Here is a 54,672-nt window from a genome sequence, read left to right as displayed (position 1 = left end):
CAGCGCTGAGCGCCGACGTGATTCCTCACGTTGTGCTTGATGCGCCCCAGCATGGCGCGGAGCCCGCGCAGGCGCAGGGGGTGATGGCTCTGCTGATGCCGAGTCGATCCGCCAGATCGTCCGGCGTGGCAAGAATCTGCTCATAGGTCAGTCCGTTCAGTCCCTGATGGATGATCGAGGCGAAGCCGCGAGTTGTCGGCGCTTCTGCGGGGGCGGCCAGGATCAGCTCTGCCGTCCCGTTCTCGTCGTGGAACTCAACCGTGAGGAAGAGCGGCGTCTGACACTCTTCCACCTGCTCCATCTCATCCAGGTGCTCGCGGTACTTCTCCGGCACCTCGGGAAGCTCCTTGGAGAGTTCGAGAAGGAGCTCCAGGCGCTGTCTGTCCTCCACCGCCTGAAACTCGTCGACGATCTCTTGGAGGGCTGCGGCATTGTCTGCTCAGTCATAGGGCTCTTTCTGAAGATGAGATGCGGAGAGGCACGCGTATGGGGCACAGCCTACTGGCCATGCCCCATACGGGCGCTGATGCGTATGAGAGGCTCCCTACGCGGCGGGAGCCTCGCCCCTCTCCGTGCCGGTGACGATCGGCAGGCGCACTGCGTTGCCCCACTCCGTCCAGGAGCCGTCGTAGTTGCGAGCCTTGTCGTAGCCGAGCAGGTGCTGGAGCACGAACCAGGTGTGCGACGAGCGCTCACCGATCCGGCAGTAGGCGATGACCTCGTCTGCCTCGCCGACTCCCGCCTCATCCTTGTAGATGGCAAGGAGCTCGTCGCGCGACTTGAACGTGCCGTCCTCGTTGGCTGCACGAGCCCAAGGCACGGAGGCAGCCGTGGGGATGTGGCCGCCCCGGAGCGCGCCCTCCTTGTCCTCGAAGCCAGGAGCGGAGGTCACCTCTCCGCTGTACTCGGCGGGGAGCGGACGTCGACGAGCGGGGCGCTGCCGATCTGCTCCAGGACGTCCTCGCGGTAGGCGCGGAACTCCCCATCGTTGCGCTCTGCGGGCACTGGGTACTCGCTGCGTGCGGGGTGGGGACGTCGGTGGTGAGCTCGCGCCCTCGTCGACCCATTTCTGGCGGCCGCCGTCGATCAGCCGCAGGTCCTTGTGCCCGAAGAGGGTGAACACCCACAGGGCGTACGCTGCCCACCAGTTGGACTTGTCGCCGTAGAAGACGACGGTCGTGTCCGGAGTGATGCCTTTGGAGGCGGCGAACTCGGCGAACTGCTCAGGGTTGATGAAATCCCTGGTGACGGGGTCGTTCAGATCTGTGTGCCAGTCGATCTTCTGGGCGCCGGGGATGTGCCCGGTCTCGTACAGCAGCACATCCTCGTTGGACTCGAGGAGCACCACGCCGTCGTCGTCCTTGTGCTCTGCGGCCCACTCTGTGGATACGAGGGCATCGGGATTGGCGTACTGGGAGAAGTCATTGTCTGCCATCGGCTGTCTCGCCTTTCTGCATGTTGGTCGGGGAGAAAGTGTTCCGTGATCCACAGTAGTCGGACGCGGCTGCCTGCGTGAAGAGCATATGTCATGAGAAGTCATATGTTCATACCCTTTGTTCAAAGGAATCGGCGGATCAGCACCTCCAGCTTCAGTAGAGTGGCCTCCATGCCTTTCGCCGAACCGCTGGCCGCACGCAGGCCCCAGGTCAGCCCCCAGAACCTCGTGGCCGGACTGGAGCCCTCGTTTCGCTTCGCTGAGGTGTCCTTCGACACCTACATCCCCGACCCCGATCACCCCTCTCAGGCTGAGGCGGTGGACGCGCTGCGCGGCTTCGCGGAGTCGGTCACGCAGAAGCGCTCCTCGGGCGGGTTCCTCCAGAAGGTGTTCGGCGCCGGCACCAAGCCCTCAGGACCCCAGGGCATCTACCTCGATGGGGGCTTCGGCGTGGGGAAGACGCACCTCCTCGCCTCGCTGTATCACGCGGCAGGGGAGCAGGGGTCCCGCACGATCAGCGAGCCTTCGGAACCTTCGTGGAGTACACCAACCTTGTCGGGGCGCTGGGCTTCCGCCAGACGGTCGATGTATTCAAGGGTATCAGCTCGTATGCATCGACGAGTTCGAGCTCGATGACGCAGGAGACACCACGATCATGTCCCGCCTGCTGCGGGAGCTTGCCGACGCGGGGTGAAGCTCGCCGCGACGTCGAATACGCTCCCGGAGCGCTGGGCGAGGGCCGATTCGCCGCCAGCGACTTCAAACGTGAGATTCAGGTGGTCGCCGACCAGTTCCGGGTGATCAGGGTCGATGGCGAAGACTACCGCCATCGCGGTCTTCCGGAGGCTCCTGAGCCGCTCTCCAACGGACGCGTGGAGGCCTTCGCCGAGGAGCACTACGGAGAGGACATGATCGCAGCGGACGACTTCGACACCCTCTGCGAACACCTTTCCAGCGTCCATCCGAGCCGCTACCGCCAGCTGCTCAGCGACGTGGACGTATGGGCTGTTAAGGACGTCAGTACGATCGAGGGCCAGGCTCTCGGGCTGCGCTTCGTCGTGCTCGCCGACCGCCTCTACGACCAGGACGTCAAGATCGTCGCCTCGGGGTGCCGTTCGACAAGCTCTTCACCGAGGAGATGATGTCCGGGGGTACATGAAGAAGTATCATCGCGCCGTCTCCCGCCTGACCGCCCTCGCCCGGGCCGGTCATATGGGGAGGAGGCGCTGTAGTTCACGCTCAGTTCACATGGGAGTGCTTCGATGCTGAAGCATTCCCAGGCACCTCAGAAAGGCGTCGCCATGGCCAATATGGAACCCTGGGCCTAAGCATCGACTCCGGCGCCAGGAAGAATCTTCGCGAGTTCATCGACCAGCTGCGTGACGGGGATACACCGTCCAGGACGGCCATACCCCGGACCCCGACCTGATCGATCCTCAGGGCCGTGCCGTCGAGACCTGGCAGGAGAACTATCCGTACGACGCCCGTATGGATCGCACGATCTACGACATCGAGAAGTACCACCTGCAGGTGGAGCTGCTGAAGTTCCAGTATTGGGCCGAGGACTACGGGCTCAAGCACGTGCTGGTCTTCGAGGGCCGCGACGCAGCGGGCAAGGGCGGCACCATCAAGCGCTTCACTGAGCACCTCAACCCACGCACCGCCCGAGTGGTGGCTCTCAACCGGCCATCGGATCGGGAGCGCGGACAGTGGTACTTCCAGCGGTACGCGTACCACATGCCCACCGCCGGGGAGATGGTGCTCTTCGATCGCTCCTGGTACAACCGTGCAGGCGTGGAGCGGGTCATGGGGTTCTGCTCGGACCAGGAGTACGAGATCTTCATGCAGCAGGCGCCGGTCTTCGAGAAGATGCTCATCGATGCGGGCATCCATCTCACAAAGTTCTGGTTCTCAGTGACTCAGAGGGAGCAGAGGACGCGCTTCGCCATTCGGCAGATCGACCCCGTACGTCAGTGGAAGCTCTCTCCGATGGATCTCGAATCGTTGGATCGGTGGGAGGACTACACCGAGGCCAAGGAGGAGATGTTCCGGCGGACCGACACCGACCCTGCGCCATGGATCACGATCAAGTCGAACGACAAGAAGCGGGCCCGGCTCAACGCCATGCGGTACTTCCTCTCTCAGTTCGAGTACGAGGGCAAGGATCACGAAGTCGTCGGCGAGCCGGACTCGCAGATCGTCCAGCGCGGCCGCGACGCGGTGGGCGACTAGTAAAGATAGGATGCTTCGAAGAACGAATCATCGACCTAGGAGGCACATTGGGTGCTGACATCGGCGTGACCGGCCTTGCCGTCATGGGTGCCAATCTGGCACGCAACTTTGCTCGCAACGGATACACGGTCGCTCTGCACAACCGCTCCGCAGCTCGGACCGACACGCTCATCAACAGCTACGGAGGAGAAGGCGACTTCGTTCGGACTGAGACTCTCCAGGAGCTCGTGGAATCGCTCGAGCGGCCGCGCCGGGTGCTGATCATGGTGAAGGCCGGGGCTCCCGTCGACGCCGTGATCGACGACCTGATCCCGCTGCTGGACAAGGATGACATCGTCATCGACGCCGGAAACTCCTTCTACGAGGAGACCCGCCGTCGCGAGGCGGCGCTGCGCGAGAGGGGCCTGCACTTTGTGGGCATAGGCGTCTCAGGGGGTGAGGAGGGGGCTCTGCTGGGGCCTTCCATCATGCCCGGCGGATCCAAGGAGTCGTACGAGTCCCTGGGCCCGATGCTCGAGAGCATCGCTGCTGATTATCACGGTGAGGCGTGCTGCGCGTGGGTCGGAACAGACGGCGCGGGGCACTACGTCAAGATGGTCCACAACGGGATCGAGTACGCCGACATGCAGGTCATCGGCGAGTCATACGACCTGATGCGTGCTCTGGCGGGAATGGAGCCCGCCGAGCAGGCCGGCGTCTTCCGGGAGTGGAACACGACGGATCTCGCCTCCTACCTCATTGAGATCACCGCCGAGGTGCTGGAGCAGGAGGATGAGCTCACAGGGCGTCCACTCGTTGACGTGGTCGTCGACTCGGCAGGACAGAAGGGGACGGGACGCTGGACAGCGATCTCCGGCCTCGAAGTCGGCTCACCGGTCACGACGATCGCCGAGTCCGTCTTCGCCCGCTCCATCTCATCGCAGCGCGACGTTCGTGCGGTGACCTCGGAGGTCTTCGGCGCAGGGATCACCGGTGCCGTCTCGGCTGAGGATCTCTACGGCTCCGGCGACGCCCGCCAGGAGTTCGTCGAGGATATCCGCAAAGCGCTCTATGCCTCGAAGCTCGTCTCCTACGCCCAGGGCTTCGACATGCTCTCGGCTGCGGGCAAGGAGTACGGCTGGGACCTGGACATGCGGACCATCGCATCTCTGTGGCGGGCTTACTGCATCATTCGGGCGGACCTTCTGGACACCATCATGCGGGCCTACGATGCCCCGTCCGGGAACCAGCCGGTCAACCTGCTGCTGGCTCCTGAGTTCTCCGAAGCGATCGCAGAATGCCTGCCCGCGTGGCGCCGCGTCGTCGCAGCCGCAGCCACCTACGGCGTGCCTGCGCCCGTCTTCTCCTCTGCGCTGGCGTACTACGACAGCCTGCGCGCGGAGCGGCTGCTTACCGCCCTGACTCAGGGCCTGCGGGACTACTTCGGTGCGCACACCTATCAGCGCATCGACAAGCCTGGAACGTTCCACACCCGGTGGAGCCAGGATCGCTCAGAGACTGAGGCCTGAGCTCGCCCAACGTCAGGAGGCCCGGCCTTCGGCCGGGCCTCCTGACGTTCGCTGACCGCGCTGACGCCTCAGATGAAGAGGGCCGGGTCCAAGGCATAGTTGGCCGGGTCGACCAGCGGCTGGTGCTCCTCTTCGCTCCGCTTTCGATCCTTGGCGGGGACGCCGACGAGCACTGAATGCGCCGGGGCAGACTTCACCACCACGGCGTTGGCCCCGACGGCGGACTCCTCACCGATCTCGACCGGTCCGAGCACTTTGGCGCCGGCTGCCGACGGTGACGCCGTGGCCGAGGGTAGGGTGTCGCTTCGTCTGCTCCAGCGACGTGCCCCGAGGGTCACTCCCTGATACAGCATGCAGTCGTCGCCGATCTCGGCCGTCTCTCCGATGACGACGCCCATACCGTGGTCGATGAAGAAGCGACGTCCGATCGTGGCACCCGGATGGATCTCTATTCCAGTCAGACCTCGTGCCACCTGTGACACGACTCTGGCGGGGGTCTTGAGCCGTTCGACCTTCCACATCCTGTTCGCCACGCGGTGGGCCCACACAGCGTGGAGGCCGGAGTACGCGAGAACGATCTCGGCGTTGCTTCGCGCAGCGGATCATGGGAGCGTGCGTGGCTGATGTCTTCTCGAATCCGTGACAGGAGGCCCATGGTCAGCCCCTGATGTCTTCGTAGAGCATGGTGGAGATGTAGCGTTCGCCGAAGTCGCATGCGAAGCTCACGATGAGCTTGTCCTGCATCTCTGGGCGGGCTGCGACCTCGAGGGCCGCCGCCACATTCGCCCCGGTCGAGATGCCGCCCAGAATGCCCTCCTTCGTGCCGAGGTCGCGAGCTGCGGCGATCGACCGCTCGAGGTTGGCCTGCATCACCTCGTTGTAGATCTCGCGGTCCAGGATGTCGGGAACAAAGTTCGGGCCGATGCCCTGGATCTTGTGGGGGCCGGGGTTTCTCCGGAGAGGATGGGGAGTCTTCGGGCTCGACGGCGACGATGTGCAGGTCGGGGTTGTACTCGCGAAGTCTGCGTCCGGCGCCGGTGATGGTGCCGCCGGTGCCTATGCCCGTGACGAACACATCGACCTTGCCGTCGGAGTCGCGCCAGATCTCCTCGCCCGTCGTCTCATAGTGCGCCTTGGGATTCGCCTGGTTCGCGAACTGCCTGGCCCATATGGCGTTCTCGGTCTCCGCCACGATCTGCTTCGCGCGCTCGACGGCTCCTCGCATGCCTTCAGCGCCCGGCGTCAGAACTATCTCAGCCCCATAGGCGCGCAGCATGACCCGCCTCTCCGTCGACATGGTCTCGGGCATCGTCAGCACCACGCGGTATCCCCGTGCGGCGCCCATCATGGCCAGGGCGATGCCGGTGTTGCCCGACGTGCCTTCGACGATGGTGCCTCCCGCACGGAGGTCGCCCGACTCCTCGGCGGCGTCGATGATGGCCTTGCCGATGCGATCCTTGACGGAGGAGGCCGGCGAGTAGAACTCGGCCTTCAGGGCTACGTTGCCCGGAAGGTCAGCGTCGAGTCGGTTCAGTCGGACCAGGGAGTGTTTCCGATGGCTTCGGTGATGTTGTTCAGCATGCTTCATAGCCTTTCATGCAGGGGTTTCTTCGGCCAGCCATTGGGGCCAGCGTCGGCGGAGGTGGGCGATCTTGGGGTCGATCACGAACTGGCAGTAGCCGAGCGCCGGGCGGCGCGTGTAGAAGTCCTGGTGCTCGGGCTCGGCCTCATAGACCGTTCCCAACGGCTCCAAGGAGGTGACGATCGGCTGGGTGTAGCTGGACTGAGCTGACCGGGCCGCATGCTCGAACTCCTGACGCTCAGCCTCATCGGTGTAGAACATCACGGATCGGTACTGGGGCCGACGTCCCTCCTGACGGTTCAGCGAGGTGGGATCGTGGGTTGAGAAGAAGACCTCGTAGAGGACCTCGGGCGGAAGCGCCTCAGGGTCGAAGGTGATCTCCACCGCCTCGGCGTGTCCGGTCCAGCCCGCGCTGACAGCCTCATAGGCTGCCGGGCCGGTCCCGCCGGTGTAGACGCTGCGCACCCTGTGAACACCCCTCAGACGGCGGGCCAGGGAATCGAGGCACCAGAAGCACCCCGACCCCAGCACTACGGTCCGGGTGCGGTCTGCGTGGGACTTGCTCTCAGTCATAGTTCAGGCAACCTTTGGCGTAAGCTACAAATTCCGGGCTAAGTTGGGCGCATGCCTAAGACTCCCGCCCTCCAGGAGGTCATCGATGCCGCCGAGGAGCTGTGGCCCCATTCCCTCGCCGAATCCTGGGATGCCGTGGGGCTGGTGGCTAGCAGACGCGATGCCCCGGTGGCCAAGATCCATTTCGCCGTGGACCCGGTCTCCGCCGTCGTGGACGAGGCCTGCGACGCTGGGGCGGGGCTGCTGATCACCCACCACCCGCTGCTTCTGCGCGGAGTGACGAGCGTCGACGCCAGTGATCCCAAGGGTGCCGTGGTGCACAGGCTGATCGAGTCAGGATGCGCGCTTCTCACCGCCCACACCAACGGTGACTCTGCAGTGGGGGCGTGAACGACGTGCTCGCGGAGATACTCGGCCTGCGCGACCAGGAGCCGCTGAAGCCCGCCGAGGAGGGTCTCACGGAAGAGGGTCTGGGCAGGATCGGCAGCCTGGAGCCGGGGATGCCTCTGGGCGAGTTCGCCTCCAGGGTCTTCGGCGCCCTCCCGTCGGTGGCGGGAGGAGTGCGGGTTGCCGGTGACCAGGATGCCTTTGTCCAGCGCATAGCCCTCTGCGGAGGCGCGGGCGACTCGCTGATCACGGCGGCGCACGACGCCGCGCTGACGTCTACATCACAGGGATCTGCGCCACCATCCAGCATCTGAGGCCCGCGAGAGGCCCGCGGCGGCCGTCCCTACCTGATCGACGTCTCCCATTTCGCCTCGGAGTGGCTCTGGCTGCCTGCGGCAGCGCAGGCGCTGGATCGAGTACTCTCCGAACGTGGGTATGAGGTGGAGGTGGCGGTCTCCGGCATCAACACCGATCCTTGGGACTTCGTTCTCACCCCGGGTAGTATTTCGGGGCACAGAACAGCGGGCTGCTGACCGGCCCAGCTGTTTACGAGGTGAGGGATGCACGTGCGCGATCTGATAGTAGAAGCCGACGGGGAAGCCGCGGAAATCCGGGAATCGCCGGAGCCGGAGCCTTGGTGCGGGACCAGGACGGGCAGATCCTCGCCTCTGTTGCAGTTCCGCTGGGTAAGGCGTCCAACAATGTGGCGGAGTACACCGGTCTCATCGAGGGGCTCAAGCTCGTCCGTGACATCGACGCGTCCGCCCGCGTGGAGGCGCGCCTGGACTCCAAGCTGGTGGTGGAGCAGATGTCCGGGCGGTGGAAGATCAAGCACGAGGATATGAAGCGTCTCGCCGCCGAGGCTGCGACCATTCTGCCTCCCATGCAGGTCACCTACACGTGGATCCCCGGGCCAAGAACGCTGCCGCTGACACGCTCAGCAACGAGGCGATGGACGCATCGGCTGCGGGCGCCGAGTGGAATCCGTCGACGAGCTCCGTAAGGCCCTTCTGATCAGTCCTCGGCGGTGATGAGGTTCAGCTGATGAGGCGTTCTGCCCTCGGCAGGCCGCACCTCGACCTCCCACTGCTCAGAGGCCACGCTGACCACGTCAGCGATCGTCTGGGGCTGCGGCTCGGCCCGAAGCAGCATCCCGGTGAGCTGACCCCGTGCGTGCTTGGCGAAGTGAGTGACGACTTTCCGCTCCCCGTCGCGTTCGGTGAAGCTGTTGACCACCAAGGTCTGCTCCGGAGCGGACGTGAATGCCTGTGCGTACGAGGATGAGCGGCAGTCAATGACCAGCTGGTCGCCCACTCGAGCAGACAGGGGCTCCGCGAGCCGCTTCTTCCACCAGCTGCCCAGCTTTCCCAGCGGGTCCAGCTTCACGTCCATGGAGCAGCGGAACATCGGGATGCGGTCGGTGAACGATGTGGCCCCGAATGGGCCGGAGAAGATCAGGACCTGCTCCGTCGCCCGCTTCAGCTGCGGGGTGTCAGCGTTCTGGCTTCGAGGGCGTCGAACAGCACACCGGTGTAGACATCATGTGCAGGCCCAGCCGCAGCCCGCCAGATGTGCTGATTGGCCTCGACTTCGCCCAGGACCCTGCTGCCGACCTTGAGGACGCTCTGCGCGTCCTCGCGGCCGCTGGCCTCGATCAGAGCATCCACCACCTGTCTGCGCTCATCGGCGAGCTCCGGCATGGTGAGCGACCGCAGGTCCAGAGGTTCGTCGACGTTGTCGGCCGCGGTGTTTGCCCTCGCTGGGCGGCAGGAAGATCAGCACCGAAGAAGGCTAGCAAGGGCGGGAACAACACATGGCATCGCCTCGTTGGGAGGGTCACTGCGGATCGTCGGAAACGTCCGGCGTCCCTCCCCGAGACGAGAGAAGGACACCACCGCAATGGCAGATCTGAACGAACTCATGAAGGACAAGATCGGATTCGGAACTGCTCCCCTGGGGAACATGTTCCGCTCCATCCCGGACGACGAGGCGCAGGCTACGGTGCAGGCCGCCTGGGACGAGGGGATCAGGTACTTCGACACGGCACCCTTCTATGGTGCGGGGCTGGCGGAGGAGCGCCTGGGAGAGGCTCTCTCCGGAAAGAGCCGCGACGAGTTCCTCCTGGGCACGAAGGTTGGACGAGTCGTCCTGGATGAGACCGAGGAGAAGTCTGGGCTGTTCGAGGACGGGCACCAGAACAGGATCGTCACCGACTACAGCGCAGACGCCACCAAGCGGTCCATCGAGGACAGCCTCAGGCGTCTGAACACTGATCGTCTCGACTTTGTCTTCGTGCACGACACATCACCCGATTTCCACGGCGATGACTGGATCGGGCTCTTCGAGCAGGCGCGCACCGGCGCCTTCCGGGTCCTCGCGCAGATGCAGAAGGAAGGCGTCATCTCCGGATGGGGTCTGGGCGTCAACACCACCGAGCCCATTGAGCTTGCGCTCTCGCTCCAGGAGACCCCGCCGAGCATGAGTCTTTCTGCCACCCAGTACACGCTGCTCAAGCACGAGAGGGCCCTTGAGCGCATGCTCCCTCAGGCGGAGGAGGCAGGCGCGAAGCTGATCGTCGGCGGGCCCTTCAACTCCGGTGCGCTGCTGGGCGGAGACAACTACGACTACGGACCCATTCCGGACGAGGTCAAGGAGCGTGTGACGAAGCTGACCGCTGTCGCCGAGAACCACGGTGTCAGCCTGAAGGATGCCGCGATCCAGTTCTCCTCGGCGCACCCGGCAGTGGCGGCCGTGATCCCCGGGTCCAGCTTACTGTCGAGGATCGCTGAGGACATAGCGGCCTCGCGTGCACAGATACCAGGTGACTTCTGGGAGGAGCTGCTCGAGCAGAACCTCATCTCCTCCCACGCCCCGCTGCCGCGGAGCTGAGCCTGCCCGGCAGGACGTAGAATAGATCGGGGCAGGTCGGCCAGATCATCGCGGCACCCAGGGCGCTCTCCGAGCGTCCGAGGGTTGTCGAGGAAAGTCCGGGCTCCGCAGGGCAGGATGGTGGGTAACGCCCACTCGGGGAGACCCGCAGGCCAGTGCCACAGAGAACAGACCGCCAGCTGCGTGCTGGTCAGGGTGAAACGGTGGTGTAAGAGACCACCAGCGATCCAGGCGACTGGATCGGCTCGGCAAACCCCATCCGGAGCAAGGCCGAACAGGATGTGCTTGAGGGCTGCCCGCCCGAGCATCCGGGTTGGCCGCTTGAGGCCCGCGGCAACGTGGTGCCCAGATAGATGATGGTCCGAGACAGAACCCGGCTTATCGGTCGGCCTGCCCCTCCGTTTCTGCGCCGAAAACACACTGGTGCGACCGGCATCACACCTAGCCGCCGCGGCGTCGCCGTTCCCGTAGACTGCTTCGCGGCATAGACAACGGCGTCTAGAAACGGAGAACTGCATTGTCAGCATCCATCACCGAGCACCTTGATTCCTGGAATGAGCGAGAGGCTCAGGCAGAGGCGATGATTCCCCTCATCGGTCAGCTCTACCGGGAGAACAACGTCGTCACCGGAATCTACGGGCGGCAGCTGGTCAACCAGTCAGCCATCGACATCCTCAAGGCGCACCGCTTCGCTCGTCAGGTGGACGAGCAGGAGCTTCCCATCTCAGAGACGCTTCCGCTCGTCCAGGCCCTCTCCCGTCTCGACTTAGGCTCAGCCAGTGTCGACCTGGCGCGGCTGAACAACGCATTCAAAGGTCGGGCGCCACGGAGCTCGAGACGTTCCTGCGCGCGGAGCTGGCCGACGTCGTCGGGCGACGCGGGAGGGGACCCCGAGCCGACAGATGTGGTTCTCTACGGGTTCGGGCGCATCGGCCGACTCCTCGCCCGCATCATGATCAGCCACGCCTCGTCCGCGTCCGGGCTTCGCCTGCGTGCCGTCGTCGTCCGTCAGGGCAAAGGCGACGATCTCGCGAAGCGAGCCTCCCTGCTGCGACGCGATTCCGTGCACGGGCCCTTCGCTTACTCCATTCGTGTGGACGAGAAGAACAGCGCGATCATCGCAAACGGCACATACATCCAGGTCATCTACGCGAACCAGCCCGAGGACGTCGACTACACCGCATACGGGATCCGAAACGCCGTCGTCGTGGACAACACGGGGATGTGGCGTGATGAGGAGGGTCTGAGGAGGCATCTGAGCTCCCCGGGCGCGGAGCGGGTCCTCCTCACCGCACCCGGCAAGGGCGACATCAAGAACATCGTCTACGGCGTCAACCACACTGATGTCGCTGATTCCGACACGCTGATCTCGGCGGCGAGCTGCACCACCAACGCGATCACGCCGATCATCAAGCTGATGCACGACAAGTACGGCATCGACCATGGCCATGTCGAGACCGTCCACTCCTACACGAACGACCAGAACCTCATCGACAACTTCCACAAGGGCGAGAGGCGCGGCCGCTCTGCGGCGCTGAACATGGTCCTGACGGAGACCGGAGCCGCGAAGGCGGTCTCCAAGGCCCTGCCTGCTCTCGAGGGAAGCTCTCCGGCAACGCCATTCGAGTGCCCACAGCGGACGTGTCGATGGCAGTCCTGAACCTCGAGCTCAACCGTGAGGCTGACAAGGATTCGCTCAATGCCTTCCTGCGGAGGGAGTCCCTGGAAGGGCCGCTCCATTCGCAGGTGGACTACATCGACTCCGCAGAAGTCGTCTCGACCGACTTTGTCGGCTCCCGAGCTGCAGGCGTCATCGACGGCCTCGCCACCATCACCAACGGTCGTCAGGCGATCCTCTACGTCTGGTACGACAACGAGTTCGGCTACTCGGCTCAGGTCGTTCGCGTCCTGGAGCACATCACGTCGTCAGCTCCGGCGAAGTACCCTCGACCGTCTGAGCCGCACCGGCGCAGGGGCCGGTCGCCTGGTTCGTATGGCTTAGGGTGGAGCCCATGGCAGAGTTCATCTACACCATGGTCAAAGCCCGAAAAAGTGGGCGACAAGGTCATCCTCGATGACGTGACGATGTCCTTCCTCCCGGGGCGAAGATCGGCGTCGTCGGTCCGAACGGTGCGGGCAAGTCGACGATTCTGAAGATTATGGCTTACCTCGACGAGCCGTCCAACGGGGAGGCGCGGCTGTCTCCGGGCTACTCGGTCGGAATCCTCCAGCAGGAGCCTCCGCTCAACGAGGACAAGACCGTCCTGGGCAACGTTCAGGAGGGTGTCGGCGAGATCTACCAGAAGCTCGTGCGGTACAACGAGATCTCCGAGCAGATGGCTGATCCTGACGCTGACTTCGACGCCCTGATGGAGGAGATGGGTGCGCTGCAGGGTGACATCGATGCCGCCAACGCATGGGATCTCGACTCCCAGCTCGAGCAGGCGATGGATGCGCTCAGGTGCCCGCCCGGCGATGAGGCCGTCACGCACCTCTCAGGGGTGAGCGTCGCCGCGTAGCCCTGTGCAAGCTGCTGCTCGCGAAGCCGGATCTGCTCCTCCTCGATGAGCCCACCAACCACTTGGACGCCGAGTCGGTCCTCTGGCTCGAGCAGCACCTTGCCTCCTACCCCGGCGCTGTCCTGGCCGTCACTCACGACCGGTACTTCCTCGACCACGTGGCTGAGTGGATCTGCGAAGTGGATCGCGGCTTACTCTACCCCTACGAGGGCAACTACTCCACATACTTGGAGAAAAAGAAGGCTCGCATGGAGGTCCAGGGCAAGAAGGACGCCAAGCTTGCACGGCGCCTCTCTGACGAGCTGGAGTGGGTTCGCTCCAACACCAAGGGCCGCCAAGCGAAGTCCAAGGCTCGCCTGGCCCGCTATGAGGAGATGGCTGAGGAGGCCGAGCGCACCAAGAAGCTCGACTTCGAAGAGATCCAGATCCCGCCCGGACCTCGCCTGGGCACGCAGGTGATCGAGTCGGAGCAGCTGAGGAAGGGCTTCGGCGATCGCATTCTGATCGACGGGCTCTCCTTCTCGCTCCCCAGGAACGGCATCGTCGGCGTCATCGGTCCGAACGGTGTCGGCAAGTCGACGCTCTTCAAGACCATCGTGGGTATGGAGAATCACGACGCCGGCGACCTGACGGTCGGCGATTCTGTGAAGATCTCATACGTGGACCAGAACCGCGGCGGCATTGACTCCGACAAGAGCCTGTGGGAGGTGGTATCCGACGGCCTGGACTTCATCAAGGTCGGAAACGTGGAGATGCCCTCGCGCGCCTACGTCTCGGCATTCGGGTTCAAGGGTCCGGACCAGCAGAAGAAGGCCGGAGTGCTGTCCGGAGGGGAGCGCAACCGCCTTAACCTGGCACTGACCCTCAAGCAGGGCGGGAACCTCCTCCTGCTCGACGAGCCCACCAACGACCTCGACGTCGAGACACTCAGCTCCCTGGAGAATGCTCTGCTGGAATTCCCGGGATGCGCCGTGGTCATCTCACACGACCGGTGGTTCCTCGACCGTGTGGCCACACACGTCCTGGCCTGGGAGGGAACGGACGAGAATCCCGCCAACTGGTACTGGTTCGAAGGGAACTTCGAGGCGTACCAGGAGAACAAGGTTGAGCGGCTCGGCGCCGACGCCGCACGGCCCAGCCGTGTGACGCACCGGCGCCTGACCCGAGACTGACCCCTCCTCCCGGGCGGGGATGCACGGCCTCGGCTGCGACCGGCCCAATGGGTCGGTCCTCCGACGACATGTGCCTCCCCGCCGGGGCGTGCGGTGTCAGAACGGGGGTCTTCGCCCGCAGCTGCCTCCCAGTTCGACACAGTCTCAGGCTCGGCCGCATTCCCGTCGTTGCCTGCGCCGTCAGCCTTATGCCCCGTTCGGGTGAATGCGGCGGTCCCTCGCGAGAGATCGTGGCCGACGCTCTCCGCGAAGATCTCCAGGTCCTGCCCGCTCTTGCCGTCGTCACTCTGCCACGACCGCAGCTGCGGTCGGCCCACCACTATGACGGGGTCTCCTTTGCTGAGCGACGCGCAGGCATTGGAGGCCAAGCGCTGCCAGCATTTCACGGTGTACCAGGTGGTGTTGCGCTCCTCCCACTGTCCGCCGCTGTAAACGCTGTGCGTCGAGGCGATCCGGAAGCTCGCAAAGCTGCCCTCGCTCGAGGGGACTGCGGGCTTGCTCCCACGTTGCCCCGAACGACGATGGTGTCCGTCATGACGTGCTCTCCTTCTGACGCGGCTGGTGATCAGGCGACGATTCACAGGTGGACTGTGAGCGTCGTCTGTCGAATTTTGCCGCGTCGTTGGAGAGGCGCGGCCGGATCGTGACCGCCCGTGGACGCGCTTGGGAGTCGGCTTACAATTCGATGCGGCGTGCAAAACAGAGCTCGAGTAGACTGGTCAGGTCATTGCCCCGGTAGCTCAGGGGATAGAGCAGCGGCCTTCTAATCCGCTGGTCGGGGTTCGAATCCCTCCCGGGGCGCAGTGCTGGATCGTACGAGGGCCGTGGCCCCAGCGCATGATGGGCCCGGGATGCCCCGGAACCCTTGGACCCGAGCCTCGCCTCGAAGGAGAAGCCTCCCTTGCCTCTGCGCCATCAGCTTCACCTTGGGCTCGTCATGGCGGCAGCTGCAGCGCTCTCTCTCACCCATTCACTGCTGCGGTTCCGGAATTTCGAGGCGAAGGGCTACGACCTGGGCATCTTCGACCAGGCGGTGCGGCAGTATTCGCTCTTCAATGCGCCGATCGTTCCCATCAAGGGCGAGGACTTCCATCTCCTCGGCGATCACTTTCACCCCATCATCGCGCTCTTCGCACCGCTCTACTGGCTCTGGGACGACCCGCGGGTGCTCAACGTCGGGATGGTCCTTCTGCTGGTCTCGGCAGCGATTCCTGTCTATCTCGTGATCCGTGGGTGGTTCAGCCACGGACCCGCACTCATGGGAGCTGCAGGGCTGCTCCTGTTCTGGCCGTTCCAAGCACTGGTGAACTGGGACTTTCACGAGATTGCCTTCGGTGTCCCTCTCGTCGCCTGGATCATATGGGCGGTGGAGCGTCGCCGCTTCGCGTACGCCGTGAGCCTGGGCGCTCTGCTTCTGCTGGTGCGCGAGGACATGGGGGCGACTCTGCTCGCTCTGTCTGCGGTTCTTCTCATCAGAGGGGCATGGAAGTGTGCGCTGGCCACAGCGGCACTGGGCCTGCTGGGCCTGTGGTTCGCCGTGGGAGTCGTCATTCCCCACTTCGCGCCGCATGGGGAGTTCCAGTACTGGGAGTACACGGCCCTCGGAGCTGGCGCGACGGCCGCTCTCCTCACGATCGTCACACAGCCTTGGCAGGCCGTCGCCGCCCTCTTCGACCATCCTCTGAAGGTGGGCCTGTGGCTTCTCCACCTTCTGCCGACTCTGATGCTTCCTCTGCTGAGTCCCTACGTGCTGCTGGGACTGCCGGTCCTGCTGTCCAGGCTGTGGAACGACCGGCTCAACGTCTGGGCGCCGGTGTACCAGTACGACGCCATCCTTGCGCCGATCTTCCTGCTGGCAGCGATGGATGTGGCTCGACGGATCGTCCACCAGCGGCAGCTGCTGCCTCCAGTCCCGTGGGGAATACCTATAGGGGCCTCGAAGAACGTCATACCGGGCCTCCGTCGCCTACGCCGTCCCTGCGGCGATGTGTGCAGCGGCAGTGGTCGGCACGCTCGCATTCCCCAGGTCTTCCCCTTCCACCACACCGTGACGGGCCAGAACTGGAGCATGGGAGAGCGAGCTCTCGCTCATCAGCGCGTGGTGGAGATGGTTCCTGACGACGCGTGCGTCGAGGCTGCCGACACTGCAGTTCCGCATCTGACGGACCGCACCTACGCGGGGCTGAATGGCACGACTGCCGAGGAGGATCTTCAGTGGCTGATCATCGATGACCGGGTCCAAGAGCTCGGCGGCAGCAGTCCGCTGAGCCCTGACGAGGCCTTCGATCGGGCTGAGCGGCTGGGCTTCGAGCCCGTCGTGGAGGATGACGAAGGCCTGTGGCTGCTCCGCCGAGACGTCCCTGCCGCCGACAAATGCTCCGACTATCTGGAGAGGTAGTGCGCAGGACCCGGCTCGTCAGGCGATCCCTGCCTGGCGACGATTGAAATCCACCGTTCGCGGATCCAGCTGAGGCTTTTCACGCAGAGCCCGTGTGATCCGAGTGGCGTTGACTCGCACCAAATCCACCAGCGCTGCGGGGTTGACCTTCCCGACTTCGTAGGTGAGGCCCACTGCAGCGCGCACCTCGCCGTCGAGTCCGACAATCGGTGCCGCTATCCCGCCAGCCGACGGGGAGACGCAGCGATGAGCCACGAAGTACCCCTGCTGCCGGATGTCTTTCAGCGTAGAGCGAAGGTGGCCAGGATCGGCAATAGTGTGTTCGGTGTAGCGCTTCAGCGGCTGCTGCAGGTAATCCTCAACGTATTCATCGCGTTCGTGGGCAAGCAGAACGAGTCCGCTGGCCGTGACGTGGAGCTGAAAGTGGCCGCCCATCTTGTTCCGCCCGGTGTAGTTCGGGTGAGCGCGCAGGGCTTCCACATACATCACCTCATGCTTCTCGCGAACGGCAAGCTGTACGCTCATGCCTGTCTGGTAGTGCAGCTCCATGAGGTGCGGAAGCGCTCGTTCTCGCAGGCACATCGCCTGAGACGTGGAAGCGAGTCCCAGCATCTTGCCGCTCAGGTAGTAGCGGCCCGACTCGTCAAGCTCCAGCCCGCCCCACTGCACTACTTCCTTCACAAGGCGGTGTGTGGTGGTCAGCGTGAGTCCCGCCTGCTTAGGCTTATCTCTGAGAGGGAAAGTGGATTGCCTGCTTTGGTGAAGGCGTCCAGCAGCGCCAGGACTCGGCCCGCAGCAGTCAGCTTCGGTTCGGCAAGGTCGTTCATTCACGGCACCCCTAACATACGACACTGTATGATCTCTCGATCACTATGGCACGCAGTGTCGTAAATCACAACAGGCCCGCGAAAGTCGTGGCAAGGGCGCGCATAGCTGCGCGTCCGTCACGAGGGTGAAGGGGCCCAGGGGCGAACTCCGATTCTCCTCCCAGTAGACGGGGAGTCCGTGAGGAAGGGAATCGCAGCTGCGCGGTCTTCGTGGATCGGTTCCTGGGGAAAGGACTGTTCAATCGCTCGGTGGCGCTTCACGACTCCGGCCTTGAATTCGGGGTGCGTCAGAATAAACATGTCCCCACGTCGTAATCCGTGGAGCACCCGCCTACTAAGCCTCTTCGGCAGACATGTACGGCTGCTGCTTGGCCCTTGCTGCGAACTCGGCTGAAGCGGGCGCATACCCCGACTCGCCGTAGTGCGACGGTCTCGTGCTGGTGCCGAGGGCGATGTTGCTGTGCACCGGTCCGGGCAGATAGGCAGAAACGCCGATCTGCTGATCAAGCAGCTCAATGTGCAGCGCCTCAGAGAGAGCGATGATGGCGGCTTTCGTCATGGAGTACAGGTAAGCGACGATGGGCAGCAGTCCGCCCATCGAGGACGTGTTGATGATCCAGCCTCCCTCGCCGTGTTCCTGGATCTTCGGCAGGAACGCTTGGATGCTGTGGCCGACGCCACGAATGTTGACATCGATGACCCAGTTCCAGTCATCTTCGGTGGCGTCTGCCACCGGACCGGTCAGGCCGATTCCGGCATTGTTGACCAGCACGTCCACTCTGCCGTAGCGAGTCTGCACGTCATCCGCCAGTCCACGCATACTTCCAAGGTCAGTGACATCCACGCGTTGGCCCTCGACCTTGAGGCCCTTCGAGCGGAACAGGTCGCGGGTCTCATCCAGCAGGCTCTGGCGCCGGCCCGTCACGATCACCTTCATGCCTAGCTTCGGCGAAAGCTAAGGCGATGCCTCGGCCGATGCCGCTTGAGCCGCCGGTCACGACGGCCACTTTCTTATCCATACTTCGCATCGGCACTTCTGCATCCATGCTCTGATGCCACCATCGGCCGAGGCAGTCAGGGGTGTCTTCCGTGAGGCAGAAGGAGCACCACACGGATGGCACTCGGTGCCATTAGTGTGGGATGCATCACACTGATGGGTGCTTGTTCGGCCTCCGTCAGAGTGGGACTTCTGCAATGTGTCGATGCAACCGAAAGGCAGCTCTCATGACGGCAGAGCCCGTTGCCATGGCCCGACCTTCAGCTTCCGCGGGGCTCCTGCTGGCGCGAAGCCGATGCGCCTGGTGGACCACTTCGAATATGGGCTGGATGCGCCCATATGTCTGACGTGGGAACTGACCTACGCGTGCAACCTCACATGCACGCATTGTCTGTCCAGCTCAGGGCGGAGGGACCCCGCGAGCTCAGCACCGAGGAGTGCAAAGCCGTGATCGACGAGCTGCAGAGGATGCAGGTCTTCTATGTGAACATCGGTGGTGGAGAGCCTACGGTCCGAAGCGACTTCTGGGAGCTGCTCGAGTACGCCACGAGCAACAGCGTCGGCGTGAAGTTCTCGACCAATGGCGTGAAGCTCACTCCCGAGAATGCAGCGATGCTCGCGGCGAACGACTATGTGGATGTGCAGATTTCCTTGGACGGCGCGGACGCCGAGGTGAATGACTATATTCGCTCCGCGGGCTCGTACGACATGGCCATTCGAGCCATGGAGAATCTGCAGAACGCGGGTATGAAGAACTTCAAGCTCTCCGTCGTCTGCACACGATGGAACATCCCCAGTTGGACGAGTTCAAAGCGATTGCGGATCGATATGGAGCCCAGCTGCGCCTGACACGGCTTCGCCCCTCGGGGCGGGCCGTCGACGTGTGGGACGACCTGCACCCGACGAAGGAGCAGCAGAGGAGCTTTACGAATGGCTGCTGGCCCACGGTGAGGATGTTCTCACCGGCGATTCGTTCTTCCACCTCTCTGCCTTCGGCGAATCGCTGCCTGGACTCAACCTCTGCGGCGCAGGACGCGTGGTCTGCCTCATTGACCCTATCGGCGAGGTCTACGCGTGTCCTTTCGCCATCCACGATGACTTCCTTGCGGGAATGTACGTGACGAGGGCGGATTCGAAACGGTCTGGAAAGAGTCGACGCTGTTCAAGGATCTGCGCGAACCGCAGGCAGGCGGAGCCTGCTCGACCTGTTCCTTCTTCGACAGCTGCAAGGGCGGCTGTATGGCCGCGAAGTTCTTCACCGGACTGCCCCTGGACGGCCCGGACCCGGAATGCGTGCGCGGCTTCGGCGAGGAGCTGCTCAACGATCGCGACGGCGCTGAGCTCCCCAAGCCCTCTGGGGACCACTCGCACCGCACCTCACCGCCAAGACCACGAGCGGGCTCGAGCTACCTACGACGAACCGCAAAGTCTCCGTCACGATTGGGGCCAAGCCGCCGGCGCCGAGCGCCCCTCCTGTCTCCGCATGCAATGACAATCCGCTGGCCGGATTCGCGCCCGACCAGGCGGCCGCCGAGTAATTCAAGCCCAAAGTCACCTAAGGAAGCGACCCCATGGCCAACCACTGGTTCGAAACAGTCTCCCTCGCCGAGCAGCGGGCCAAGGAGCACCTGCCGCCCTCCGTATACGGCGCGCTGATAGCCGGTTCAGAGAAGGGCGTGACCATCGAGCAGAATAAGGAAGCCTTTGCTCAGATCGGATTCGCGCCGCACGTGGCCGGGCACAAGCCTCACCGCGAACTGAGCACAGAAGTCATGGGCATGCAGCTCTCCATGCCTGTGCTGATCTCCCCACAGGAGTGCAGGCGGTGCACCCAGAAGGAGAGATCGCGGTGGCGCGCGCTGCCGCCAATAGGGGCACCGCCATCGGATTGAGCTCCTTCGCATCAAAGTCGGTCGAAGACGTCGCAGCGGCGAACGAGAACACGCTCTTCCAGATGTACTGGTGCGGCACCCGGGAGCAGATGCTGCAGCGCATGGACCGCGCAAAGAAGGCCGGGGCTCGAGGCATTATCGCCACCCTGGACTGGTCCTTCTCCAACGGGCGGGACTGGGGAGCCCCTGGATCCCCGAGCGCTTGGACCTCAGAACGGCCATGAAGTTTGCGCCCCAGGCGCTCACTCGCCCGAAATGGCTCTACAGCTTCCTGAAATCGGGCCGCGTTCCCGACCTCACCGCACCGAATCTCCAGGCACCCGGGAGAAGCGCCCACCTTCTTCGGCGCCTATGGAGAATGGATGGGCACTCCACCGCCTACCTGGGAAGATGTGGCCTGGCTGCGCGAGCAGTGGGACGGACCATTCATGCTCAAGGGCGTCACCCGCATCGACGACGCCAAACGTGCGGTGGATGCCGCGTCACCGCGATCTCAGTGTCGAATCACGGGGCAACAACCTTGACACAACGCCGGCGACCATCCGTGTGCTGCCCGGCATTGCGGAGGCCGTGGGCGACGAGATCGAAGTGCTCCTCGACGGCGGTGTCCGCCGCGGCTCCGATGTGGCTAAGGCCGTGGCACTGGGTGCTAAGGCGGTGATGATCGGGCGGGCCTACCTCTGGGGTCTGGCGGCGAATGGTCAAGTAAGCGTCGAAAACGTCCTGGACATCATGCGCGGGGGTCTGGAGGCCGCGGTTCTCGGGCAGGGCAAGGCGTCGATTCATGATCTCTCTCCCGACGACCTTGTGGTGCCGGAAGGATTCTTCCTCCGCCTGGGGAGCCCCGTGACACTGCGGGTCCGGTGGTCGACACCAGGAACTCGACGAGTCGCACAACAGCCGCCAGCGACGCCGCTGCGACGGGGTAACCCCGCAGCCTCGACCGACTGCCGCCCTCAGCAGCCAATGATGCAGACCGTCGGGCCCCAGCTGCAGCTCAGCCGATGGCCGTGGCCGGAGATTCACGAGCCCGTTGTTCTGCTGCCGCTGGGGTCCACCGAGCAGCACGGCCCCCACCTGCCGGTCGATACTGACACCCGCATCGCGCAGGCTGTCGCCGAGCAGCTGGGGCAGCGTCTCAGCGCCGACTCCGAGAACGTCCTCATCGCTCCCGCGGTCGCCTACGGAGCCAGCGGGGAGCATGCTTAAACTTTCAGGGCACCATCTCGATCGGGCATGAAGCACTGGGCGCTCTGCTGCTGGAATACGGCCGCTCTGTGTCGGACTGGGCGGCGAGGCTCGTGATTGTCAACGGTCACGGTGGGAACGTGGCGTCCCTGTCCCGTGCGGTGCCCCGCCTTCGCGACGAGGGCAGGAGACCGGATGGCTGCCGTGCGCCAACGGCTATGGCCTGCCCGGTCCGGAAGAGGACGCGCACGCGGGCCGAGTGGAGACCTCACTGATGCTGCACATTCAGCCTGATCTCGTTCACCTGTCCAAGGCAGAACCAGGCGTCATCGAGCCGTTGGAGAAGATTCTGCCTGACCTGATGGCGGGCGGGGTCAAAGCAGTGGCGTCCAACGGTGTGCTGGGTGACCCCACAGGCGCCGATCCAGCCGAGGGAGAAGAGCTGCTCAGCTCTGTCGTCGAGAGTGTCTATCGTCGCTACCGGGCATGGAATGTGGCAGAGACCGGCTGTCTCGCCCTGCTTAAGCGGAGCAGCGATCAGGATGATAGAGGACTGACGAAGCAGTGAGCATATGAGCACCCCGGGAGAGGACAGGCTGGCTCTGCCGCTCGGCGCCTCAGTGCGGCTCAACGCCCACACATACGTGTTCGACGCAGGACGGATCCTCATGGGAGGCTCCCCTCCCGAGTGGCGCGGCTCACCCCCAGGCGGCACAGGCGTTCTCGCATGCAGATTCGGACCATGACCGAAAGACGCTGCCTCAGAAGGGGCGGCGGCTCACGATCACGGGGGCGACCAGCCAACGTGTAGCCGGATACCTGGTGAGGGTAGGCATGGCCGATCCCGAGCCGGAGACCCTGCCAGCACTGAGCACCGCTGACATCACCGTCGTCATCCCCTGCTTTCGCAGAACCGAGGCGCTGCGCAGGCTGCTGCAGAGCGTCGCCGCGGAGCTTCCCACCTCCTCGGTCATCGTCGTCGACGACGCCTCCGGCGACGCCAGCCCGCAGATCGCAGCTCTCTGCAGGACCTTCGGCGCCCAGGTCATGAGACTCTCTGAGAACGGAGGACCCGCGGCCGCGAGAAACCATGGGCTGGCACAGGTGCAGACTCAATTCGTTGTGTTCATCGACACAGACGTCGTGCTGCGCGCCTAAGCAGCATCCCCTGCTGCTGCGACACTTCGCAGATCCGCAGCTCGCTGCCGCAGCTCCCCGCGTTCGGGGCCTTCCGCAGAAAGAGTCAAGCTGGGTCCTGAGGTACGAGAACGCCCGGTCCTCACTGGACCATGGTCCGGATGCCTCCTCAGTGCGCCCGCACTCGCCACACTCCTGGCTCTCGACCACCTGCCTGCTCGCCCGAACCAGAGCAATCGGGGAAGGCTTCCGCGCTGACATGCGAGTGGCCGAGGATGTCGACCTCGTGTGGCGCCTTGTCCATGACGGGTGGCGAGTCCGCTACGAGCCGCAGTCCGTCGTCGAGCACCAGCACCGTTCCAGCGTGGAAGCCTGGCTCGGCCGCAAGTTCATCTACGGCACCGGAGCGGCGCTGCTGGCACAGCGGCACGGAGCACTCGTCGCCCCTGCTGTGATGTCTCCATGGGCGGGCATCGTTCTGGGCGCGCTCGCAGCCCAGAGGGCCTGGTCAGTGCCTGCGGCATCCGCCGCCACCCTGATCGCCACGGCGGTCAATCTCCATCGGCTGCGCAGGACGACGCCAGAGCTGGGCGCACGCACGGTGCTGGCCCTCCGGCTGTCGACCTTCGGACTGACCTCCGCGGCAGCCCAGGGTCTGGCACTGACGCTTCGCCACTGGTGGCCTGCAGCCGCAGCTGCGGCGAGCATCTCTCCGCGCGCTCGCCGTCTTGTGCTGATGGCCGCACTTGCAGATGCAGGATGGGAGTACGGGCGGCTGAAACCCCGGATGGACCCCTTCCGCTTCGCCCTGGCCCGTCGGCTGGACGACTGCGCCTACGGCCTGGGTGTGTGGATCGGGGCGTGGCGTGCGCGTTCAGTCCGAGCGCTGCTGCCGACGCGACCCAAGCGGTCCCGGGTTAGCTGCTGCGCAACGGCCGCACAGGGCCGTCGCCGCCTCCTCCACGTTCCATGTGATGGAACGAACTCTGTTCGAGGACGCGAAGCCGGTGACCATGAGTGAGTGACGCAGCACTCTCTAGCATGAAGGACCCATCGTGACAGAACAGACCCCAGACCTGGTCCATGACCTCATCATCGTCGGCTCCGGCCCTGCGGGTACACCGCTGCCGTCTATGCCGCCCGAGCCAACCTGAAGCCCATACTGCTGGCCGGATCGGTGACCGCAGGCGGTGAGCTGATGAACACCACCGATGTGGAGAACTACCCAGGCTTCCCCGAAGGAATCATGGGGCCCGACCTCATGATGAAGATGGAGCAGCAGGCGCGTCGCTTCGGCACCGACATCCGTCACGAGGACGCCGCGGCACTGATCCTGGACCGCCCCATCAAGGAGGTCACCACCGGCGCCGGAGCCGTGCTGCACTCGAGGGCCGTCATTCTCGCCACCGGGTCGGCCTACCGTGAGCTGGGCGTCCCCGGGGAGAAGGAGTTCTCGGGGCACGGAGTGAGCTGGTGCGCCACCTGCGACGGCTTCTTCTTCCGTGAGCAGCACATCGCCGTGGTCGGCGGCGGCGACTCCGCCATGGAGGAAGCCCTCTTCCTGACCAAGTTTGCCTCCCGTGTGACGGTCGTGCACCGCCGTGAGGAGCTTCGAGCCTCCAAAATTATGGAGGATCGGGCGAAGGCCAATGAGAAGATCAGCTTCCTCTGGAACGCGGAGGTGACCGAGGTTCAGGGCGAAGACAAGGTCAGTCGCCTGATTCTCCGGGACACCGTGACCGGAGATGCGTCCGTGCTCGACGTCACAGGAGTGTTCGTCGCGATCGGTCACGACCCCGCACGGCCCTGTTCCGAGACCAGCTGAGGCTCACTGACGCGGGCACTGCCTGGGTCGACGGTCGAAGCTCCAGGACCTCCCTCCCCGGCGTCTTCGCTGCCGGGGACGTTCTGGACCCCACGTATCGCCAGGCCATCACGGCGGCAGGCTCAGGCTGCACCGCTGCGATCGACGTGGAGCACTGGCTGGCTGATGCGGCGGAGTCCGACGCGGCCGACGACGCGGCTCTGCAGACCGCGGGGTGACGAAGCCGGACGGCTACGCCATGGCGCGCGCGATCATCTCTCCGATGAACACTGCAGTGTTCGCCGGTCCCCGCGAGGAGCTGAGGGCAGCAGAGACAGGTCCGCCACTCGCAGACCTTCCACGCCGTGCACCACTCCTGCGGAGTCCGTCACAGAGTCGGCGCGGGACGCCGGTCCCATCCTCGCGCTGCCGCACGTGTGGAAGCGGAGACCGATATGTGCGCGCAGCCGCCTCTGCCACGTCGCCTTGTCGTCCATCACCGCCCCAGGCGCTCTCCGGCTGAATCCGCAAGAAGTGCGCGCACAGGTTCCGCGTCCAGCACATCCACCGCGGTCCGCATGCCGACGCGGAGCCTCTCAGGTCCTCCCCGGCAGTCAGGAAGCGGTAGTCGATGTTCGGCGGACTGAACGGACTGTTCGAACGGAGCGAAATCAGACCTCGGGATTCGGGGCGCTGGAGGCCGACCAGCAGCGAGTAGGTTCGCCGTGCGAGGTCAGTTTCAATTCCGAAGAGGCGGCTGTGGGGCACCGACGTCAGGAGCAGCTCGATATCACCTCGTTCTGCTGATCGGGGCTCAGAGGTCTGCCGCGGTCCGCCCCCGGCGCACCGTCTGGCCGAGTTCCGGCTGAAAAGTTCCAGGAGAGCGTGAAGGCGGTTGCGGCGTCGGTCTGCTCAACCCCGGGCGCACCACCAGGGGCAGGCCGACGTCCGGATGCTCGCTCACTCCCTGGCCCACGCCGGGGAGCTCTGCACGCACGCTCACTCCGTGACGGTGCAGCTGTTCGGCCTACCCGATCCCGGACAGAAGGAGCAGCTGCGGTGTTGCGATAGCCCCTGCGGTGAGCACCACTTCTCCGCAGTCGATGCTCTCCACGCTAAGCGGCAATGCCTCCATGGGCAGCAGCACTGACGTCAACTCCGACGACTCGCCGTCCATGAAAGCGCAGTCTGAGCGCGCGAGAGCTCCCCGGACCTCCAGGTTGGGCCGCTCCTAGCCGGTGCCGCGTACTGCATCCCGGGATGCAGTCGGACACCGCCGATCGAGTTCATCGGCACAGGACCTATACCGGGTATGCCACCGGCGTTCTTGTCTGCTTCCCACACGGCACCGCCGCTGAGCGCTGCGGCGAGAAAAGAGTCGTCCAATGGTCCTGATGCACCCTCGCGCGGAGACTGTGTCCACACGCGAGCAATCTTCATGGGCCCCGTTCTGCCATGCAGCGTCGAATCCGGATAGTCCAGGTCCGTCTCGAGTGCTCGGAGAATCGGGAGGGCGTTGGGGTACGACCATGACGAGTGGCGCGGGTCGTCTCCGGAGGCGGCCGCCCATTCGGCGAAGTCTCCCGGGTGGGCCCTTACGAAGTACCCCATTGATGGCCATCGACCCGCCCAAGGCCCTGCCGCGGGCCACCTTCCACTCCGCCCCTCGAACAGGGAACTGGGGTAGTCCCAGTTCAGGTCGTGGCCTGAGTAAACTGACTGCAGGGAGCTCGTAAGCTGCGAGTCTCCGGTGTGCGTCTCGCCCGCTCCGGGGACTGGCCCAGCTTCGATGAGCAGAACAGACATGTCTGGGTTCTCGCTGAGTCGGGCCGCAAGGGCGCAGCCGGAGGCTCCGCCGCCTACCACCACGACGTCGTAGTGCTTGGTCATGTCGTCAGTAAGCGAACACTGCGCGGACGTCGTGAAAACCGCCGCTGATCAAGTCAGCCAGCACGAGTGAATCATCGACCAGCCACTCCTCGTAGGCCGACAGGCTGATGCCCAGACAGACCTGGCCCAGGGTGATCGCCATATGGGAGTCCCGCGCCACGCCGAGACGCTCTGCCACGAACTCTGCCACCACCCTCCTCCAGGCCTGGTACCGGAGGGCAGAATGGGCCACCAGGGTCGGGGTGGTCAGGAGGACCGTCATGCGTTGACGCAGAAAAGGGACTTCATCGTGCGGAAAGCGGTTGAAGTCGACGACCGATTCCCGCAGTGCGTCGAAGAGCGGGGTCTCTGCGGGTGCTTGAGCCAGCCGGGAACGCATCCGGAGCAGGAGACCGTCGAAATCGCCCCATGGCAAGTCATTCTTAGAAGAGAAGTATCGGAAAAAGGTGCGACGGCCAATGCCTTCGGCTTCCGCGATGTCTTCGACCGTGACATGGTCGAATCCATACTTGATGAAGAGATCCAGACCAGTGCGGCCCAGGCTGTCAGCAGTGGTCAGTCGCGCTCTGCCCACCCGCCTGGGAGGGCTCTTGCCTGGCGCTGCTGCAACAGCCTGCATCACACCTTCACCTCAGCACGACTCGCTCAAGTTCCACATCACTCTTCCGCCTGACAGTAGTCGGAGGGGGTTTTCCCTCCATCTCTTCTCATCGACACTCTGTGCCAATACTATGATGCATATCACGTTCTGAATCCGCTGTCTCGAATTTCCTGACGGCTCAATCGAAAGGACTGTCCCATGAACGACCACATCGAGCCCGACCGAACGGACGCAGAGGACACAGAGAGCACAGTGGAGGCGGATTCGTTGATCGAGGAAGTCTCCATCGACGGCATGTGCGGCGTGTACTGAGTCTCCGTGACAGTGTTTGACCCAGAATCGGCGTGGAAGCTGAGTTCACAGGTGTCGGTGCGGCCTGAGCCGTTCGGCGCCCTGCTGTACCACTTTGGAACCCGCAAGCTGTCCTTTCTCAAGGACCGCACCTTGGTGCAGATCGTCGAGTCCCTGCGCGACCAGCCCAGTGCTCGTGCGGCAATCGTCGCCATGCGGCGTAGCGGAACCGTCTCAGGACGTCTACATCAGGGCCGTGAGCTCTTTGGTGGACTCGAACATGGTGGTCGCCCAAGAAGCCTAGACGAACAGACGCAGAGGAGGGGCTGGAGATGATCATCTCCAGCCCCTCCTCTGCGTCTGCGGGGCGGCTACACCGATGCCGCGGCCGCCGCTTACCGGGTTACCGGTTCGGCAGCATCTGGCCAGGCTCCAGCGGGAAGTGGCACGCGACTTTGTGCGGTCTGCGGCTGCCGTCGTCCACGTCGCTGGGGATCGGTTCAACCTCGGCGCAGATATCCTGCGCCAAAGGGCAGCGCGTGCGGAAGCGACAGCCGGACGGGGGTCCAGCGGGGACGGCGGATCGCCCTTCAGCGGGACGGGCCGTTTGGCCTCTCCGGTCTCGACGTTCAGTATCGGAATCGAATCCAGCAGGGCGCGGGTGTAGGGGTGCCGGGGAGCGTCATAGATGGTCTCGGCCGGTCCGATCTCTGCCAGTTGGCCGAGGTGCATCACTGCAACTGAATCACTGATCTGCTTGACCGTGGCCAGGTCGTGAGCGATGAAGAGGTAGGCCAGGCCAATGTCCTGGCGCAGCTCCTCGAAGAGGTTGAGCACTTGGGCTTGAATGAGCACGTCCAAGGAGGAGATGGCCTCATCGCAGATGATGAGAGCTTAGCTCGAGCGCGACAGCGCGGGCGATGGCTACGCGCTGGGCCTGCCCGCCGGAAAGCTCTATGGGTCGGCGATTGCAGTAGATGCTGGGGTCGAGGCCGACGATCTCCAGGAGCTTCTCGACGCGCTCCCGACGCTGCTGCTTGGACATATTGGTATGCCCCAGCATGGGTTCGGAGATGACATCAGACACGCGCCAGCGGGGTTCAGCGAGCCGAAGGGGTCCTGATACACCATCTGCATTTCGGCGCGCACGGCCCGAAGGTCCTTTCGGGACATGCCGCTCATGCGTCTGCCGCGAAACTCGACGGTCCCCGAAACTGGCTCCTCCACGTTGATCACGGCGCGGGCCAATGTCGATTTTCCGGAGCCCGTCTCACCGACGATGCCCAGAGCTTCGCCCGGGTACAGCTCGAACGAGACGCCGGATAGCGCATGCACTGTTCCGGTCTTCACGCCTCCCGGCCCGCGGGTGGCGTATTCCTGGACCAAATCTTTGACCACGAGCAGCGGCTCCTGCTCCGAAGCCGCCCCACTGTGCGCGGCGGAATCTGGCACTTCCCGCGTGGATGCGGAGGGCACAGTGCCGATGTTCGCTGATCTGCCGGTCATCGTTTGGCTCTTTCATCTAGTGATGACGCGAATCCATCGCGTCCTTCTGTCGATGCTGGGTCCTCTGGACGGGCGCCTTCCTGCGCATCTGCCGTGAGAAGCTCTGCGGTTCCCGCAGTCTCCAGCCGCTGACCGCCGACGGGATGCCAGCACGCGTAGCTGTGCTGGTCGTTCTGCTGCGCCAATGGCGGTTCCTCCTCCGTGCACACGTCCGTGGCGCGGGGGCAGCGTGGAGCAAAGGGGCACCCCTGCGGCAGGCTGCTCAGGTCCGGGGTGTCCTCCGATGACCGTGAGTTTGGAATGCGGGACTGTGGTGAGCTGCGGAACGGCCCCCAGGAGTGCCTTGGTGTAGGGCATCTGCACGTTGCTGAACAGGGATTTGGTGTTCGCGTGCTCGACGACCTTGCCTGCGTACATCACCATCACATCGTGCGCATAGTTCGCAGCCAGGCCGATGTCGTGGCTGATCATGATGACCGCAGTTCCCAGCCGCTCCTGAATGTCCACGAGCAGCTCCATGATCTGAGCCTGGGTGGTGACGTCCAATGCTGTCGTGGCTTCGTCGGCGATGAGAACTTTGGGGTCCGAGGCCAACGCTATCGCGATGACGATGCGCTGCCGCATGCCCCGGAGAGCTGGTGGGGATACTGACTGATCCGCGTTTCCGGCGAGGGCAGACGCACCAGCTTGAGAAGCTCGATGGCCTTCGCTTCGGCGGCGTGCTTCTTCATCGGGCTATGGAGCCGTATTGCCTCCATAATCTGGCTTCCCACATTCATCGTCGGGTTGAGGATGCCGCCGGGTCTTGGAAGATCATGGCGATCTCTCTGCCGCGGACGCTCATCAGAGCCTTCTCGCTGAGACCGACGAGCTCCCGCCCGTTGAGCCGGACCGATCCGGTCACTTTCGCACTCGGCGGCAGGAGCCCCATCAGGGCCCGCACTCCGACCGACTTGCCGGAGCCGGATTCGCCGATGATGGCCAAAGTCCGGCCGGGGACAGCTGATAGTTCAGGCCATTGACTGCTTGGACCTCGCGACCGTGTTTGGCGAACACCACTCGGAGGTTCTCAACCGTCAGCACTGGCGCGATATCTGGTCCTGGCTCGTTCTGATCCACGTGGCTCCTCTCTGCCTGCAGTGAGCTCATCGTGTGTTCACCTCATCTCGAATGCTCTCGCCCAAGAGGTTGAACGACAGCACGGTCACCAAGAGTGCCAGGGCAGGCCACAGCACAAGCTGCGGGGTGGCGGACATTGACTGTTGGGCCTCATAGACCATGTTTCCCCAACTGGGGTTGGGTGCGGGATGCCCAGGCCTAAGAAGGACAGTGCACCCTCCGTGACGATCACTATCGCCATGCCAAGCATCAGGAAATTCGTCAGTTGCGGCACAATATTGGGAACGATGTGGCGGAAGAGAATGCGCCACCACGGGCTGCCTGCCAATTGAGCCGCTTGCAGATACGGCATGCTCATGACTTTCATCGTCGATGAGCGTGCGATGCGCGCCACGGCGGGAATGCTGAATGCTGTCAGGGCAATGATGGTGTTCGGCAGGCTCGGCCCCAAGACCTGGGCCAACACGATCACGAGGACCAGTGAGGGAACGCGATAAGAACATCCAGGACTCTCATGATCGCGGTGTCGGATTTTCCTCCGAGATAGCCCGAGATCGCTCCGACCGATCCGCCGACCACCAAGCCTATGACGTTGACGCCGATGCCGACGGTGAGAGAGGCCTGGCCGCCGTGGATGAGCCGCGACAGGACATCGTTGCCGTTGACGTCGGTGCCCAGAGGGTGGCCGGGGACCCGGGGGCAGTGCGCTGTCCAGCACGCTGCCCCCGACCGGGAGTGCAGCGGCAGGACGTACGGCCCCACGAAGCAGAGCAGGATCAGCAGTACGACGGTGCTGCCCGAAATCAAGTGATCATGCGGCGCCTGAACGTGGACCAGCGAACAGCCTAGCTCGCGGTGAGGTCGGAGCAGGGGCGGCGGCTCCGAGTTCGGGCCTGGTTGGTGCACTAGTGACTGCCATATCGAATCCTAGGGTCGAGAACGGCATACATGATGTCGACGAAGAGGTTGGCGAATATTGCGACGGCCGCGAAGATGAACACGCAGCTCTGCACGACCGCAAGATCCAGGCTGATCACGCCTTGCAGCATCAGCATTCCCATGCCGGGCATGGCGAAGATCTGCTCAATGATGACCGTTCCGCCGATGAGTGCTCCGATGTTCAGTCCCACGAGTGTGAGCAGCCCGAAGCTGGAGTTCCTGAATGCATGGAGCCAGAGAATCCGCCAGATGCCTGCGCCTTTGGCGCGAGCTGTATCGATGTAGTGGCTCCGAGCAGCTGCTCGCCCAGATCACCTCGAAGGAAGCGAGCGTAGAAGCATGCCATCGGGATGGCGAGAGCCAGCACCGGCAGGGTGACGGAGCGCAGATTGTCGATCAGGCTGACCTGGACAGGAACATAGCCGATGGTAAGCAGCATCTGCAGGGTCACTGCGAAGACCAGAACAAGAAGCAGAGCCATCACGAAGTTGGGTATGGCGAGGAGAGTCATGGAGAGCACCATGATGAGCCGGTCGACGATTCCTCCGGGCTTACGTGCCGCAAGAAGAGCGACCGGCAGAGCCAGCGCCACCGAGAGCACGAACGCCAGCCCGACCAGTTCAAGCGTCACGGGAAGTCGCTCGGAGAGCAGCTCGGCGACCGGTCGGCCGTTCACGGATGAGACGCCGAGGTCACCTCGGAGAAACCCGAACAGCCAGGTGATGTAGCGTTCGGGAGCCGGACAGTCGAGCCCCATGCGCTCGCGCACCGCCTGGACCTGCTCCTCCGTGGCGTCCATGCAGGCCTCATTCCGGGCGGGATCCCCGGCATGGCTTCGAGCAGGATGAAGACGAGAATGCTCACTGCCAGGAGAAGCGGTACGGCCAGCAGGACCCTGCGGCCGATGAGCCTCAGGAGCGGGGAGTAAGCCGCCCGGCCCAAGAAGCTGCTGTGCTTCTTGGACCGAGGGCTGGTGACCTGCGTGTCGGCTTTCGAGGTCATTCTTGCTCTATCCAGACGCGGTCGTAGAGGACCTGCTGGTTCACCGCGAGGGCGGGGATGGGTTCAGTCAGCCCCGGACCATAGACGCCATCGCGAACTACCTGGGCGGGGCTGAAGGCGGGGCCGAAGGGTGCGTAGGCCTCTTCTGAGATGTACTCGGAGATCTCCTCATAGAGCTCCTGACGCTCATCTTCGTCAGTCGTGGAGGCCGCCTCATTGAGCAGCTCATCAAGCTCGGTCTCCAAGCCTTCCGCCTGTGCTTCTTCCATGGTCTCAGCGCCCTCAGGCAGCGGCGTGCCGCTGTATGGGGAGGTCGAGCCGAAGCGGACGTTCACGCCGATGCCGGCGGCAGGGTCCCACGCGCGGCGGTTTGGAGGACGGATTCCCACTCCCCGCCGACGAAGTTGGTGATGATGTCCCCCAAACCAGCGGAGTTGATGGTCACATCGATGCCTGCTTCCTGCCACTGTGTCTGCAGCGCTGTGGTGACCTGCCGTGCTGTGGAGAGATCGGTGGTGCTCAGCTCCACTTCCAGGCCGCCGATCTCCTCCACCAGCTCGGCGGCCCGCTCGACGTCGTGTTCGCGGTAGCCGGGCACTTCTGCGTGGTGGAACAGCCCGCCGGAGGCGGTGAAGGACTCGCTCATGTCACCCTCGCCGTTGAAGAGCCCCTCATTGATGGCCTCAAAGTCGGTGGCGTAGTAGATGGCCTCGCGAGCGCGTTCATCGTCGAAGGGCTCGGTGCGGGTGTTCAGCTGAACCACATACGGGGAGGTGGGAGCACCAAGGTGGACGCTCAGATCTGGGTTCTGTTCAGCTTCGTCGATGAGGTTCACGTCGCTCAGACCTTCAACAACGTCTCCCTGACCAGCTTGGATCGTTTGGTACGCGACCTGGTCACCGCCGACGGACTGGAAGTTCAGCGCGTCAAGGTAGGGAGATCGTCCTGGTAGTAGTTGTCGTTGCGCTCCATCTCCAGCCGCTCATTCTGCTGGTTGCTCGTGACGATGAAGGGGCCTGCCCCCACGGGTGACCTGCTGAACTCTTCCCCGCCCGATTCTGCGTAGGCTGTGGGTGAGCCGACATAGTTCAGGTTCGTTCCTGGGAAGCCATTGAGCAGCGCGGCGTTGGGGTTCGACAGGTGAATCTCCACAGTCCTGTCATCGACCGCCTGAATGGCGCCCAGCCGAGACATGATGAGATCTTCGTCCACGTCATCGGGAAGGGCGTCGAAGAGGCTGTCCAACCATTCGTCGTCCAGTTCGGGTGCTTCCCGCTCCAAGTCGAAGTCCACGTTCACGGTGGCAGTGCTGCCCCAGCTGATCGCTCGAATCCAGTTCCACACGACGGCGTCGGCGTCCATCGGCGTGCCGTCCGAGAACTCAATCCCCTCGCGGAGGGTGACAGACAGTGTGAGCTCGTCCTCCGACCACTCCGCGCTTTCGGCCTGGTTCGGCACAAGCTCTGCGCCCTCCCCGTTCTCTTCGGGCTCCAGAAGGAAGAGCCCGCCGAAGATTGCCGCGTTCTGGCCCAGGTTGGCGCCTACACTGTTGCTCCTGGCGGGGTCGAGGCCCGTGGACCAGTCTCCGGCGAAGGCTGCGTCCAGAATCGCGGTGAGCTCCCCGCCCTGCTGCGGTTCGTAAGCTTCTTCTCCATTGCCGTTGGCGCTGCCGTCGCCGTTGCCGTCCCCGCCAGCGGCGCCGCCCCCGTCGTCGCCGCACGAGACGAGCGCTAGGGCTCCCACTGCGGCGACCGTGAGGAGCCGCAGGTAGGCGGGCTGACGTGCTGACGAGTCTGTGTCCCTCATGACAAGTTCCCCTTAGAACGATAGTGCGGAGTACTTCCCGAGCATCCACCGGAGTATGTTCCTCCGGTCTTCAAAGCCTGACGGATGTGTGTGAGCCGAATCACATTCCTTCCGTCGGGAGGAAGTGCAATACGGGAGTCCGGGAGGACGCCCACGAACGCACATGACCCGTGCCTGCAGAGCTTTCTGCGGGCACGGGTCGACGATCGGCGTCAGGCTGACAGGCCCAGCCATCGGTAGGCATTGTGATGGCTGATGTTCTCCCACTCGGCGGCAGGCAGATCCATGGACTTCAGCGTCTTCGCGGTAAGCTCCTCGCGCAGCATGGCCGGGAAGTCTGAGCCGACCATGAGACGGTCCGAGCCGAGGAGGTCGATGAGGTACCGGATGGTCCGGCGGTCGAAGACCATCGAGTCGTAGTAGAAGCGCCTGGCGTATTCCAGAGGCGAAGGTCCATCATCCGGCATTACCGCACGCTCCAGGTTCTTCGGCTCCTCATTCCATGAGCCGCCCCAGAAATAGTTGGCGCGGGAAGCATCATGGGGAAGCCATGCGGCGGCGTGGCTGAAGGAGACGCGCAGGTTCGGACAGGCAGCTGCTGTGCCGCCGAGGATCAGCGACGCGGCCGCATACATGCCCTCGATGCCGACTACGTAGGTGCCCATGGCAGACATCGGGAGTCGGTCATTGGGGAGGGCATAGCGTGGACGAAGAGGGCCAGATCCAAGCGCTCCAGCTCCTTGAAGAACTCCAGGAACTTTTCGTCGCCGATGGAGCTGCCCAGCACATTGGAGGCGATCTCCACCCCGGCGAGGCCCATCTCCTTGATGTGCTTCAGCTCCGTCGTGGCTGCCTCTGGATCCTGCATGGGGACCATGCCGAGACCGATGAGTCGCTGCGGCGAATGCGAGGTCAGCTCGACGGTGAACTCATTGGTGTGACGGGCAAGCGCCAGTCCGTCCGGTGACGGAAGGTCATAGCGCAGCAGGGGAGGCATGGGGCTGATCACCTCGACGTCCACCCCGGAAGCGTCCTGAGCCTCCAGGCGCTTCTCTGCTTCGAAGAAGACGTCCTTCGCCCGGAACCTCATCTGTCCGAAGATCAGCTGCCGATCAGTGCTGTCGGGCACGGCTTCCATGGCGGGAAAGCAGGCGGGTGCGTCTGCCGGGTAGTCCTTGGGCAGATAGTGGGCATGTGCGTCAACGATCATCAGTGCTCTCCCGATCAGTTCTTGTGAGGATGAACGGAGACGTGGACGGCATCGCCGCTGCCTGCCCTGCCTGACAGAGCGTCGATGGCCTCGCCCACCTCTTCCAGCCCAAAGGTGTGGGTGTGAAGCTTCTCCAGAGGAAGCGCCCCGATTCGATGATCTCGATGGCTTTGCGCTGCGCGGGAGCGTCCACTCCGAACGCGCCCTTGAAGGTCAGTCCGCGCTGGATGATGGTGTCCGTCACCATGGGGATCTCCCGCCCCCTTTCAGCCCCGCCAAGACCACCGTTCCTCCGTGCCGGACGGATCTGAGAGCATCGTTCACCGGACCCGCCGCCATGGGAGTCAGTTCGACGGCCACGTCAGCCATTGCGCCGTGGGTGACATCCCCGACGAACTCAACAATGTCCACGGCATCTGGGCCGTCGACCACGACGGCGTGGTCGGCCCCGAGCTCCTGGGCCAAAGCCAGTTTGTGCTGGTCCTTCTCCAGGCCGGTGATGATGACCTTCGACGCCCCTACAGATTTGGCGGCGATGACGGCTCCGAGGCCGCGCTGGCCCGCTCCCAGAATGACCACCGTGTCGCCCAGGCCCACCCCTCCCAGATCGACCGCCCATCGGACGCTGCGCCGATGGGGTTATACATGGCAGCGATCTCCTCAGGCAGACTCTTGTCGATCTTGTGCATCACCGAGGTGGGGAGAGGTACATGTACTCCGCGAAGCCGCCCCACAGAATGGGCTCCACCGCGACCGGCGTCACACCGTGTCCGCCTTGCCGGAAGCGGCATGCCTGGTATCGGCCGATCAGGCAGTCCCTGCATTGGCGGCACGGCACAATGACTTCCAGGCCCACGCGGTCTCCGACCTCGACGCCCCACCGCTCGGAGGCGAGCTCGCCCAGCTCTTCGATGATTCCCATCGGTTCATGACCAGGGATGAACGGGCCACGGGCGCCGCCCAGCTCACCGCTGAATATCTCGACATCGGACCCGCAGATTCCGTTGGCCTCCACGCGAATCAGTCCATCGTCGCGCCCGATGGTGGGACGTGGGTATTCGCGGATCTCGATCGTTCGTGGTTCGGTCTGGACAGCGGCGCGCACCATTTCAGCCATGTCTGCTCCCTCGTGATGTGTGAGTGTGGTCAGGCGGAGGTCAGGGTCTCAACGATGGAGGGCGTCAGCTGACGTGCGCGCTCCTTGACCTCGTCCTCGCTCAGCGGCGCGACAGGATGCTCCGTGGTGATCCACTGATACTCGGCGTCCCCCTGAATCTTGGCCATAGACCTGCCCGTCGTATCGAATGCATCAGTGATGACCACCGCTGCGGGCAGGCCGCCTCCTTCGAATTGAATGCCGTCGGCTACTGCTGCGGCACTGCACGAACCGCAGTCGCCTATGCCGATCACGACAACGTCAGAAGACTCTTTGAAACGGTCGATGATGTCTCCATCGACCGGCACCGAGAAGTTCTGCTTGGTCTCTACGATGCTCACCTCCTTGGCGCCGTATTCTTCGGTGAGGAGGCTTCCCACCTCCTGGAGGAAGAGGAGGGCGTTGTGCTTGGTGTTGTCCAGCAGGCCAACACGGAGCCCTTTGAGCTCGGAGGTCCTCTGTGCGTAGGCTTTCGCCGACTCATCGGCCCCGGCTGAGACCTGGGTGGGGTTCAGGATTCCATTCGGTGTCACGGCTGTGTTCCTATTCTTCTTCGTGGATGATCACACCGCGGATGTTCTTGCCGTCAATGAGGTCCTGATAAGCATCGTTGACCTGGTCGAGGGTGTATCGGCGGGTGATGAGTTCGTCGAGCTTGAGGTCGCCCTCCATGTACATCCGGAGGAGGCGCGGAATGTCGTAGGTGGGATTGCAGTCGCCGAAGAGGGCCCCGCGTATCTCTCTCTGGTACCCGATCAGGAAGCCGCCGGGCAGCGTGACGGCCTCTCCGCGGCCTATGCCGGTGATGGTGACCTTGCCGCCCTTTCCGGTCATCTGGACTGCCGCGTTGACCATCTCCTCGGTCACGATGTGCGGGGTGAGGATGACATGGTCAGCCAGCTGGCCCCAGGTATGGGCGACGACGAAATCGTGTGCTTCCGCAGCGTCGGCGAAGGCATGAGTGGCGCCCAATGTCTTGGAGTTTTCGCGCTTGAACTCCACGGGATCCACCACGATGACGTCTCGAGCGCCTGCGTAGCGTGCTCCCTGAACCGCGTTGGAGCCCACACCATGGCGCCGAAGACGACGACAGTCTGCCCGGCACGGACTCCGCGGCGTACACCGCTGAGCCCCAACCGGTGGGCACTCCGCACCCGGAGATCGACGCCAGGTCGAAGGGAATGTCGTCGAAGAGCGGGATGACGGCGTACTCGGACACCACCGCGTACTGGGAGAACGTCCCCAGTGAGCAGAATCCCCGTAGTCCTCGCCGTCCTTGTGGAATCGGAATGTGCCGTCGAGGAACATGCCGGTGCTTAACATTGAGACCCTTGACGCACATGCTCTGATGGCCCTCCGAGCATGGTCGGCAGGTGCCGCAGGCAGGAATGTACGAGCACACCACTCGGTCCCCGGCTTGACGCGCCTGACGTGCTCGCCGACGGATTCGACGATCCCAGCGCCTTCGTGTCCTCCCACCACTGGCATACGCACCGGAGCATCGCCTTCGGTGATGTGATGATCGGAGTGGCAGAGCCCCGAGGCGTAGAACTTGATGCGCACCTCAAAGGCCTTGGGTGCGTCGAGCTCCAGCTCGGTGATCTCCCAGCCGGTGTGCGCCTGATGGGTCACGGCGGCGCGAGTAGTAATGGTGTCAGTCATGAGTTGTACGCAGCCTCACTTCAGCGGATTGAAACGGTCTTGACCTGGGTCCACTCCAGGACGGAGTCGGCTCCCATTGTTCGGCCGAAGCCGGAGTTCTTGTAGCCTCCGAAAGGCCCGCCGATGACGCAAGCGCCGATAGGGCTGTTGATGCCGACCTGGTAGGCCTGCAGTCCGCGGGCGAACTTCACGGCGCGTCCGGTGTCGCTTGTCCACACCGAAGACACGAGTCCGTACTCGGTGTTGTTCGCGACTTGGAGGGCCTCGTCATCGTCGTCGACCGGAATCACCGAGAGAACAGGACCGAAGATCTCCTCCTGTGCCAGGCGGCTGTCGGGATCCACTTTGTCGAAGATCGTCGGCTCGACGAAGAACCCGTTCGCGTACTTGTCACCGGATGGCTTGCCGCCGCCGATCACGAGGTCGGCGCCCTCCTGTCGGCCGACATCCATGTACCCCAGCACGCGCTCATACTGCTTCTGGTTCACCACCGGCCCCATGCTCACGTTCTCGTACCAGGGGCCGATCGTGGTCTTCTGCAGTTCCGCTGCCAGGCGTTCCACCACTTCCTGATGGATGCTGCGCTGAACCACCACGCGCGACCCGGCCGCGCAGACCTGACCGGTGTTGATGGTGATGGCGAATGCCATGCCGGAGATGGCCCGGTCCAGGTCGGCGTCGTCGAAGACCACCTGCGGTGACTTGCCGCCCAGCTCCAAGTGCAGCGGAGTGAGATTCTTGGCGCAGGACTCCATAATTGCGCGTCCAGTCTGCGGCGAGCCGACGAACCCCATGCGCGTGACCTTTGGGTGGGCCGGAATGGGGGCTCCAGCTTCGGCCCCGTAGCCGGTGACCACGTTGATGACGTAAGCCGGTATGCTACCTGAACGCCAAGCTTGGCCAGCGCAAGGGCTGCCAGCGGGGCGTCTTCGGCAGGCTTGATGATGATGGTGTTCCCTGCCGCAATGGCGGCGCCCACCTCGACAGCGAACATGGGCCCGGGGCGTTCCACGGAATGATGGCGCCTACGACGCCGAAGGGTTCCCGCAGCGTGAATCCAAGGGTGTCAGGGAGTGGGTGGGAAGGACACGCCCTGGACCTTGTCCGCCTGCCCGGCGATGAAGCGAAGCTGGCTCGCCATGGGAACCATGCCCCTCGCGGGTCGACCGACTTCTTGGGACTCGAGCTGGTCCAGCTCTTGGACCTTCTGCTCCACGAGGTCCGCCCACGCGAAGATGAGATCGGCTCGGCGCGTGGCGCTGAGATCGCGCCAGGCGGGAGGGCCTTCTCTGCGGCCTGGACCGCAAGGTCCACATCTGCTGCATCGGAGCGTGGGATGGTGGCGATCACGTTGCCGTTGGCGGGGTTGATGACCTCGATGGTCTCCCCGCTGGAGGCGGGGACCCATTCGCCGCCGATCAGCTGGGCTCCGCTGATGAGGAGTTCAGGGTCGAGGTCCAGAGGTGCTTCTGCTGTGGCAGTCATAATGCGTGTCCTTCGTCAATTCTGTTCATGAGGAGAGGTGCTGATCAGTCGTCGTGGTCGATGAGGACGACCCGCGGATGTTCTTGCCGTCGAGCATGTCCTGATACCCTGATTGACCTCTTCGAGGCTGTAGGTGCGGGTCACCAATTCATGGAGCTTGAGCTTGCTTACCTGATACATGCTCAGCAGGCGGGAACGTCGACCAGCGGATTGCAGGCGCCGTAGACGTGACCCTTGATGCGCCGCTGGTAGCCGATGAACTGGCCAGGATTGGCCCTGATCTTGCCCGGACCCACCGCGGTGATGGTGACCTGTCCGCTCTTGCCGATGATGTTCAGCGCGTCGGCGATGACCTTGTCGTGCAGCTGTCCGACAGTGATGAGCGCATGATCCGCAAGTTCGCCCCACGTGATGCCTCGAACGAACTCCAAGGCTTCCTCCGCTGTCTCGAAGGTGTGCGTGGCGCCGAAGACCTTCGCCATGTCCCGCTTGAACTCCACCGGATCCACCACGATGACGCGCTCGGCACCAGCCATGGCAGCCCCTGCACCGCATTGGCGCCGACGCCGCTGGCGCCGTAGATGACGACCGTCTGACCCGCCTGCACTCCAGCCGCCCGCACCGCGGTGCCCCAGCCGGTGGGAACGGCGCAGCCGCACAGTGAGGCCACTTCCCACGGAATGTCCTTGGGGATCTTGATCACAGAGGCCTCAGAGACCACCGAGAACTGAGTGAAGGTGCCGAGCACACACAGCCCGCCGTAGTCCACTCCGTCTTTGTGAAAACGGAAGGTGTCGTCCTTGAGAATGCCGATCCCGGCGTTCTTGCCGTCGTCGCACAGATTCTGCTTACCGGAGGAGCAGTAGCGGCAGTTGCCGCACGCCGGGATGAAGGACGCCACAACGTGGTCCCCAATTCCACCCTGGTTACACCGGGTCCGACCGCGTCCACTACGCCAGCTCCCTCGTGCCCGCCGACGACCGGCATGCGCATCGGGGCATCGCCCTTCTGGATGTGGTCATCGGAGTGGCAGAGGCCAGCGGCGTACCACTTGACCCTGACTTCGTTGGCCTTTGGGGGATCGAGTTCCAACTCGGTCAGCTCCCACGGCTGTCCGCCCTCGTAGCAGACGACAGCCTTTGTTCGAATGGTTTCCAGCGCCTGCTCGGCAAGTCCCGGCGCATCAACGGTGGTGCTCATGAGCCCCCTTCGGTCATCATTTTCGCTCTGGGCAGCCCCGGTGAGGAGATGTCCTGGTAGTCCATGATGCTCACAAGTCGAAATGTGGTGCACGTCACTTCCTCAGGGTGGAAGGGTGAAACGACCCGGGCTCCGGTGAGCGCCTGGCTCGATCGGAAAAGTCCCCTTCCAGCACACGGGAAGTCCTTTCCCATCCGTCACGTGGAGGGCCATATTCGAAGTGCCGCTCGTGCGCGGCGCGCGGTGAACGTCACCGCGGAACTCAGAATCGGAGCACCACTATGAACGACCAGAACGCTGCTTACTCCTCGTCGGTCGATCAGGCGCTTGCCAACTTCCGCGAGACCATGGAGAAGGACGACTACCACCTGAAATGGTCCCTCAACGAGGAGGAGAAGGTGACGGTGGAGATCGAGGCAGGGCCCGAGGCCTGCGCCGACTGCCTGTCTCCCACGCCGGTGATGGAGGCAATCATGGGCGAGGCGCTCTCTGGCACGCCTTACACCCTGGACCGTGTCGTCCTGCCCAACGAACACTGAGCGGCCGCCCCTGACGCCATTCCATGGCACGGAAGTGTCCATGACACCTCTCCCGGCCTCCATGGATAGTGATACGTGCCACATGGGCTGAGCGGACCCAGACTCGATCTGCTCGCACGACACGGTTGAAAGGGAGCCTAGTGAACGCTCAACAGGCGGTAGAGCTCGATCCTCAGAATGCGCACCGAGTAAGCGACTACCTCTACGAACACGGCTGGTCAGACGGATTGCCCGTTCTGCCTGCCACGGAAGCGCACGTCGACGAATTTCTCGCTCAGACGTCGCGATCCCATGATGAGGTCATCGCTAAGCTGCCGCAGCTCAAGAGAACAGCCACGGTGCGCGAGGTCGCCGTGCATGCCGTCATGGCGGGCTGTCGGCCGGATTACTTCCCTGTCGTGCTGGCCACCTGGGATGCGCTGACGAACGAACGTGCGGCCTTGGGCGGCGGATGGCAGTCCACCTCCGGCCCCGCACCCTGGGTCATTGTCAATGGACCGATTCGCGAGCAGCTGGGCATCAACAGCACCGGGGGCGTGTACGGTCCCGGCTTTCGTCCCAACATGACCATCCCACGAGCGGTCGGCCTGACGGTCCGCAACAGCTTCGGGCTGCTGCCCCATGAGCTCGAACAGGCAACCCAGGGTGTTCCGGGTCGCTGGAGTCAGCTCATCGGCGAGGATGAGGAGCACTCCCCATGGGAGCCGCTCTCGGTGGAGCTGGGCGCCGCCGCTGGCGAGAGCCGAGTGAGCACAATGCTCGTCCGCACCTGTGAGTTCCTTGACAACCGGCACTTCCACGAACCTGTTGAGATCCTGCGGGACTTCGCGGACACCATTTCCCGGTCAGGCCCCTGGATCTTCAGACACTCCTCCGTGGGCATCGTGATGAACCCGGACCATGCCCGTGTGCTGGCGACGGCAGGCTACTCCAAGCAGGATGTGCGCGAATGGTTGGTGGAGCACTGCGGGAAGACCGAGCAGCAGCTGAAGTCGGTGGGGAAGGGGCTCGGCGCGAAGCAGCCGGACGGTCCCTTTGATGACGAGCATTTTCACCGCGTGTTCGCCGAGAACAGCCCCAAGGCTCTCCCCATCGTGGTCGCAGGATCCCCGAACGCTGCGATCTCTATGGTGGTGCGAGTCTTCTCCGACTGGTCAGCGGCATCCTTCCCGGTCGAGAACTCTGGAGCATAGCGCTTCGTCCCTTTCACATGATCAAGGAGTGTTCAATGTCGAACCAAGAGTTTCCCGTCCCTCTCAGTGACCCGCTGGCCTCATCCGATGCTCAGTGGTTGGCCGGAAGGACAGCGGCGGTCGCCGGGGCGGGCTCTCCGGCCCCTTGGGCAACGTGGGCTTTGCCCTGGCGTGGCTCTACCACAGAGCCGGAGCGAAGGTCGCTGTGCTCGACCTGGATCTCGTGGCCGCCGAACGGACGGTCGCAGCCATCGAACAAGATGGTGGTACTGCCAAGGCGTTCGAGACGGATGTCCTCTCACAAGCTTCTACGTCCGCAGCGGTCGCTGCTGCTGCCGAGGAGTTCGGAAGCTTGACGTGGTTGCGACCTCCATCGGCGGAGGAGGCGCAACAAGCGTCTTCGGCCTTTCGGAGGAGGACTGGGACCGAGCATTCGACCTGAACCTGAAATCTGCCTGGAGGCTCATGGTCGCTTCCGAGCCCCATATGACGGCAGGAGGCTCCATCGTCACTGTCTCGTCGGGGGCCGCGGAGGGGCGCGGTCCAGCGATGCCCTACAGCGTGGCGAAAGCGGGCGTGGAGAAGCTCACGACAGGAGCCGCGGCCACTTTGGCCCCGAGAGGCATCAGAGTCAACTGCATTCGCGTAGGCATGATTTGGGGTGCATTCGCGGCCCGCGGCATGGACGAAGAGCTGCGGGAGGTTCGTCGGAAGAATGTTGCTCTTCAGACTGAGGGAAACCCATGGGACATCGCCTCGGCTGCCCTTTTCCTCTCAACAGACCAGGCTCGGTGGATATCCGGGCAGGTTCTTTCGGTCGACGGTGGGGATTCGCGATGCGCAGCACCGGCGCAGCCGGGGCCGACACGGTGAAGAAGCAGTGATGCGGCGCAGCACCCCAGGTCAGCCCTGGACTCGGGCCTGCTTCCTGTCTATTCGGCTACGTGACATTCCTCGACACCATTTGGAGACCCTTCATGGAAGACAAAGTCGTCTCAACCGCTGCCGAAGCCGTGGCGGACATCCCAGACGGAGCCTCAGTGGCGGTCGCCGGATTCGGCATCTCCCACCGCTTCCTCCACCCTGTTGGAAGCCCTTCAGGACCAGGGCGCACGTGACCTGACCGTCTACTGCAACGGATTGGGGAGCCAGGGGGCGCCGACCGCGCAGCTGCTGGCCGAGAACGAACAGATCTCCATGCTCGTCGCCAGCTTCTCCTCCCGTCCCGGGCCGCCCACCTTGGCCGAGGAGCAGATTCTGCTTAAGCACGTTGGAGTTTGAGGTGGTTCCGCAGGGAATCCTTGTGGAGCGTATGCGCGTAATGGTGCTGGTATTCCCGCGTTCTACACAGAAGTCGGTGCCGGAACCAAAGTGGCAGAGGGCAAAGAGGTTCGCCATTTCGGTGGGCGACCCCACATCCTGGAGCACGGCATCACCACCGACTTCGCCATACTCCGCGGATACCGGGCCGACCGGTTCGGCAATGTCCAGTTCCGCGGCGGCAGCCGGAACTTCAACGACAGTTTTGCCAAGGCGGCGCGGACAGCGATCATCGAAGTGGAGGAGATCCTCGATGTGGGGAGCTGAAGCCCGAAGAGATCCACCTCCCGGGGTTTTCATCAGCCGTGTGGTCAAGACCACCACGACGGTCGATGTCGCCTCCCTGCCTCAGCGCTCAGCCCGCTCGGCGGACTCTCACCGTGAGTACGGCGGCAAGCCCGCCTTGTCGCGCGCTGAGATCGGACGTCGGGCCGCGGCTCTCCTCGAGGATAGGAGCATCATCAACCTTGGGGCGGGTCTGCCGAATCAGGTCGTGAACTATTTGAACGGGCGCGACGTTGTCCTGCATGCAGAGAATGGGATGCTCAATTACGGGGATTCGCCGATATCGAGAGGGCGGACCCGGATTTTCACGATGCCGGAGGGAACTTCATCGATGTTCTGCCCGGCGTGAGCTTCTTCGACTCGGTCACGTCATTCGAAATTGCACGCGGAAAGAGGCTGGACGCCGTCATCCTCGGGGCCTATCAGGTCGGCAGCAACGGTGATCTGGCGAACTGGATGCACCCAGGACGTCCAGGCGGAGGCATCGGGGAGCCATGGATCTCGCGGTCGGCGCCAAGTCGGTGATTGTCACCATGGAGCATGTGGACTCCAAAGGACGTCCCAAGCTGGTGCAGGAGTGCGACTACCCCATTACCGCGTCTGAGTGCACCAGCGTCGTGGTGACGGATCTGGCGCTCCTGCGGCGCAGCGAGCACGGGCGGTTCGTGCTTGAAGAGGTTGCCGCTAGCTTCACCGCTGAGGAGATTCTTGAGCTGACGGGAATGGAAGTCGATGTGGCAGAAGATCTTGGAGTGATGCAGGAGGCATGGTGAGTCTCAGGACCAGACACGACTGTCGGAGGTGACGTGCGCACCCGTCCAGGGCCCCGCTGGCCTAGGCGGCTGTCTTGTCCGATACCCTGAGGCGGACTTGGAGCGCTTACTGAGATCCGGCCTCGAGCGCAGAACTCAGGCTGGAGGACACACATATTGGACACACACCAGGCCGGAATCGCCGGAAGACCGGGCCGCGTCGCGATGCTCAGTCTTCATACGTCTCCGCTGGCGCAGGCAGGATCGGCGACGCCGGGGTCTCAACGTGTATGTCAATGCCTTGTCCGCAGCCCTGGCCGCCCAAGGCGTCGAAGTTGACCTGGTCACCACCGACCTGGACGGGCCTGACCGGGCTGACCGGGTCACTGAGCTCGAGGATGGGCGCAGGATCCACGTGCTCCCGGTCGCTCACACGTGTCAGCAGGATAAGAACCGGCTGCTCGAATGTCTCGACGACCTGGCTCGCCGCGCCGTACTCAGTCTCGAAAGCACCGGCACCGGCCGTGTCGATGTCCTCCATTCCCACTACTGGATCTCGGGACTGGCGGGCCTGCAGATGGCGGAGGAGTTGAATGCCGAGCTCGTGCACACGATGCACACCATCGGACAGGTCAAGCAGGAGCTCGACGCTCGACTGTGGGAGGACCCGCGCAGACACGCAGCGGAGACCAAGATCGCCGAGGCGGCTGCCGCACTGACTGCCAACACGTCAGGCGATGCCGCCGACCTGGTGCGAGTCTTCGGCGTGCCCCAGGAGCGGGTGGTCGAGGTCCGCCCAGGTGTGGACGTCGACATATTCCATCCCCCAAGGGTGCGGACCCCGCATCGGTCCCTTGGACGGTCGACCTCTGAGACTGACATTCGCAGGGCGACTCCAGGAGCACAAGGGACCCCACGTCGCAGTCTCGGCTGTCGCAGAGCTGGGCCGCATGCATCCGCAGCAGCCGGTGGAGCTCACCGTGGCAGGGCGGCAGTCCGGTCCCGACGCTCTCGATGTTCGGCAGCTGGCCGACCGAGAGGGCATCGCGCATCGCGTGCGCTTCGTGGACCCCTGCCTCACCCAGACCTCGCCGAGCTGTTTCGCCGCTCCGATGCGGTGCTCGTCCCGAGCCGATCCGAATCATTCGGCCTTGTCGCTCTCGAAGCTCTGGCCTGCGGCACACCGGTGCTGGCGCACGACGTGGGGGACTGAGCGAACTCGTCACACACCGTCGCACAGGTCGGCTGGTGAGTGATCTGAGCCCCACAGCTGGGCTGAGCAGATGAACTGGCTGGTGATCCACCGCAGGGCGTGGGCCCGCTACTCCGAGACGGCCGCCTCGCAGGCGTCGGGGCATTCGTGGTCCGACACGGCGGAGGCCGCCCTCAGGGCATACTGCGCAGCAGTGCTTGCACTCTGCGGGTGAGCTCACTCACCGCCCGAGATAGCGGGAGCGCCAGGTCTCGGAGTATTTCGCATGCGCCTCCTTCGAGTGCGCGCCGCGGTGCGCTGCACCGTCTCCTGGATCCACGGCTTCAGCCCTGCGGCGCCCGGATCATCCCTTCCTGAGCCACCGAGGCCACCAGATCTCCGTTCCGATTGAAGATCCACCCGGTGGCGAGCCCGCGTGCGCCCTGCGCCGAAGGCGAATCCATCACGAAGAGCAGCCACTCGTCCGCCCGCGCTGGTCGGTGCCACCACATCGCATGGTCCAGGGAGGCCATCTTCAGCCCCGGCTTTGCCCAGTACAGCCCGTGCTGGCGCATCATCGGTTCGAAGGGCAAGTAGTCCGAGGCGTAGAGGATGGCGGCCCGATGTATGTTCGGATCATCGGGGAGCGTCCCCTTCGTGCGCAGCCACACCGCCGATGTGGGGCGGCGATCCCGGTCTGCTTCCAAATACACCGGGCGGTCGATATGCCGTATGTCGAACGGGCGGCCCACGCCCCATTCCTGAACCACGGGATGCTTCACGTGGGCCAGCAGCTCAGCCGGTTCTGGGAGCTCCTCGGGCGCGGGCAGATTCGTCGGCATCTGCATCTGATGCGCGGGACTGTGTGCGCTGACCTGGAAGCTCGCGATCATCGACAGGATCGGCTGGTCGTCCTGGTAGGCCTGCGCCCTTCGTGCCGAGAACGACCCACCGTCGCGGAGCCTCTCAACACTGATCTCGATGGGCTTCTTTGCGTCCCCTGGCCGGAGGAAGTAGCCGTGGACGGAGTGAATGGCCCGCTCGGGCTGAACAGTGTGCATGGCCGCGGCAGCCGACTGTGCAAGAACCTGGCCGCCGAAGACCCGCCAGAATGCCTGCGCATATGTCGGAGCGCGAAATCTGTCCACCTGCTCGAGCGCCTCGAGTTCGAACATGGACGTGAACTGCCTCATCGTCTCGTCCGGCGCAGGCTGCGCGCTCTCCATCTCTTCGTCATTGACGCTGCTTACCATCGCTCTCCCTCTGCTGTGCCTACCGTCGGGTAATTCGTCGCCACAATACCCTTTGAGGCGCCCTCCTGGCTGTGTGCCTGCGACAATGAAGGAGATGACGCAGACTCTGAAATTCGCTGAGGCAGCCGCCCTGCAGGACCTGTCGACCTACGTCGCGCGGGCTAAGAGGATCGAGCAGCAGGGCATCCGGCTCCAAGCCGCGGGCAGCGTCGTGGCTGCCTGGGTCCCCGTGATGACTCCCAGCTCCCTGATGGGCGGCTGCCCGCCGTTCTCGGACTGCGCACCATGGCGCTGGGCGAGAGCTCCTCAGCCGACGTGACGGTTGAACTGGGCTCCATCACGGAGCGTCTGGCGCGCCTGACCAGCTCTGACCTTGAGCTTGCGTTGCCTCCGTCACAGGTCAATGCCCCTGGGCCGCCGTGACCCCGCCCCGCTCAGGCTGGGAGCCCCGGGGAACTGTCACCGACGCGCTGCTCCGAGAGACCGCAGAGCGCGGCATCACCCAGATTGCCGACGCGGTGCCGAGCTCCGCCGGTGCCGCTGCCGTCGAGCAGGTGAGGGAGCGCGTCTGGGGCGAGCCTGTGACCCAGACGCCGCCGATCCCTGCAGGCGCTGCGTTCGGCGCCCTCTCTCTAGGATTCTTAGGGTCCGACGACGCAGTCACCAGTGTCCACACCCTGGGGCGATGGACCCGGCTCACCTCGAAGGGCGGCTACATCCTCGCCCGCTCCTCAGGCACTCAGCTGAACTAGGCGTTGACCATCGAGTGGGCTGCGCGCTCGAGGTAGTCCCACAGGACCTCTTCATGCATGGGGAGAGCTCCGCTGACTTCACCGCGTTGCCCATGAACGTCAGCCATTTGTCGCGCGCCCGGCTGTCGACGGTGAAGGGCATGTGGCGCATGCGCAGTCGAGGGTGGCCACGCTCTGCCTGGTAGGTGCGCGGACCGCCCCAATACTGCTCGAGGAACGTCAGGAGCCGGTGCTTGGCTTACTCAAGGTCCTCCTCGGGGTACATGGCTCGAAAATCCTCGTCCTCGGCGACCTGCGCGTAGAACGAATCGACGATCCTCTGGAACGTCCTCCGGCCGCCGACTTGGGCGTAGAAGCTGTTCGGATCGACGTCCTCCGCGCCGTCTCCCTCGACGGGCTGACCGTCCGGGCCGGGGAGGACTCCGAGGTCCGTGGGCCTCGGCGGGGTGGGTGCTCCTTCTGCGTTCGTCGGAGCCGAAGCGGCGTCGCTCTCCCCGGACGGCTCCTGGCTCTGGGCCTCATCCTCCTGGGAAGGGAGGCCGGTCACGCGGGAGGGCGGCCTTCCGGCGGGGCGGACTGTAGCGATGGGTGCGCCCAGACGCTGGGAGAACTGAGGCAAACGGGAGGGCTGCTGCTCATCGGACATAGTCTGCACAGCATAGAATGTCCGGTGTTTGTTCCGGAACCTCACCTAAGGATCCCTATGCGCGTTCACATCGCCACCGACCACGCCGGTATGGAGCTTTCCGCCCATCTGGTCAAGCATCTGACCGAGCTCGGCTATGAGGTCATCGACCATGGGCCGACCGACTACGACGCTGAGGACGACTACCCGGACTTCGTCCTGCCCGCCGCCGAGGCCGTGGCTGCCGAACGGGCTGAGGGGCAGGATTCGCTGGGCATCGTTCTCGGAGGCTCGGGCAACGGTGAGCAGATCGCGGCGAATAAGGTCCGCGGCATCCGTGCGGCGCTCGCGTGGAACCGCGAAACAGCCCAGCTGGCCCGTGAGCACAACGATGCCAATGTCCTCGGCCTGGGAGGACGCCAGCACGGACTGCCTGAGGCCACGGCCATCACCGAAGCGTTCCTGACTGCTCAGTGGTCCGAGGCGGAGCGTCACGCCCGCCGGATCGGAAAGATCTCCCAGTACGAGAGCACCGGCGCCATCGGTGCCTGAGGGCCACACCCTTCATCGTCTCGCCGAGGTGATCAGCCAGCTCTTCGCGGGCCGGAGCTGGCAGGTGAGCTCACCTCAGGGCCGGTTCGCCGAGGGTGCGGCTATGCTCACCGAGCGCGTTCCCGAGCGGGCCCAAGCTCACGGCAAGCAGCTCTTCGTCCACGTCGACGATGCGGTGTGGCAGATCCACCTCGGCCTCTATGGCGCCTTCAGCTTCCGCGGCGATGAGCAGTTCGCCGGCGTAGGCGCAGTGGGAGCCCCGCGCCGCTCGCGCGGGAGGAGGCGGTGAGCGCGACGATGAGGGATGGATCGTTCCCGAAGCTCCCAGGGTGTCGTCCGAGCTCGCGTACGGGGCGCGACGGCTGGGCTGACCTTCGGGGACCCGCGGTGTGCCGAGTGATCACGTATGACGAGCACCTCTCGGTGCTGGAGCGATTGGGGCCGGATCCGCTGCGACAAGCGGGCCTTGGGGTTGAAGAGGCTCCGTTCGAGCTCTTCCTTCGGCGTCTTGCCAGGCGGCGCGTGAGCATCGGGGCGGCTCTCATGGACCAGGCGGTCATCGCGGGGTCGGAAACATCTACCGCGCCGAATCCCTGTTCCTGGAACGGATGAGCCCGCACGCGGGTGCGGCCGAGATTCCTGAGCAGCGCGTGCGCGACCTCTGGACGAGGCTCACCCGGCAGATGCGGGACGGCGTGGCTGAGGGTGCGATCCGGACTCTCAGGCCGGGCGTTAAGCGCGGCCGCCGGTCCGCGCCCCACTGGGTCTACAAGCACGAGGGCACAGCCTGTCTGCGATGCGCGGCGCGCATACGTGCTGAAGAGCTGCAGGGCAGACGCCTGTACTGGTGCCCCGGGTGCCAGGTCGTCCCGTAGAATCGCCGGGTCAGCCGACGCATCAACCCGCAGGAGATCCGAAGCCCCGTGTCCGAGCAGATCAGCATCACAGTCAGCGGCGCACCCACGACGGTCGCACAGGGCACCACCGGAACGGATCTGTTCGCCGATGATAAGTCCACTGCGGTGATGCGGGTCGACGGCGAACTGTGGGACCTTGCCCGCGAAGTGCCCGCGCGCTGACGTGCAGAGAGTCGACGTCTCTGAGCCGGACGGTCTCGATGTGCTGCGCCACTCGGCGGCGCATGTCATGGCCCAGGCGGTCCAGCAGCTCTTCGAAGGGACCAAGCTCGGCATCGGCCCCTACATACGAGATGGGTTCTACTTCGACTTCGATGCCCAGAGGCCGTTCACCCCAGATGACTTGAAGAGCATCGAAAAGACCATGCAGAAGATCATCAACCAGGGGCAGCGCTTCGAACGCGAGGTCGTGACCCTGGATGAGGCGAAGCGCCAGATGGCGGACGAGCCCTACAAGCTGGAGCTGCTCGGCGAGGGCGACGACGCTGAGACGGCTGCCGAAGGTGCCGGCGTTGAAGTGGGCGGCCCCGAAATCACCATTTACCACAACGTGGACCGCAGCGGGGAGCGAGTCTGGTCCGATCTCTGCCGCGGCCCGCACGTGCCCAGCACAAAGCTGATAGCCAACGCGTTCTCCGTGATGCGGGCCGCCGGCGCCTACTGGCGCGGCAAGGAGGGCAACCCTCAGCTTCAGCGCCTCTACGGAACTGCCTGGCCCACCAAGGATGACCTCAAGGCGTACAAGGAGAGGCTCGCGGAGGCCGAGCGCAGGGATCACCGTCGACTGGGGCGCGAGCTCGATCTCTTCAGCTTCCCAGAGGAGATCGGCTCGGGTCTGTCCGTCTGGCACCCCAAAGGCGGTCTCGTGCGGGGAATCATGGAGCAGCATGCCCGCACGAAGCACCTGCAGGGCGGCTACACCTACGTCTACACGCCGCACATCTCCAAAGCAGACCTGTTCGCCGCCTCCGGCCACCTTGCCAACTACAAAGACGACATGTGGCCTGCGATCTCGATGGACGAGGAGACGGACGAGGACGGGAACGTCACGAAGCAGGGGCAGGACTATTACCTCAAGCCCATGAACTGCCCCATGCACATCCTCATCTACAAGGAGCGCGGGCGAAGCTACCGCGACCTTCCCCTGCGGTTCGCGGAGAACGGCACGGTGTACCGCAACGAACGTTCGGGCGCCCTCCACGGCCTCACGCGTGTGCGCGGGTTCACTCAGGATGACGCTCACCTCTTCGTGCGGCCGGACCAGCTCGAGGCAGAGGTCACCAAAGTCGTCGAGTTCGTCGTCGACCTTCTGCGGGACTTCGGGCTCGAGCAGTTCGAGCTTGAGCTATCCATGAAGGATGACGACAGCGGCAAATGGGTGGGCTCCGAGGAGTACTGGGAATCGGCGACTCAGGCCCTGCGCAACGTAGCGGTCGGCTCTGGGCTCAAAATGACGGAGATCCCCGGCGAGGCGGCCTTCTACGGACCGAAGATCGACCTGAAGGTCACGGATGCGATCGGGCGCAGGTGGCAGCTCTCCACCGTTCAGGTCGACCCGAACCTGCCCGAGCGCTTCGAGCTGGAGTACACGGCCGAGGACGGCTCACGGCAGCGGCCCATCATGATCCACCGAGCCCTCTTCGGGTCGATCGAGCGTTTCTTCGCCATTCTGCTCGAGCACTACGCCGGTGCGTTCCCGCATGGCTGGCACCCGTTCAGGTCCGGGGATTCCGGTGGCTGAGCCGTTCAACGATCACCTCGGGGAGGTGATCCGGCGGCTCCAGGCGCTCGGCGTCCGTGCTGAGCTGGACGACGGGTCGGACCGGTTCCCAAGAAGATCCGCACGGCCTCGAAGGACAAGATTCCGTTCGTGCTGATTGCCGGGGAGAGGACCAGGAGGCGCAGGCCGTGTCCTTCCGCTACCGCGACGGCACCCAGGAGAATCAGGTGCCGATCGACGACGCTGTGGTAAAGATCGTGCGGGCCATAGAGGACCACGAAGCCTGAGCAGCCATGGATGATTCAGAGGTCTTCGACGAGTTTGAGCTGGCGGGCGCGCCCGACGGCTTCCAACGCCTGTGGAACCCGCATCGGGCGGCGTATCAGAGCCGCGGACAGAACCAGGTCACAGGTGAGGGCGACTGCCCCTTCTGCCAGGGTCCCGAGCGCACCGACGAGGAGTCGCTCATCGTCCACCGCGGTAAGACGTGCTTCGTTCTGCTGAATCTGTATCCCTACAATCCGGGCCACCTGCTCGTGTGCCCCTACCGGCATGTCCCGGACCTCACCGACCTCACCGCTGAAGAGTCCCGCGAATTCACCTCGCTGGCTCAGTCGAGCATGCGCGTCCTCACAGCCGCGGCGCGGCCTATGGGCTTCAATCTGGGCATCAACCAGGGGCAGGCCGGAGGTGCAGGGATCGCGCCGCATCTGCATCAGCACGTGGTCCCGCGGTGGCAGGGAGACGCGAACTTCATGCCGATCATCGCGCAGACGAAGAATCTCTCCGCCACGCTGGGACAGACTCGTGAGCTCATTGCCACGACGTGGACCCCGACGTCGCCGAAGGCTCCGACTGATGCTCAAGCACGCACGCTCGTTCTTCTCTCGCCTCTTCACGCCTGTGGCACGCCTTCTGCTCCGCGTAGGTCTGACCCCCAATGCGGTGACCGTGATAGGCACCCTCGGTGTCAGCGGCGGCGCTCTGATCCTGTATCCCTTGGGTGAGCTGTTCTGGGGGACCGTCGTCATCACCCTGTTCGTGTTCAGCGATCTGGTCGACGGCCTCATGGCTCGGCTGGGCGGGCAGAGCAGCGTCCTCGGCGGCTTCCTCGACTCGGTTCTGGACCGAGTGCAGGACAGTGCGGTCTTTCTGGGACTGATGATGTGGTTCTACACCACCGGTGAGAACGCCATGATCGGGTCGGCCGCAGCCATCTGCATGGTCTTGGGACTGTTGGTGTCATACATCCGTGCACGCGCAGAGTCGATGGGCTTCGACGCGAACGTCGGAATTGCGGAGCGCCCGGAACGCATGGTTTCCACTCTGGTGACTGCCGGACTCGTGGGCCTGGGGCTCCATGAGGGGGTCCTGCACGTGGTGCTTGTGCTTCTCGCCATAGCGTCGGGCATCACCGTGGCGCAGAGGATCACGACTGTTGCACAGCAGGCGAACGAGCCCCGCGCTTACTGATGGAGGACGGAGGGAGCCCTCTCCGTTAGCCTGGTCGGAAGCTGAAACGATCATCCCGCCGACTACGAGGAGAATAATGGCCGGACACTCCAAATGGGCCAACACGAAGCATCGCAAGGCTGCGGTCGACGCGAAGCGGGCGAAGATCAACGCGCGCTATACCAAGCAGATCGAAGTTGCGGCCCGCAACGGCGGCCCGGACGCTGCGGGAAACCCGGCGCTGGAGCTTGCAGTGTCGAAGGCCAAGAAGGAGTCGGTGCCCAATGACAACATCGACCGTGCCATCAAGCGGGGCGCTTACTCTCCGGCGACGCCGTGGACTACGAAGAAGTCACCTACGAGGTGCGCGGTCCTGCCGGTTCGGCGCTGCTGGTGGAATGCCTGACGGACAACCGCAACCGTGCCGCTGCGGATGTGCGGACGGCAGTGTCGAAGTCTGGGGGCACTCTGGCGGATCCGGGCTCGGTCGCCTTTATGTTTCAGCGCAAAGGCGTCGTATCTGTGCCTCAGCGGGATGGAGTCTCAGAGGACGATGTGCTCGCGGCTGTCCTCGACGCGGGCGTCGAGGAGGTGTACGACCAGGACGATCGCTTCGAGGTGCGCGCTGAGCCCGGCGACCTTCAGGCGGTGACGAAGAGTCTGGATGAGGCAGGAATATCCTATGACGGCGACGAGGTGGCCTTCCTCTCCGACATCAAGGTCGATCTTGATCTCAAGGACGCCAAGAAGTTCCTCAGGCTGCACGACGCCCTGGACGATCTCGACGATGTTCAGAGCATCCACACCAACGCAGATCTCAGCGAGGAGACGCTCGCGGCCCTGGACGCCGAAGGCTGAGCGTGTGAGCGTCCGCGCTTCCCAGCAGTCAGGTGGCCTGTCGGGGACGGCGGGCAGGTCGCGTACGCTCCAGCGGATTCTCGGCGTGGACCCGGGGCTGACACGATGCGGGTTCGCCGTCATCGAGATGGCGCCCAACCGAAGCGGCTCCTCGGTCCATGTGCAGGTGACGAGCACCAAGCCCGACGAGGATCTGGCCCGGCGCATTCTGAGCATCCAGAGGGCCGCGGAGAAGCTTCTCGACTCGTTCGCCCCTGACGTGGTTGCCGTCGAGCGGGTCTTTGCGAGCAGCAACGCTCCGACGGCCATGGCCACAGCGCAGGCGGTGGGGGTCATCATTGCCGCGGCTGCCGCGCGGGACATTCCGGTGGCCTGGCACACGCCCTCAGAGGTGAAGGCGGCGGTGACCGACGACGGCACCGCGGGCAAGGCTGCTGTGGCACGGATGGTTCAGCGCATACTGCGCCTGCCGACGCTGCCCACACCGGTCGACGCGACCGATGCGTATGCGGTGGCCATCTGCCATGCGTGGCGCTCAGGGGTGGGGCCGCGTACAGCATGTCGGCGGGCACCCGGACTCATCAGGGAGCGAAGACCACGCTGCAGAAGGCCGCAGAGGCGCGCGGCGGAGCCGAAACCCCTGCCCAGAAGGCGTGGCGCGCCGCTGAGAAGCGAGCTCAGGGCCGCTGAGGCCGCTAGAGTACTCGAAGGTTTGTTCTAATAGGGGACTCAGCAGCGAAGGAGACGACGGCGTGATCTCAAGCATTAGGGGTGAGGTCCTCCACACTGGGCTGGACCACGCCGTCATCGACGTCTCCGGCTTTGGCCTGCATGTCAGCGCGACGGCACAGACCC

General features: G+C 64.2%; 61 protein-coding genes, 1 tRNA gene, 1 other RNA gene and 16 pseudogenes (2 of these 79 cut by a window edge). 44 read left to right on the top strand and 35 right to left on the bottom strand.

All coding sequences use genetic code 11. The annotated features are described in order from the left end of the window. Positions 1-412: pseudogene (locus K0H76_RS12200) on the bottom strand (SufE family protein) (it extends 1 nt beyond the left edge of the window). Between the two features lie 132 nt (positions 413-544). Then, a pseudogene (locus K0H76_RS12195) lies at positions 545-1,435 on the bottom strand (sulfurtransferase). Between the two features lie 171 nt (positions 1,436-1,606). Here K0H76_RS12195 and zapE point away from each other — a divergent pair. The 3 genes and pseudogenes from zapE to gndA all read left to right on the top strand — a co-directional run bounded on the left by zapE (position 1,607) and on the right by gndA (position 5,175). Next, positions 1,607-2,704 (top strand): annotated as a pseudogene (gene zapE, locus K0H76_RS12190) (cell division protein ZapE). 61 nt (positions 2,705-2,765) lie between these two features. Then, positions 2,766-3,667 (top strand): annotated as a pseudogene (gene ppk2 / locus K0H76_RS12185) (polyphosphate kinase 2). 47 nt (positions 3,668-3,714) lie between these two features. Next, a complete protein-coding gene (gndA, locus tag K0H76_RS12180) occupies positions 3,715-5,175 on the top strand; it encodes an NADP-dependent phosphogluconate dehydrogenase (protein ID WP_258933160.1) in 1,461 nt (486 codons plus the stop codon). Between the two features lie 68 nt (positions 5,176-5,243). On the opposite strand, the pseudogene cysE reads toward gndA, so the two are convergent. The 3 genes and pseudogenes from cysE to msrA form a co-directional block, all read right to left on the bottom strand. Next, a pseudogene (gene cysE / locus K0H76_RS12175) lies at positions 5,244-5,830 on the bottom strand (serine O-acetyltransferase). A 2-nt stretch (positions 5,831-5,832) separates the two neighbouring features. Next, positions 5,833-6,756, bottom strand: a pseudogene (gene cysK, locus K0H76_RS12170) (cysteine synthase A). A gap of 13 nt (positions 6,757-6,769) precedes the next feature. Then, the gene (gene msrA / locus K0H76_RS12165) at positions 6,770-7,330 is read right to left on the bottom strand and encodes a peptide-methionine (S)-S-oxide reductase MsrA (RefSeq protein WP_258933159.1); all 561 of its coding nucleotides are present in this window, start codon (positions 7,328-7,330) and stop codon (positions 6,770-6,772) included. Positions 7,331-7,381: 51 nt separating this feature from the next. On the opposite strand from msrA, the pseudogene K0H76_RS12160 reads away from it, so the two are divergent. Beyond that, positions 7,382-8,250 (top strand): annotated as a pseudogene (locus K0H76_RS12160) (Nif3-like dinuclear metal center hexameric protein). 27 nt (positions 8,251-8,277) lie between these two features. Next, a pseudogene (locus K0H76_RS12155) lies at positions 8,278-8,689 on the top strand (reverse transcriptase-like protein); the annotation flags it as partial. Positions 8,690-8,731: 42 nt separating this feature from the next. On the opposite strand, the gene yaaA reads toward K0H76_RS12155, so the two are convergent. Both yaaA and K0H76_RS12145 read right to left on the bottom strand, forming a co-directional pair. Continuing rightward, complete coding sequence (gene yaaA, locus K0H76_RS12150; RefSeq protein ID WP_258935404.1) at positions 8,732-9,172, bottom strand: peroxide stress protein YaaA; 441 nt, start codon at positions 9,170-9,172, stop codon at positions 8,732-8,734. 23 nt (positions 9,173-9,195) lie between these two features. Beyond that, on the bottom strand, positions 9,196-9,417 hold the full coding sequence (locus K0H76_RS12145; protein WP_258933158.1) for a hypothetical protein: 222 nt from the start codon (positions 9,415-9,417) through the stop codon (positions 9,196-9,198). A 199-nt stretch (positions 9,418-9,616) separates the two neighbouring features. On the opposite strand from K0H76_RS12145, the gene K0H76_RS12140 reads away from it, so the two are divergent. From K0H76_RS12140 to K0H76_RS12110, 7 genes and pseudogenes are all read left to right on the top strand, one after another. Beyond that, positions 9,617-10,606, top strand: a complete 990-nt coding sequence (locus K0H76_RS12140) for an aldo/keto reductase (RefSeq protein WP_258933157.1) — start codon at positions 9,617-9,619, stop codon at positions 10,604-10,606. 32 nt (positions 10,607-10,638) lie between these two features. Continuing rightward, positions 10,639-11,003: RNase P RNA component class A (gene rnpB, locus K0H76_RS12135), an RNA gene on the top strand. A 183-nt stretch (positions 11,004-11,186) separates the two neighbouring features. Further along, a complete protein-coding gene (locus K0H76_RS12130; protein ID WP_258933156.1) occupies positions 11,187-12,266 on the top strand; it encodes a glyceraldehyde-3-phosphate dehydrogenase in 1,080 nt (359 codons plus the stop codon). Continuing rightward, positions 12,254-12,415, top strand: a pseudogene (locus K0H76_RS12125) (glyceraldehyde-3-phosphate dehydrogenase); the annotation flags it as partial. The gene K0H76_RS12130 and the pseudogene K0H76_RS12125, both read left to right, overlap by 13 nt. A gap of 203 nt (positions 12,416-12,618) precedes the next feature. Beyond that, a pseudogene (ettA, locus tag K0H76_RS12120) lies at positions 12,619-14,297 on the top strand (energy-dependent translational throttle protein EttA). Between the two features lie 729 nt (positions 14,298-15,026). After that, positions 15,027-15,098, top strand: a tRNA-Arg gene (locus K0H76_RS12115). Positions 15,099-15,234: 136 nt separating this feature from the next. Next, positions 15,235-16,695 (top strand): DUF2079 domain-containing protein, encoded by a 1,461-nt coding sequence (locus tag K0H76_RS12110; protein WP_258933155.1) that lies wholly within the window; start codon positions 15,235-15,237, stop codon positions 16,693-16,695. Between the two features lie 18 nt (positions 16,696-16,713). Here K0H76_RS12110 and K0H76_RS12105 read toward each other — a convergent pair whose 3' ends face one another. Together K0H76_RS12105 and K0H76_RS12100 are read right to left on the bottom strand one after the other, a co-directional pair. Continuing rightward, positions 16,714-17,376 (bottom strand): hypothetical protein, encoded by a 663-nt coding sequence (locus tag K0H76_RS12105; protein WP_258933154.1) that lies wholly within the window; start codon positions 17,374-17,376, stop codon positions 16,714-16,716. A 480-nt stretch (positions 17,377-17,856) separates the two neighbouring features. After that, positions 17,857-18,447: an SDR family NAD(P)-dependent oxidoreductase gene (locus K0H76_RS12100; RefSeq protein ID WP_258933153.1), complete on the bottom strand. Its 591-nt coding sequence runs from the start codon at positions 18,445-18,447 to the stop codon at positions 17,857-17,859. Between the two features lie 519 nt (positions 18,448-18,966). Between K0H76_RS12100 and K0H76_RS12095 the strand changes: the two genes are divergently transcribed. The 10 genes and pseudogenes from K0H76_RS12095 to trxB all read left to right on the top strand — a co-directional run bounded on the left by K0H76_RS12095 (position 18,967) and on the right by trxB (position 24,779). Next, positions 18,967-19,368, top strand: coding sequence for a radical SAM protein (locus K0H76_RS12095; protein ID WP_258933152.1), 402 nt, complete (start codon positions 18,967-18,969; stop codon positions 19,366-19,368). A 722-nt stretch (positions 19,369-20,090) separates the two neighbouring features. After that, positions 20,091-20,411: an alpha-hydroxy-acid oxidizing protein gene (locus K0H76_RS12090; protein WP_258933151.1), complete on the top strand. Its 321-nt coding sequence runs from the start codon at positions 20,091-20,093 to the stop codon at positions 20,409-20,411. Further along, positions 20,345-20,635 (top strand): alpha-hydroxy-acid oxidizing protein, encoded by a 291-nt coding sequence (locus tag K0H76_RS12085; RefSeq protein ID WP_258933150.1) that lies wholly within the window; start codon positions 20,345-20,347, stop codon positions 20,633-20,635. Before K0H76_RS12090 ends, K0H76_RS12085 begins: the two co-directional genes overlap by 67 nt. A gap of 138 nt (positions 20,636-20,773) precedes the next feature. Next, positions 20,774-20,935, top strand: a complete 162-nt coding sequence (locus K0H76_RS12080) for an alpha-hydroxy-acid oxidizing protein (protein WP_258933149.1) — start codon at positions 20,774-20,776, stop codon at positions 20,933-20,935. A gap of 22 nt (positions 20,936-20,957) precedes the next feature. After that, positions 20,958-21,620: an alpha-hydroxy-acid oxidizing protein gene (locus tag K0H76_RS12075; protein ID WP_258933148.1), complete on the top strand. Its 663-nt coding sequence runs from the start codon at positions 20,958-20,960 to the stop codon at positions 21,618-21,620. A 253-nt stretch (positions 21,621-21,873) separates the two neighbouring features. After that, positions 21,874-22,167 (top strand): creatininase family protein, encoded by a 294-nt coding sequence (locus tag K0H76_RS12070; RefSeq protein WP_258933147.1) that lies wholly within the window; start codon positions 21,874-21,876, stop codon positions 22,165-22,167. Between the two features lie 4 nt (positions 22,168-22,171). Then, complete coding sequence (locus tag K0H76_RS12065; protein ID WP_258933146.1) at positions 22,172-22,345, top strand: hypothetical protein; 174 nt, start codon at positions 22,172-22,174, stop codon at positions 22,343-22,345. 88 nt (positions 22,346-22,433) lie between these two features. Continuing rightward, complete coding sequence (locus tag K0H76_RS12060; RefSeq protein WP_258933145.1) at positions 22,434-22,757, top strand: glycosyltransferase; 324 nt, start codon at positions 22,434-22,436, stop codon at positions 22,755-22,757. After that, positions 22,690-23,757, top strand: coding sequence for a hypothetical protein (locus K0H76_RS12055; RefSeq protein ID WP_258933144.1), 1,068 nt, complete (start codon positions 22,690-22,692; stop codon positions 23,755-23,757). Before K0H76_RS12060 ends, K0H76_RS12055 begins: the two co-directional genes overlap by 68 nt. Positions 23,758-23,791: 34 nt before the next feature. Next, a pseudogene (gene trxB, locus K0H76_RS12050) lies at positions 23,792-24,779 on the top strand (thioredoxin-disulfide reductase). Between the two features lie 788 nt (positions 24,780-25,567). Here trxB and K0H76_RS12045 read toward each other — a convergent pair. The 3 genes from K0H76_RS12045 to mftR are packed head-to-tail and all read right to left on the bottom strand — an operon-like array spanning position 25,568 to position 27,004. Further along, complete coding sequence (locus K0H76_RS12045; protein WP_258933143.1) at positions 25,568-25,696, bottom strand: GMC family oxidoreductase N-terminal domain-containing protein; 129 nt, start codon at positions 25,694-25,696, stop codon at positions 25,568-25,570. Next, complete coding sequence (locus tag K0H76_RS12040; protein WP_258933142.1) at positions 25,693-26,430, bottom strand: FAD-dependent oxidoreductase; 738 nt, start codon at positions 26,428-26,430, stop codon at positions 25,693-25,695. Before K0H76_RS12040 ends, K0H76_RS12045 begins: the two co-directional genes overlap by 4 nt. Before the next feature lie 4 nt (positions 26,431-26,434). Continuing rightward, complete coding sequence (gene mftR, locus K0H76_RS12035) at positions 26,435-27,004, bottom strand: mycofactocin system transcriptional regulator (protein WP_258933141.1); 570 nt, start codon at positions 27,002-27,004, stop codon at positions 26,435-26,437. Between the two features lie 225 nt (positions 27,005-27,229). On the opposite strand from mftR, the gene mftA reads away from it, so the two are divergent. Together mftA and mftB are read left to right on the top strand one after the other, a co-directional pair. Further along, positions 27,230-27,343, top strand: a complete 114-nt coding sequence (mftA, locus tag K0H76_RS12030) for a mycofactocin precursor MftA (protein WP_146341667.1) — start codon at positions 27,230-27,232, stop codon at positions 27,341-27,343. Between the two features lie 57 nt (positions 27,344-27,400). Continuing rightward, positions 27,401-27,658: a mycofactocin biosynthesis chaperone MftB gene (gene mftB / locus K0H76_RS12025; protein WP_258933140.1), complete on the top strand. Its 258-nt coding sequence runs from the start codon at positions 27,401-27,403 to the stop codon at positions 27,656-27,658. Here the strand turns inward: mftB and K0H76_RS12020 are convergent, their stop codons facing one another. The 20 genes and pseudogenes from K0H76_RS12020 to K0H76_RS11925 all read right to left on the bottom strand — a co-directional run bounded on the left by K0H76_RS12020 (position 27,659) and on the right by K0H76_RS11925 (position 39,743). Continuing rightward, the gene (locus tag K0H76_RS12020) at positions 27,659-28,177 is read right to left on the bottom strand and encodes an ABC transporter ATP-binding protein (RefSeq protein ID WP_258935403.1); all 519 of its coding nucleotides are present in this window, start codon (positions 28,175-28,177) and stop codon (positions 27,659-27,661) included. 99 nt (positions 28,178-28,276) lie between these two features. Beyond that, complete coding sequence (locus tag K0H76_RS12015; protein ID WP_258933139.1) at positions 28,277-28,828, bottom strand: ATP-binding cassette domain-containing protein; 552 nt, start codon at positions 28,826-28,828, stop codon at positions 28,277-28,279. Between the two features lie 12 nt (positions 28,829-28,840). Beyond that, on the bottom strand, positions 28,841-29,452 hold the full coding sequence (locus K0H76_RS12010; protein ID WP_258933138.1) for a hypothetical protein: 612 nt from the start codon (positions 29,450-29,452) through the stop codon (positions 28,841-28,843). 151 nt (positions 29,453-29,603) lie between these two features. Beyond that, entirely contained in the window at positions 29,604-29,813 is a 210-nt protein-coding gene (locus K0H76_RS12005) for an ATP-binding cassette domain-containing protein (protein WP_258933137.1), read from the bottom strand. Positions 29,814-30,032: 219 nt separating this feature from the next. Beyond that, positions 30,033-30,419 carry an ABC transporter permease subunit gene (locus K0H76_RS12000; RefSeq protein ID WP_258933136.1) on the bottom strand — a complete coding sequence of 129 codons (387 nt, stop codon included), beginning with the start codon at positions 30,417-30,419 and terminating at the stop codon, positions 30,033-30,035. Next, positions 30,416-30,709, bottom strand: coding sequence for a hypothetical protein (locus tag K0H76_RS11995; protein ID WP_258933135.1), 294 nt, complete (start codon positions 30,707-30,709; stop codon positions 30,416-30,418). Before K0H76_RS11995 ends, K0H76_RS12000 begins: the two co-directional genes overlap by 4 nt. A gap of 143 nt (positions 30,710-30,852) precedes the next feature. Continuing rightward, positions 30,853-31,128: an ABC transporter permease gene (locus tag K0H76_RS11990; RefSeq protein ID WP_258935402.1), complete on the bottom strand. Its 276-nt coding sequence runs from the start codon at positions 31,126-31,128 to the stop codon at positions 30,853-30,855. Continuing rightward, a complete protein-coding gene (locus tag K0H76_RS11985) occupies positions 31,068-31,685 on the bottom strand; it encodes an ABC transporter permease (RefSeq protein WP_258933134.1) in 618 nt (205 codons plus the stop codon). Before K0H76_RS11985 ends, K0H76_RS11990 begins: the two co-directional genes overlap by 61 nt. Before the next feature lie 199 nt (positions 31,686-31,884). After that, complete coding sequence (locus K0H76_RS11980; RefSeq protein ID WP_258933133.1) at positions 31,885-32,223, bottom strand: hypothetical protein; 339 nt, start codon at positions 32,221-32,223, stop codon at positions 31,885-31,887. Next, a pseudogene (locus K0H76_RS11975) lies at positions 32,220-33,694 on the bottom strand (ABC transporter substrate-binding protein). The gene K0H76_RS11980 and the pseudogene K0H76_RS11975 overlap by 4 nt, the downstream one beginning before the upstream one ends. Positions 33,695-33,906: 212 nt before the next feature. Beyond that, positions 33,907-34,359: an amidohydrolase gene (locus K0H76_RS11970; protein WP_258933132.1), complete on the bottom strand. Its 453-nt coding sequence runs from the start codon at positions 34,357-34,359 to the stop codon at positions 33,907-33,909. Beyond that, positions 34,344-34,904, bottom strand: coding sequence for an amidohydrolase (locus K0H76_RS11965; RefSeq protein WP_258933131.1), 561 nt, complete (start codon positions 34,902-34,904; stop codon positions 34,344-34,346). Before K0H76_RS11965 ends, K0H76_RS11970 begins: the two co-directional genes overlap by 16 nt. Beyond that, entirely contained in the window at positions 34,894-35,151 is a 258-nt protein-coding gene (locus tag K0H76_RS11960; protein ID WP_258933130.1) for a hypothetical protein, read from the bottom strand. Before K0H76_RS11960 ends, K0H76_RS11965 begins: the two co-directional genes overlap by 11 nt. After that, the gene (locus K0H76_RS11955; RefSeq protein WP_258933129.1) at positions 35,145-35,501 is read right to left on the bottom strand and encodes a zinc-binding dehydrogenase; all 357 of its coding nucleotides are present in this window, start codon (positions 35,499-35,501) and stop codon (positions 35,145-35,147) included. Before K0H76_RS11955 ends, K0H76_RS11960 begins: the two co-directional genes overlap by 7 nt. A 91-nt stretch (positions 35,502-35,592) precedes the next feature. Next, on the bottom strand, positions 35,593-36,021 hold the full coding sequence (locus tag K0H76_RS11950; RefSeq protein ID WP_258933128.1) for an alcohol dehydrogenase catalytic domain-containing protein: 429 nt from the start codon (positions 36,019-36,021) through the stop codon (positions 35,593-35,595). 29 nt (positions 36,022-36,050) lie between these two features. Further along, entirely contained in the window at positions 36,051-36,593 is a 543-nt protein-coding gene (locus K0H76_RS11945) for a UGSC family (seleno)protein (RefSeq protein ID WP_258933127.1), read from the bottom strand. Between the two features lie 10 nt (positions 36,594-36,603). Continuing rightward, the gene (locus K0H76_RS11940; protein WP_258933126.1) at positions 36,604-37,722 is read right to left on the bottom strand and encodes a zinc-binding dehydrogenase; all 1,119 of its coding nucleotides are present in this window, start codon (positions 37,720-37,722) and stop codon (positions 36,604-36,606) included. A 20-nt stretch (positions 37,723-37,742) separates the two neighbouring features. Continuing rightward, the gene (locus tag K0H76_RS11935) at positions 37,743-38,579 is read right to left on the bottom strand and encodes an aldehyde dehydrogenase family protein (RefSeq protein ID WP_258933125.1); all 837 of its coding nucleotides are present in this window, start codon (positions 38,577-38,579) and stop codon (positions 37,743-37,745) included. Between the two features lie 22 nt (positions 38,580-38,601). Next, a complete protein-coding gene (locus K0H76_RS11930) occupies positions 38,602-39,207 on the bottom strand; it encodes an aldehyde dehydrogenase family protein (RefSeq protein ID WP_258933124.1) in 606 nt (201 codons plus the stop codon). 182 nt (positions 39,208-39,389) lie between these two features. Next, complete coding sequence (locus K0H76_RS11925) at positions 39,390-39,743, bottom strand: zinc-binding dehydrogenase (RefSeq protein ID WP_258933123.1); 354 nt, start codon at positions 39,741-39,743, stop codon at positions 39,390-39,392. A 430-nt stretch (positions 39,744-40,173) separates the two neighbouring features. Between K0H76_RS11925 and K0H76_RS11920 the strand changes: the two genes are divergently transcribed. The 8 genes from K0H76_RS11920 to K0H76_RS11885 all read left to right on the top strand — a co-directional run bounded on the left by K0H76_RS11920 (position 40,174) and on the right by K0H76_RS11885 (position 44,517). Continuing rightward, a complete protein-coding gene (locus K0H76_RS11920; RefSeq protein WP_258933122.1) occupies positions 40,174-40,467 on the top strand; it encodes a hypothetical protein in 294 nt (97 codons plus the stop codon). Positions 40,468-40,688: 221 nt separating this feature from the next. Beyond that, positions 40,689-40,946 (top strand): hypothetical protein, encoded by a 258-nt coding sequence (locus tag K0H76_RS11915; RefSeq protein WP_258933121.1) that lies wholly within the window; start codon positions 40,689-40,691, stop codon positions 40,944-40,946. Between the two features lie 140 nt (positions 40,947-41,086). Further along, positions 41,087-42,139 carry a hypothetical protein gene (locus K0H76_RS11910; RefSeq protein ID WP_258933120.1) on the top strand — a complete coding sequence of 351 codons (1,053 nt, stop codon included), beginning with the start codon at positions 41,087-41,089 and terminating at the stop codon, positions 42,137-42,139. Between the two features lie 94 nt (positions 42,140-42,233). Then, positions 42,234-42,581 (top strand): SDR family oxidoreductase, encoded by a 348-nt coding sequence (locus K0H76_RS11905; protein WP_258933119.1) that lies wholly within the window; start codon positions 42,234-42,236, stop codon positions 42,579-42,581. Positions 42,582-43,225: 644 nt separating this feature from the next. After that, complete coding sequence (locus K0H76_RS11900) at positions 43,226-43,420, top strand: hypothetical protein (RefSeq protein WP_258933118.1); 195 nt, start codon at positions 43,226-43,228, stop codon at positions 43,418-43,420. Between the two features lie 90 nt (positions 43,421-43,510). Then, entirely contained in the window at positions 43,511-43,726 is a 216-nt protein-coding gene (locus K0H76_RS11895) for a hypothetical protein (protein WP_258933117.1), read from the top strand. A 40-nt stretch (positions 43,727-43,766) separates the two neighbouring features. Continuing rightward, positions 43,767-44,093, top strand: coding sequence for a hypothetical protein (locus tag K0H76_RS11890; protein ID WP_258933116.1), 327 nt, complete (start codon positions 43,767-43,769; stop codon positions 44,091-44,093). 145 nt (positions 44,094-44,238) lie between these two features. After that, positions 44,239-44,517 (top strand): hypothetical protein, encoded by a 279-nt coding sequence (locus tag K0H76_RS11885; RefSeq protein WP_258933115.1) that lies wholly within the window; start codon positions 44,239-44,241, stop codon positions 44,515-44,517. 208 nt (positions 44,518-44,725) lie between these two features. On the opposite strand, the gene K0H76_RS11880 is transcribed toward K0H76_RS11885, so the two are convergent. Then, positions 44,726-45,037 (bottom strand): hypothetical protein, encoded by a 312-nt coding sequence (locus K0H76_RS11880; protein WP_258933114.1) that lies wholly within the window; start codon positions 45,035-45,037, stop codon positions 44,726-44,728. A gap of 742 nt (positions 45,038-45,779) precedes the next feature. Between K0H76_RS11880 and K0H76_RS11875 the strand changes: the two genes are divergently transcribed. Next, positions 45,780-45,923, top strand: coding sequence for a hypothetical protein (locus K0H76_RS11875; protein ID WP_258933113.1), 144 nt, complete (start codon positions 45,780-45,782; stop codon positions 45,921-45,923). 109 nt (positions 45,924-46,032) lie between these two features. Here the strand turns inward: K0H76_RS11875 and K0H76_RS11870 are convergent, their stop codons facing one another. After that, positions 46,033-46,941 carry an acyl-CoA thioesterase II gene (locus K0H76_RS11870; RefSeq protein WP_258933112.1) on the bottom strand — a complete coding sequence of 303 codons (909 nt, stop codon included), beginning with the start codon at positions 46,939-46,941 and terminating at the stop codon, positions 46,033-46,035. 94 nt (positions 46,942-47,035) lie between these two features. Here K0H76_RS11870 and K0H76_RS11865 point away from each other — a divergent pair, with 94 nt between their 5' ends. Together K0H76_RS11865 and K0H76_RS11860 are read left to right on the top strand one after the other, a co-directional pair. Continuing rightward, entirely contained in the window at positions 47,036-47,260 is a 225-nt protein-coding gene (locus tag K0H76_RS11865; protein WP_258933111.1) for a hypothetical protein, read from the top strand. A 100-nt stretch (positions 47,261-47,360) separates the two neighbouring features. Then, positions 47,361-47,693 (top strand): hypothetical protein, encoded by a 333-nt coding sequence (locus K0H76_RS11860; RefSeq protein ID WP_258933110.1) that lies wholly within the window; start codon positions 47,361-47,363, stop codon positions 47,691-47,693. On the opposite strand, the pseudogene K0H76_RS11855 reads toward K0H76_RS11860, so the two are convergent. Then, positions 47,690-48,009 (bottom strand): annotated as a pseudogene (locus K0H76_RS11855) (globin). The gene K0H76_RS11860 and the pseudogene K0H76_RS11855 sit on opposite strands and share 4 nt — an antisense overlap. A gap of 387 nt (positions 48,010-48,396) precedes the next feature. Here K0H76_RS11855 and K0H76_RS11850 point away from each other — a divergent pair. From K0H76_RS11850 to K0H76_RS11810, 9 genes and pseudogenes are all read left to right on the top strand, one after another. Further along, entirely contained in the window at positions 48,397-48,870 is a 474-nt protein-coding gene (locus K0H76_RS11850) for a ribose-5-phosphate isomerase (RefSeq protein ID WP_146341685.1), read from the top strand. After that, positions 48,863-49,159, top strand: coding sequence for a hypothetical protein (locus K0H76_RS11845; RefSeq protein WP_258933109.1), 297 nt, complete (start codon positions 48,863-48,865; stop codon positions 49,157-49,159). The genes K0H76_RS11850 and K0H76_RS11845 overlap by 8 nt, the downstream gene beginning before the upstream one ends. Before the next feature lie 319 nt (positions 49,160-49,478). Next, on the top strand, positions 49,479-49,745 hold the full coding sequence (locus tag K0H76_RS11840) for a hypothetical protein (RefSeq protein ID WP_258933108.1): 267 nt from the start codon (positions 49,479-49,481) through the stop codon (positions 49,743-49,745). Positions 49,746-49,895: 150 nt separating this feature from the next. Then, positions 49,896-51,794 (top strand): annotated as a pseudogene (gene thrS / locus K0H76_RS11835) (threonine--tRNA ligase). Between the two features lie 6 nt (positions 51,795-51,800). Then, positions 51,801-52,328 (top strand): annotated as a pseudogene (locus K0H76_RS11830) (HIT domain-containing protein); the annotation flags it as partial. A 34-nt stretch (positions 52,329-52,362) separates the two neighbouring features. After that, a complete protein-coding gene (locus K0H76_RS11825; protein WP_258935401.1) occupies positions 52,363-52,980 on the top strand; it encodes a CDP-alcohol phosphatidyltransferase family protein in 618 nt (205 codons plus the stop codon). Positions 52,981-53,056: 76 nt separating this feature from the next. Further along, a pseudogene (locus K0H76_RS11820) lies at positions 53,057-53,817 on the top strand (YebC/PmpR family DNA-binding transcriptional regulator). Positions 53,818-53,902: 85 nt separating this feature from the next. After that, on the top strand, positions 53,903-54,538 hold the full coding sequence (gene ruvC, locus K0H76_RS11815; protein WP_258933107.1) for a crossover junction endodeoxyribonuclease RuvC: 636 nt from the start codon (positions 53,903-53,905) through the stop codon (positions 54,536-54,538). Between the two features lie 31 nt (positions 54,539-54,569). After that, positions 54,570-54,672: the start of a hypothetical protein gene (locus tag K0H76_RS11810; protein WP_258933106.1), read on the top strand. It continues 245 nt past the right edge of the window; the window shows 103 of its 348 coding nt (coding positions 1-103); its start codon is at positions 54,570-54,572; its stop codon lies beyond the right edge, outside the window.

This window comes from Nesterenkonia pannonica (assembly GCF_019575955.1).
In the GTDB taxonomy this organism is placed as follows: Bacteria; Actinomycetota; Actinomycetes; order Actinomycetales; family Micrococcaceae; genus Nesterenkonia; species Nesterenkonia pannonica.
Note: the sequence above shows the minus strand (reverse complement) of the source record. Positions and strands in the feature narration are given on the sequence as shown.

Bases quoted from the DNA above. Each gene is read 5' to 3' on its own strand.
- K0H76_RS12015 (WP_258933139.1), bottom strand. From the start codon at position 28,828: ATGACCGGCAGATCAGCGAACATCGGCACTGTGCCCTCCGCATCCACG.
- K0H76_RS11885 (WP_258933115.1), top strand. From the start codon at position 44,239: ATGGATCTCGCGGTCGGCGCCAAGTCGGTGATTGTCACCATGGAGCAT.
- K0H76_RS12040 (WP_258933142.1), bottom strand. From the start codon at position 26,430: ATGACCAAGCACTACGACGTCGTGGTGGTAGGCGGCGGAGCCTCCGGC.
- K0H76_RS11865 (WP_258933111.1), top strand. From the start codon at position 47,036: ATGACGCAGACTCTGAAATTCGCTGAGGCAGCCGCCCTGCAGGACCTG.
- K0H76_RS12060 (WP_258933145.1), top strand. From the start codon at position 22,434: ATGGCCGATCCCGAGCCGGAGACCCTGCCAGCACTGAGCACCGCTGAC.
- K0H76_RS11880 (WP_258933114.1), bottom strand. From the start codon at position 45,037: ATGGAGGACATCGACACGGCCGGTGCCGGTGCTTTCGAGACTGAGTAC.
- K0H76_RS11925 (WP_258933123.1), bottom strand. From the start codon at position 39,743: ATGGCTGGTGCCGAGCGCGTCATCGTGGTGGATCCGGTGGAGTTCAAG.
- K0H76_RS12055 (WP_258933144.1), top strand. From the start codon at position 22,690: ATGGGCTGGCACAGGTGCAGACTCAATTCGTTGTGTTCATCGACACAG.
- K0H76_RS11930 (WP_258933124.1), bottom strand. From the start codon at position 39,207: ATGACTGCCACAGCAGAAGCACCTCTGGACCTCGACCCTGAACTCCTC.
- K0H76_RS12070 (WP_258933147.1), top strand. From the start codon at position 21,874: ATGCTGCACATTCAGCCTGATCTCGTTCACCTGTCCAAGGCAGAACCA.
- K0H76_RS11965 (WP_258933131.1), bottom strand. From the start codon at position 34,904: ATGATCGTTGACGCACATGCCCACTATCTGCCCAAGGACTACCCGGCA.
- K0H76_RS12110 (WP_258933155.1), top strand. From the start codon at position 15,235: ATGGCGGCAGCTGCAGCGCTCTCTCTCACCCATTCACTGCTGCGGTTC.
- K0H76_RS12130 (WP_258933156.1), top strand. From the start codon at position 11,187: ATGATTCCCCTCATCGGTCAGCTCTACCGGGAGAACAACGTCGTCACC.
- K0H76_RS11870 (WP_258933112.1), bottom strand. From the start codon at position 46,941: ATGGTAAGCAGCGTCAATGACGAAGAGATGGAGAGCGCGCAGCCTGCG.
- K0H76_RS11940 (WP_258933126.1), bottom strand. From the start codon at position 37,722: ATGACTGACACCATTACTACTCGCGCCGCCGTGACCCATCAGGCGCAC.
- msrA (WP_258933159.1), bottom strand. From the start codon at position 7,330: ATGACTGAGAGCAAGTCCCACGCAGACCGCACCCGGACCGTAGTGCTG.
- K0H76_RS12065 (WP_258933146.1), top strand. From the start codon at position 22,172: ATGAGCACCCCGGGAGAGGACAGGCTGGCTCTGCCGCTCGGCGCCTCA.
- K0H76_RS11840 (WP_258933108.1), top strand. From the start codon at position 49,479: ATGAGCCCGCACGCGGGTGCGGCCGAGATTCCTGAGCAGCGCGTGCGC.
- K0H76_RS11850 (WP_146341685.1), top strand. From the start codon at position 48,397: ATGCGCGTTCACATCGCCACCGACCACGCCGGTATGGAGCTTTCCGCC.
- K0H76_RS11985 (WP_258933134.1), bottom strand. From the start codon at position 31,685: ATGGACGCCACGGAGGAGCAGGTCCAGGCGGTGCGCGAGCGCATGGGG.
- K0H76_RS12145 (WP_258933158.1), bottom strand. From the start codon at position 9,417: ATGCCGGAGCTCGCCGATGAGCGCAGACAGGTGGTGGATGCTCTGATC.
- K0H76_RS12080 (WP_258933149.1), top strand. From the start codon at position 20,774: ATGGGCACTCCACCGCCTACCTGGGAAGATGTGGCCTGGCTGCGCGAG.
- K0H76_RS12010 (WP_258933138.1), bottom strand. From the start codon at position 29,452: ATGCGGCAGCGCATCGTCATCGCGATAGCGTTGGCCTCGGACCCCAAA.
- K0H76_RS11970 (WP_258933132.1), bottom strand. From the start codon at position 34,359: ATGGGCACCTACGTAGTCGGCATCGAGGGCATGTATGCGGCCGCGTCG.
- K0H76_RS11915 (WP_258933121.1), top strand. From the start codon at position 40,689: ATGAACGACCAGAACGCTGCTTACTCCTCGTCGGTCGATCAGGCGCTT.
- K0H76_RS12090 (WP_258933151.1), top strand. From the start codon at position 20,091: ATGGCCAACCACTGGTTCGAAACAGTCTCCCTCGCCGAGCAGCGGGCC.
- mftA (WP_146341667.1), top strand. From the start codon at position 27,230: ATGAACGACCACATCGAGCCCGACCGAACGGACGCAGAGGACACAGAG.
- K0H76_RS12140 (WP_258933157.1), top strand. From the start codon at position 9,617: ATGGCAGATCTGAACGAACTCATGAAGGACAAGATCGGATTCGGAACT.
- K0H76_RS11950 (WP_258933128.1), bottom strand. From the start codon at position 36,021: ATGGCTGAAATGGTGCGCGCCGCTGTCCAGACCGAACCACGAACGATC.
- K0H76_RS11875 (WP_258933113.1), top strand. From the start codon at position 45,780: ATGAACTGGCTGGTGATCCACCGCAGGGCGTGGGCCCGCTACTCCGAG.
- K0H76_RS11960 (WP_258933130.1), bottom strand. From the start codon at position 35,151: ATGGTGACGGACACCATCATCCAGCGCGGACTGACCTTCAAGGGCGCG.